Origin of the sequence: Pelistega europaea, from assembly GCF_013133775.1 — a bacterium.
GTDB classification, from domain to species: Bacteria; Pseudomonadota; Gammaproteobacteria; order Burkholderiales; family Burkholderiaceae_B; genus Taylorella; species Taylorella europaea.
This window is the reverse complement of the sequence record NZ_JABGBO010000008.1, coordinates 1-57,671: the sequence shown is the minus strand read 5'-3', so window position 1 is coordinate 57,671 and position 57,671 is coordinate 1. Positions and strand designations below refer to the sequence as shown.

Genomic DNA, 57,671 nt, shown 5'->3' with positions numbered 1-57,671 from the left:
GATTGCTCTGCACAACCAAGTTCTTATCTTTCTTCATGCTCGAAATATCTGCAGGAAGTGGGTATGACATAATGTCACACTCTCCTGCTTGAAGTTTTTGATAGCGAACAGAAGCATCCTTAGTAATCGAAAAAATTAAATGCTCCACTGCAGGCATATCCTTTGCATCCCAATATTGGTGATTTGCTTTATAGCGGATAGAAGCATCTTTTTGGTAACGCTCAAAAATAAAAGGGCCTGTACCGATAGGTTGTTGATTAATCATTTCTGCCTTGCCTTGTGCCACTAATTTCTCTGCATATTCTTTTGAATAGATAGAGGTGATGGGCATAGCCATAATTTGAATAAAGGAAGCATCCACACTGTTCAATGTGAATTTAACCGTATAGTCATCAATTTTCTCTACTGATTTAATCGTTTTATTAAGTCCTATGTCTGTAAAATAGGGGAACTCAGCAGGATATACTTTATTCAAAAAATTATTTTTATTTGATAACCGATCAAACGTGAATACAACATCATCCGCATTAAAATCACGCGAAGGGGTAAAATATTTTGTGGTATGCCACTTAACATTTTTACGCAAATGAAAAATGTACGTTAAATTATCTGGAGAGACCTCGTAACTTTCAGCCAGTCCTGGTACTGCCTTCGTTTCTCCTCGAGGGAACATCATTAAACTATTGAAAAGATTACTTGCTGATGCATCATAATCTGTACCCGAAGAGTATTGAGCTGAATCAAACCCTGCCGGACTACCTTCTGAACAATAAACCAATGTATTTTTAGCATGTACAGCAAAAGAAGCAGAAAAACTGAGCGCACAGAGTAAAAGCTTTTTTCCCAAAATAAACATCCCTATTCTCCAAAAACAAAACCAATCCAGGCAGAGTGATGAAGACACATCAACATCCTTTTTCTGTCTTGAATAACAGGAATAATATAAAGGAACAAAAATAAGTTCAAATATCCTCTTTTTGTGTGGAAATAAGCAGACAAAAAGACTTAAACGTCCTCCTCTGCTGGTGCATTATGCAAGATAGTTGGGCATCATGCACCAGTATAGACGTTCGAATGTTTGAGAGAATAGCGACTCATTTCAACAATGTCGTTTTACATTACCGTTAAGTAACCCTTAAAAATATTTTTGGAATCTCCCCCTCCCCCTGGGAGTCTTGTGCCTCTTCTTACACTGACAGCACACCCTCAATCCGCCCTAGTTTAGACGTATCTGCCACTTGTTCCACCTCCTCCAACGACGGCATTTCCTTGGGCATACGTGCTGATAAAGCGGTGAATTTTTCTAGTTTACTATTGACACCTTGGTTGCCTGCAAAACTCGTCACCACTTGATTGTATTGTTTATTCACGGTGTTGAGGTTATTGCCTAATTTCACTAAATGCTCTGCCACAACCACTACCTGATTGTATAAATCCATGGCCTTGTCACCTAATTGCATCGCTAAGTCATTACTGTTCGCCAGCATCCATAAATTAGCAATCATACGCAATGTCGGCATCAATGTCGTTTGCGAAACCACCACAACCCCTTTACGGTATGCATCTTGGAATAGACTATCATCTTGACGTAACACCTCCATAAAGGCCGCCTCTAATGGCATAAACATCAGCACAAACCCCAGAGATTGCTCTCCTTGTAACCCTGCATAATCTTTCTCCGCCAGACCATTCACATGATTGCGCACATCTTTCACAAGCTGTTTAAGATGCTCTTGTGCCTGTGCAGCATCAGTTTCTGCAACTGCTTTTTGGTACGCCACCAGCGACACTTTACTATCGACAATAAGCTGTTTGTTATCAGGCAACAACAATACAAAGTCAGGAATTTGTGTGCGTCCCTCTTCGTCTTTGAGATGCACTTGTGTAAGATAATTCACCTCTTTTTGCAGACCTGCTCGCTCAAATGCTGCCTCAAGTTGCATTTCTCCCCAATTACCTAGCACTTTTTTATTGCCACTAAGCGCCTGTGTCAAATGCTGTGCTTCTTCGCTCATTCGCACACCCATTTCTTTGATATGCCCAATTTGCGTTTTCAATTCTGCTTGTCCTGCGACAGATTGTGTATGTACTTCATTGACACGCTTTTGGAATCCCTCTAATTGCTCTTTAAAGGGTTTTAATAATTGAGTAATCTGTGTTTGATTTTGTGTACTAAATACCTGAGATTTTTCTGCCAAAATACGATTCGCTAAGTTCTCAAACTGAGTTTGTAAGTCTTTTTGAACCTGTTCAAATTGCTTCTGCTGAGCAGCAAGTGTTTTTTCCTTTTCCTCTACGGATAATGTTAATGCTAACTTCTCCTTTTCTAATGCATGGCACAGCTCTTGTAGACGCTCACCCTCTTGAACCTGTTGCTGATGCTTTTGTGTCATAGCTAGCAAAGACTGTTCACTAAGCTGCAAAGCCACTTCTGTTTTCCCCAAAGCAATTTGTGCTTGTCCTAAGGCATCTTTATTGGCTTCTAGCAAGTGTTGCAGCTGTGTGTAAGCCTGCTCTCCTTCTTGTATTTGTTGCTCAAGCTGATGGGTTTTGGCCTGCTCATCATTTAATGCATCTTCGAGCAATACCCTAGACGTACGAGCTTTATGCGTCTGCATGAACCAAAGCAACAAAATAAGTACCGTCAGTCCTACACTAAATAGCAACAGTATCAGCATAAACTCAGGGGAAAATAACGTATTAATCAGCATAATAAACAACCAAAAAAATTACTCTTCTTTATGGCCTCAAAGGAGAATATCGCCATCATTGAGTGCAAAGCACTTTTGGGTAAAAAATCCATTATACCGACCTTGGAGGAGACTCTAATCGGTGTCAAAACACACCAATCCACCCTAGTGCTTATAGACCCACTGCTTTAATAATAAACACACAGCTGTAATCACTGCAGGAATTGCCAGACAATAAAACATTTGCTCCAGGCTAAATTCAAGGCGATTTAATTCTGCCATTAAATACGTTCCTGCCACTCCACCAAAGCGACCAATACCCATCATCCATGACACACCTGTTGTACGCCCTTGAGTGGGGTAAAACAGAGCAGCTACTGTAGGCAATGAGGCTTGTAGCGTATTCATCACCACACCTGCAAACAACACAATGAAAATTAAAGCGACTGTACCCCATTGTAGACTCAGACCCATCACTGCAATACCCACTGCAGTCAGCACCGCCAACAACGCATTAAGATAGTTGACATTGTAGCGATCCATTAAATAACCACTCGCGATGGCACCCAAGCCTCCAAAAGCAAATAACCCTGTCACTTGCTTAGCCAATCCAGCATCCATAGAGCTTTTTAATAACACAGGCATCCAGTTAATCACACCATAGAAAATCACTAGCCCCATGAAATAGCAAATCCACAACAGTACCGATCCGAAAATAAAATGATTAGAAAGCACTACCTTAATGCCCTGTCCCTTCACCATAGTTTCTTCTTGTACATGACAGTCCACTTGTTCTAAAGAATCCCCTCCCATCTTTGCCAAAATCGCCTTAATACGATGTTCAGCCCCAGCACGTGACGAGAGAAAGCGTACTGACTCAGGCACACAAAAAATCATCAAGAAACCCAAAATCAATGGGAATACACCACCAAACAGAAACGCTGATTGCCAACCATAAGCAGGAATTAAATAACTCGCAATAAACCCCCCAATAGCCGCACCCAGAGGGAATCCACAGAACATTGTATTCACAATGCGTGCACGCTGTTGTTGTGGAGAATATTCAGACAAAAGTGTCACTGCATTTGGCATAGCAGCTCCTAAACCCACTCCAGTGATAAACCTCCATATCACTAGCATGTCCAAAGATGCAGCCAGGGAGGAAACTAAACTTCCTACAGCAAACAATGTCACAGACCCCACCAGCAAATATTTACGCCCAATACGGTCTGCCAGGGGACCACTGCTAATCGCACCGCAAGCCAGCCCCCACAGAGCAGCACTCAGCACCGGCGCCAAATCTGGTTTAGCAACACCCCACTCGCTCATCAGGCTAGGTGCAACATAACCAATCACAGCAGTATCATAGCCATCAAAAAAAGCGACAAAAAACGTCAATACAAAAATAAGTTTTTGAAATGCAGAAAAAGGGGTCTGATCAATATAATCTTGGATGGTCTTCATGGCAGTTTGTCTCATCAAAAATCGTTCTATTTGTTTGTAGTTGACCCATGGTATATCACTGCAGTGATACGCCATAGTGGTCACTTATGAAAAAAGTACGATATTGTAATAGAGTATCGCCATTTCTAAAAATGTTTTTTATTCATACACAATATCAAATTTGCACATGTATATCCGTTAACTTATCAATCTACCTGCGTTACCCTATCAATATATTGACTCACCTCGATTAAATTACCGTCAGGATCTCTAAAATAAATAGATTGAATAGCACCTAAAGCTCCTGTTCTAGGAACAACACCATCAATAACTTCAACTCCTCTCGATTGAAGTTCACTCATCACATCCTCAATAGGAGTACTCGTAATAAAGCATAGATCTGCGCTACCACACACAGCATGCAAGGCCTTAGGTTCAATTTCATGTCCCTTTAGGTGTAGATTGATTTTTTGTTGACCATAATGTAAAGCAATACGCCCTGCCCCAAACATTTCTGCTTTCATCCCCATCACCTGGGTATAAAAATCCACCGTCCGCTGAATATCCGCTACTGTCAACACAAAATGATCTAGACGCTCTATTTTCATCCTATCTCCTTTTCATCAAACCATAAGACAGTCCAACTCCAGTATTTTACTCCTATGCTTTAGTTACTACATTAACCGTTGATTTTGCCATCAAGAAAAAACCCCGATAGGTATGTTCACTTATCGGGGTTTGGGGGTAAAAGATAGAGAGCAACTACACTACATTAAAACGCTGGCACAACAGCACCCTTGTATTTTTCCTCAATGAATTTTTTCACATCAGGAGTTTGTAATGCTTTGATAAGAGCCTTAATTTCTGGAGATTCTGCTTTGTCTGGACGAGTAGCCACTAAGTTTGCATAAGGAGACTCAGCATCTTCAATAAATAAAGCATCTTCTGTTGGTTTTAAACCTGCTTCTAGAGCGTAGTTAGCATTAATTAAGGCGATAGTCACATCATCCAATACACGAGGTAGAGTTGCTGCTTCCAATTCTTTAAACTTCAAGTTTTTAGGATTTTCAACAACATCTGCCGCTGTTGCTAATAAGTTGCTTGGATCTTTTAGTTTGATAAGACCTTGTTTTTCGATTAACAATAAAGCACGTCCACCGTTAGATGGGTCATTAGGAATCGCTACAATAGCCCCATCAGGGATAGCATCACCTTTTTTTAATTTTTTAGAGTATGCACCAAAAGGCTCTACATGTACTAAACCTACAGAAACTAAGTTAGTACCTTGCTCTTTATTAAAAGTATCAAGATAAGGTTTGTGCTGGAAGAAGTTCGTATCAATCGCTTTATCGAACACTTGTTGATTAGGCTGAACATAGTCAGTGAATACTTTAACATCCAAATCGATTCCTTCTTTTGCCAAAGTTGGTTTGATATGTTCAAGAATTTCAGCGTGAGGAACAGGTGTTGCTGCTACGCTTAATTTGGTCGCTGCTTGAGCGCCAGTTGCCAGAAAACCAGCAATTGCTAATGCACCAAATAATTTTGTTAATTTCATAAAAAACTCCTATAAGGATAAATTGTTTGTTGAACCATATGACGGTAGATGCTGCCTTCGATAAAGCCCCTACCAATACATTCTTTACATAAGTTAACTGATTGACTTATTCTCTCATGCATAAACTTAATAACAAGTTAACTACTCTCTGTAAAACTAACTAATTATATCGTCCTTATTTACGCATAAACTTAATGACTAACTTATCACCCACAGTTTGGATTACTTGTACCAATACAATCAAGATAACCACTGTGACAATCATCATATCAGTCTGATAGCGTTGATAACCATACCGGATAGCAATATCACCCAGACCACCACCACCAATAACACCAGACATAGCAGAGTAATTTATCAGGGTAATCGTTGTTACCGTAATCGCTGCAATAATCCCTGTTAATGCTTCAGGCAATAACGCCCACAATACAGTCTGGCGAGCAGTTGCCCCCATAGCCTTACTAGCCTCACTAATACCAGGGTCTAATTCACGCAATACATTCTCAACAAGACGCGCAAAAAAAGGAGATGCGCCGACAACCAATGGAGGAACAGCTCCAGCCACTCCCAAGGCACTACCCACGATTGCACGAGTAAAAGGAATTAGCACAATAAGCAAAATCAAAAATGGCACAGAGCGCAACACATTGACGATAAAAGAAAGTGTTCTATAAACAGGCTTATTGGCCAATAATTGATTCTCGCTTGTTAAAAATAGATATACACCCAACGGTAAACCAATAATAATCGTAAAAAGCAAAGACCAACCTGTCATCAATAAGGTATCAATCCCAGCTTCACGAACAATATTCCAATTTAGGGTAGACCAACTCATGCTTGCAATACCTCAAAATCAACGTGTTTTTCTTCAAAAAAGGTCTTCATCTTCACTCTGGTACCCTCTGCTGCCACGCCATCAGGATAATTAACAGCAATGACGAGCTGACCAAAAGGAATGTCCTTAATCTTACCGACAGCCCCTTGTAAAATACTTAAGTCTAGTGATAATTCACGGCTAATATGACTTAATAAAGGTTCGGCCGCCGCCTCGCCATGATAAGTTAACTGAATAATATCGCCGTTAAGTTTATCAGCGAAAACACGCCAAGCATCAGCATCAACACCACTTTCACTTAGCAGAGCTTTAGTGGTAGTGTGTCTAGGATGCAGAAATACATCGATTACACGCCCTTGTTCGACAATTTTACCGCCATCAATAATAGCTACTTCATCACAGATGCTACGAATCACATCCATGCCGTGGGTAATCAAAACAATCGTAATGCCAAGCGATTTATTAATCTCATTTAGCAATGCCAATACGGATTGTGTCGTTTCTGGATCTAAAGCACTGGTTGCCTCATCACATAATAGAATCTTAGGGCGAGTTGCCAAGGCACGAGCAATACCAACTCGCTGCTTTTGACCTCCTGATAATTGACGAGGATATTTATGAACGTGATCTTTGAGTCCCACCAGCTCTAGCAATTCTAAAGCCCGTTTCCTGCGTGTATCTGCATCAACACCTGCAATGCGTAAGGGATAAATCACATTATCAAGAACAGTACGAGAATTGAGTAAATTAAAGTGCTGAAACACCATCCCAATCTCGTGACGCAACTCTCGCAAACCACTCACTGGCAGTTTAGTAATATCCGTACCATCAATGATAATCTCGCCTTTATCTGGACGCTCTAATAAATTAATCATACGGATAAGCGTGGATTTCCCCGCCCCAGAACGACCAATAATACCAAATACTTTACCGTCTTCTATATCTAAACTAATACCTTGCAAAGCATGCAAGGTCTTTTCTTTGGTATGAAAATATTTATGAATATTTTTAATTTGAATCAAGATAAAACCCTGTTATCAATAAATTATCACTAGCTCTCTTTTTCTTCTTGCCCTAGTGACCAAAGCATGTTCAAGGTTTATATTATCACCTTTAGTTATATATTCTTCAACCATTAATTTATTACTTTAAGAAATAAATATCTATTTATTAATTTAATTTGCGTTATATGGGAATTTTTTTCATCTTTGCCAACTACCGAGATGCCAAATAATATATGAATAACTAGCCATCTATACATTTAAGATTTAGAATGTCTGTACCCCTGATTTTGTTTAAGGAGTTTGATTTTTATGAACACTCGCCAATGGTTAGAAAAACTGGTTGCTTTTGACACAACCAGTCGCAACTCTAATTTAGACCTCATATCCACCATTCAAAATTATCTAGAGCAGCATAATCTCATTTGCTGGACTACCACTAATCCAGAAAAAACTAAAGCCAATTTATTCGCTACCCTTCCTGCTTCTGATGGCAGCATAAAAGGCGGTATTGTTTTATCAGGACACACTGATGTTGTCCCTGTTGATGGACAAGATTGGCATACTCCACCATTTCAAGCCACAGAAAAAGACGGCAAACTTTATGGCCGAGGCACTTGTGATATGAAAGGTTTTATCGCATCAATCCTAGCATTACTTCCTGAGTTTATCCAACAACCGCGTAAAAAGCCCCTTCATTTTGCTTTTTCTTATGATGAAGAAGTGGGATGTGCTGGTGCCCCTTTCATGGTAGAAGAACTAGCTAAGCGAGGACTGAGTGTAGAGGGTTGTGTTGTCGGAGAACCTACCAATATGCGGGTTGTTGTAGCTCATAAAGGCATCAATTTATTTACTTGTCATGTACATGGGAAAGCTGCTCATTCATCTCTTACCCCTCGTGGTTGTAATGCTATTGAACACGCAGCTCGTCTCATCTGCCATATCCGAGACATTGCAGACTACTATCGCCAAAATGGTCCTTTTGATGATAAGTATGATGTGCCTTTTACTACTATGACAACCAACCTTATCGAAGGAGGGATTGCTGTCAATACTATCCCTGAAGACTGCACCTTTAAATATGAATTCCGTAATCTTCCAGGAATTCCTGTTGCAGAAATTCAAGCAAAGGTAGAGGCATATGTCCGTGATGAATTAGTCCCTCGGATGCAAAAAGAATTCCCTGAGGCAAATGTAGAGATTACTACAAATGCTTGTGCACCAGGCTTGGAAGCATCTGAGAAAGCCGCAATTACTGCTCTTGTTCGTGCATTAACCCGTGATAATGAGGTACGCAAAGTAGCTTACGGCACTGAAGCTGGTTTATTTGAACGTATCGGCATACCTACCATTGTCTGCGGTCCAGGTAGTATTGAACAGGCTCATAAACCTAATGAATTTATTGAGTTAGAACAACTAGATGCTTGCGATAACTTCTTGCGCAAATTGGTTGCTTCTCTTTAAGGTAGCATTTCTCTCTGCCAACCTGCAATAACGGTTGGTTTTACCAAAGGCGTTTCCTCTTATGAAAAGAAACGCCTTTTTGTTGCTACAAAGACTGCTCTCGAGCATCCCCCATCTATCAAACGGACTAAACCTTAGCAGTAGGGGGGTATACCTCTAAAACCGTTCTCTACTACCCATCATTAGGAGTAAGTATTATGCCCCCCAACAGGCTTCTCTACTATCGGTGAAGCCCGTCCATCCTAATGAGGAATTTCTGCATCTGCACGTTTACCTAAAGCTAATGCAGCAATTAATCCTAAGGCCAGTCCTCCCATCACATAGAAAGTAGGTGCAAGAGGTGAGTTAGTCACTTGAATCAACCAAGTAACAAAGAACTGTGCAAAGCCACCTAATACCAATACAGCAATGTTATAGGACAGTGACATGCCCAATGAACGAACATGTGTTGGGAACAATACTGCCATCATATTACTAAACACTGCAAAGAATCCGGCAGTAAAAAAGCCCACCACTAATTGAACCACCAATAAACGGTCAATTGAAGGAGCTGCCACCAACCAAGAGTATACTGGATACATACTAATTAGGAACAAGCCCAGAGATACTTTTAATAAAAGACCCTTGCTTATTTTGTCAGACAACAACCCAAATATTGGAGTCAAAATCACCACCCACAAGGCCCCTAACAACTGCACTCGGAAGGTATCTTGGAGTGGTAGTCCCAGAATTTTAGTTGAGAAAGTCACTAAATAGGTGAATGTAATGTATACCGTCACTGTTGCCGCACATACTAAGCCAATCCCGATGAGAATCTCACGCCATGCGTGCGCCAAGGTTTCACCCATTGTTGCCTGCTTCACTTTGCCTTGTGCTTTTTCTCGTTGTAATTCAATAAAAGTCTCTGTTTCTTCTAGCTTGTTACGGATATAAACTGCTACAGGAATAATCAATAAACCAAAGAAAAAGGGAATACGCCATGCCCAAGCCTGAATTTCCTCTTGCGAGAAAATAGCGGTCGTCAATGTACCCGCACCAGCACCGATTAGTAGACCTATCATCTGCCCTGTCATTTGCCAAGAACCGTAGAATCCCCGACGATTTGCAGGAGCCATTTCGATCAATAATGCTGTTGCTGTACCAAACTCACCTCCAGCAGAAAACCCTTGGATAAGGCGAGCAATCAGCACAATAATAGGGGCCAACACCCCAATAGAAGCATAAGAAGGTGTAACCGTGATAAGTGCTAAAGCAATGGCCATCAATGTTGTCACCAGAATCATTGCCGCCTTACGTCCCTTTTTATCAGCATATATCCCTAATAAAATACCACCCACAGGACGCATAAAAAAACCGACACCAAAAACAGCGGTCATGTACAATACGCCATTTAGTCCATTATCTCCCCCCTCAATCGTAGGGAAAAATACTTTAGAAATAATTGGTGTCATAAAGGCAAAAACTAAAAAGTCATACCACTCTAAAGCATTACCGATAATAGCGGCTGCTAAATTACGAAATTTCGGTGTATGTGTATCCATACTTATCCTCTCCAATCATGCTATCTAAAAAGTAGCTAAACATTAAAAAAGTCACTGTATAGGCTTTTAGTAACAAAGTAACTTAGGGTTTTTACTAGGGCAAATATCCCCTCGCAATATTCTCCTTTATTTGCCCACTTATTCAAATAGCATATTTTGCATAAAAATAGAAAAAGGGCTTATAAATCAAGCCCTTCTTTCTAACTAAGCACTCACTAAATAAGTACTACGCCACATTACCAATAGCGACATACTTAATTTCCAAATAGTCTTCAATGCCGTATTTAGACCCTTCACGGCCCAAACCTGATTGTTTCACGCCACCAAATGGTGCAGCTTCATTGGAAATAATACCAGTATTTACGCCCACCATACCGTAATCTAATTTTTCAGATACACGAATGATGCGATTCATATTTTCACTATAGAAGTAAGACGCTAAACCATATTCAGTGTCATTAGCCAAACGGATAGCCTCTTCTTCTGTTTCAAATTTAAATACAGGAGCCAATGGTCCAAAGATTTCTTCTTTAAACACGCGCATATCACTTGTTGCATTCTTGATGACAGCAGGTGTGACGAATAAATCTTTTTGGTTGCCTCCGCAAAGTACCTCAGCACCTTTAGCCTTAGCATCCTCTAACATGCTGATAGTATTGGCTACTGCTTTTTGATCAATCATTGGACCGACTTCCACACCAGCCTCAACACCATTACCTACTTTCATATTTTGAGTAGCCACTGCAAGTTTCTGGCAGAACTCATCATAAACACCTGCTTGTACATAAATACGGTTAGCACATACGCAAGTCTGCCCTGCATTACGGAATTTTGCAATTAGTGCCCCTTGAACAGCTGCATCAATATTCGCATCATCAAAAACCAAGAATGGTGCATTACCACCTAGCTCTAAGGATACCTTTTTAATAGTGGAAGCACATTGTTGCATTAACAAACGCCCTACTTCTGTTGAACCAGTAAAGCTAAATTTACGCACGATAGGACTTTCAGTAAGCACTTTACCAATCTCTGATGAACTTCCTGTAATAACATTAAACACCCCGGCGGGAATGCCTGCTTCTTCAGCTAACGCTGCCAATGCAAGTGCAGAAAATGGGGTCTGTGATGCAGGACGAATCACAAAAGTACATCCTGCAGCTAAAGCTGGGGCTGCTTTACGAGTAATCATCGCATTAGGAAAGTTCCATGGGGTAATAGCAGCACACACACCAATCGGTTGTTTTAGCACAACAATACGGCGATCATTGGCAGGACCTGGAATTGTATCCCCGTAAATCCGCTTAGCTTCTTCTGCAAACCATTCAATATAAGAAGCTCCATAAGCAATCTCACCTTTCGCTTCCGGTATGGGTTTACCTTGTTCACATGTCAAAATATAAGCCAAATCATCTTGATATTGCATCATCAAGTTAAACCATTTACGCAGAATATTAGAGCGTTCTTTGGCTGTTTTCTGTTGCCACACAACCAAAGCTGCCTCTGCTGCCTGTACGGCACGCTCTGCCTCAGTTTTGCCCATATTAGGAATGGTCCCAATCACCTCTCCTGTAGCAGGATTAGTAACCTCAATAGTTTTATCACTATCAGCATCTGCCCACTTGCCATTGATATAGGCTTGTGTTTTAAATAACAATGGATTAAAAGACATTTTCATTCTCCAAAAGAACAACTCTACACCTTAGCAAAAAGTTTTGCCATGATAAGAGAAATAGTATGGGTCTTTTGTGACACCAAGCTGCGTGCATTAGCATCGGGGGATATACCCTAAGGCATCAATAGCTTGTAGCACCTTTTCTCGAGTTGCTTGTGCTACAGAAGAGGAGTTATTTAACACACGAGACACTGTGGTCTGTGATACCCCTGCTTTTTTAGCAACGTCCTTGGATGAAGGCACTACAGTTCTCCTTGTGAAAAAGATGATATTGGTTAAATATCACTAGCAGTCATTGGTAACCACATAACAATATCAGGGAATGCGTAAATAATAAATACGGCAATTACCATCAATATAAACATAGGCACTGATACTCTAGCAATATAACTTAATTCCTTTTTACTCATGCCTGCCAGAACAAATAGATTAAACCCAACAGGTGGCGTAATCTGAGCCATTTCAATTACAAAAATTAGAAACACCCCAAACCAAATCAAATCAATATTTGCGGCCTGAACAGTTGGCAGTAGCACACCCATTGTCAGTACTACTAACGAAATACCATCTAAGAAGCAGCCCATAATAATGAAAAAAATCATCAATACGATGATTAATCCAAACTGAGATAAGCCAAGTGTACCAATCCATTGCGCTAGCGCATTGGGCAAGCCAATATATCCCATCGCCAAGGTGAGAAATTGGGCACCTGCCAAAATCAAAGCAATCATACAGAACGTACGAGTGGCACCCATTAAGGAATCAATAAAGACTCGCAGACTCATATCACCTTGCAATACAGCAATAACCAATGCTCCCACAACACCAACAGCAGCAGCCTCTGTCGCAGTGGCCACCCCAGTGTAAATAGACCCCAAAACAGCAGCAATCAGGAGTATCACAGGAATAAGACTACGAGAAGCATAGACCTTTTGGGCAAAACTCAGACGTTGGTCTTCGTTAGCTTTGTTTAATTCAGGATGGCGCAATCCCCATATGAAGATATAGCCCATGAACAACACCGCGAGTAAGATGCCAGGGAATACGCCTGCCATAAATAACTTGGCCATAGACACATTAGCAGAAACGGCATAAACAATCATAATGATTGATGGTGGAATAAGTAATCCCAATGTACCAGCACCTGCAAGCGTTCCAAGGATAAGACTATCAGGATAACCACGTTGACGTAATTCAGGAATCGTCATCTTGCCAATCGTTGCACAAGTTGCAGCGGAAGACCCAGAAACAGCAGCAAAAATTGCACACCCTACAATGTTAGTATGCAATAACCGTCCTGGTACAGCATCTAACCACGGAGCCAATCCCTTAAACAAATCACTGGATAAACGAGTGCGAAATAAAATCTCCCCCATCCATAGGAACAGAGGTAAGGCGGTCAACGTCCAACTAGAAGAAGCCCCCCAAATAGAGATTGCCATAGCAGAACCAGCTGCACGAGGAGAGAATAGCTCCATCACAAGCCAAGCAGCCCCAGACAACGCCAATCCGACCCATACGCCACTAGCCAAAAAGCCCAAAATAGCAAGAATAAGTACAATAATAACGACACTTTCTACCATAAAACTACTCTGCTGTAGACGAAGCAATAACGTCTTTTTTTGTAATAAATGTTCGCACAAGCTCTTCTAACAAAGCTACTGCAAATAACACACTCCCTATCGCCATTGCTAGTTGAGGAATCCACAATGGTGTTGCATCCTCCTCAACCGAGAGGTCATTAAACTCATAAGACTCCATCACCAAATGGATACTATAATAGGCAACATTAGCTGCCAACACCAAAGCGATAAACAAAGAAAGTAAATTCAGAACATGCCGCCATTTAGGATTTAGTGCATTTAACACTAACGTGACCCGAATATGCTCATTGTGTCGAAAAGTATGTGCCAATGCCAGAAAACTAGCGGCAGCCATTGAATACCCTGCATAAGCATTAAGCCCTGGGATATACCAACCCACTTGCCGCCCCACAATCAGCAACAGCACACATACTAAAATGCTCACCATAAACAATGCAGCGGCATAAGCCGCCACATTGTACAAACCATCCAGAAATTTACGCATCTTATTTTTGATAAGCCTCTAGAAGTTTTTCACCATCAGTCCCTGCTTTTTTCTTCCACTCATCAAGCATAACTTTAGTTTTCTCAACTAAACCATTTTGCAAAGTGTCAGACGGTTTAAAAATCTTCAAGCCACTTTTCTCAAGAGAGGATTTAAAGAAATCTGTCTTTTCACGTGATAGCGTCCAACCGGCTTTTTCCGCTTCATCTGCCGCTTTTAACAAAGCCTTTTGTTGATCTTCTGGTAATTTATCAAATACCTTTTTATTAACAACTACAGCATTTTTAGGCAACCACGCCTCATTATCATAGAAATATTTGATAAATTCATTAATCTTAATATCGTATCCTGTAGCACTTGAGGTCATCAAGGCATTTACAGCACCAGTTGCCAACGCTTGACTCAACTCTGCTTGTTGAATAGTCACAGGCTGGGCACCAACTAATTGAGCGATTTTCGCCGTTACAGGACTATATGCACGCCATTTTAGACCTTTAAGGTCATCTACACTGTTAAGCTCCTTATTAACAAAAATACCTTGAGGAGGCCATGCAACAGTAAATAGAAGTTTCATACCTTGCGATTCTAACTTTTTCTCAAGGAATGGTTTTTGTGCTTGGTAAAGTTTCCATGCAGCATCATATCCAGAAGCAACAAATGGCACACCATCTAATTCAAAAATAGGATCCTCATTGGCGTAAGCAGTGAGAATAAACTCACCAATTTGAGCTTGATTGGTTTGAATAGCACGCTTAATTTCAGGCATTTTGAAAAGAGAAGCATTAGAGTGGATATTAAATACCAACTCTCCATTTGTTAGTTTCTTAACATTGTCAGCAAATGCACGAATATTCTGTGTGTGCATATTACTCTCTGGATAAGCAGTGGGAAAATCCCATGTGGTTGCTGCTACTGCCGTTGTTGCCCATACACTGGCTGCTAAACCTGCCAATAATGCCTTTTTTCCTAGCATACTATATCTCCTTAACAACAGTGAAAAAACATCACTATATCTGGTTCTTTAGCTGGTGTAAACCCAGCATTTACCACTATATCGTGGTTATACCCCTGAGTAAATCATAAGGTAAAAAAACTTTTTTACCAAACGTGTTCATATCATTGAATAATAATGCACAATTTCGGTGCAAAATCAAACACGCATGAAAAAAGCCCCACTCGTTGAGCAGGGCTTTTTCACACATAAAATCTGCTTATCAGGATTATTGTAAAGCAATTTCTACGTCTACACCAGCTGGCAAGTCTAAACGCATTAATGCGTCAACTGTCTTGTCTGTAGGATCTACGATATCCATAAGACGTTGGTGTGTACGAATTTCAAACTGGTCACGTGAAGTTTTATTTACGTGTGGAGAACGTAATACGTCATAACGTTTGATACGAGTTGGAAGAGGTACTGGACCATGAACTACTGCACCAGTGCGCTTAGCTGTATCAACGATTTGAGCAGCTGATTGGTCGATAAGTTTGTAATCGAATGCTTTTAGACGAATACGAATTTTTTGGTTTTTCATTTGAATAATCCTAAAGAACGAGCTTAAAGAACAAAATTGAAAGAACAGACGCTTAAACTGTGAAAATCACATCAAACAACGTCAAAAGTAAAACTACTCTTTGAAAGTATCGGGTAGTCTACACGACTACCCGATATTTGGCAACTATCTAATCTCTACTTAGAATTAAGCAGTAATCTTAGATACAACACCTGCACCTACGGTACGACCACCTTCACGGATCGCAAAACGTAAGCCTTCTTCCATCGCGATCGGCGCAATCAACTCTACATCCATCGCTACGTTATCACCTGGCAATACCATCTCTTTGTCCGCTGGCAAATTAATAGTACCTGTCACGTCTGTCGTACGGAAATAGAACTGTGGACGATAACCTTGGAAGAATGGTGTGTGACGACCACCCTCTTCTTTTGAAAGAATATACACTTCCGCTGAGAATTTAGTATGTGGCGTAATAGTACCTGGTTTCGCTAACACTTGACCACGCTCTACCTCTTCACGCTTAGTACCACGAAGCAATAAACCTACGTTATCACCCGCTTGACCTTCGTCTAGTAACTTACGGAACATCTCCACGCCTGTGCAAGTTGTCTTCGCTGTATCACGGATACCTACGATTTCAATCTCTTCACCTACGTGAATCACTCCACGCTCAATACGGCCTGTTACCACTGTACCACGACCTGAAATAGAGAATACGTCCTCTACTGGCATCAAGAAAGCACCGTCAACTGCACGCTCTGGAGTCGGAATGTATGAGTCTAACGCCTCAGCCAACGCCATAATCGCTTGTTTACCCAATGGACCTTCGTCACCCTCAAGAGCTAATTTAGCTGAACCCTTGATGATTGGTGTATCATCACCTGGGAAGTCATAGCTTGATAACAACTCACGAACTTCCATCTCTACCAACTCTAACAACTCTTCGTCGTCTACCATGTCAGCTTTGTTTAAGAATACCACAATGTATGGTACGCCTACTTGACGTGACAACAAAATGTGCTCACGAGTTTGTGGCATTGGACCGTCTGCTGCTGAACATACTAAAATCGCACCGTCCATTTGTGCTGCACCAGTAATCATGTTCTTAACATAGTCAGCGTGTCCTGGGCAGTCAACGTGCGCATAGTGACGGTTCGCTGTTTCATATTCTACGTGTGCGGTGTTAATAGTAATACCACGTGCGCGCTCTTCAGGAGCCGCGTCAATCGCGTCGTAAGCCTTCGCTTCACCACCGAACTCTTTCGCTAATACAGTAGTAATCGCTGCTGTTAATGTTGTTTTACCGTGGTCAACGTGACCAATCGTACCTACGTTTACGTGTGGTTTGGTACGTTCAAACTTACCTTTTGCCATGATTTATATCCGAATAAATAATGTATAAATTGATTAAAAGTGTGCTTTCCATTATAGCAGAAAGCACACACGTATTTAAAACTACTTGTTACGAGCGCTAATAACTTCGTCTGCAACGTTTTTAGGAGCTTCAGCATAGTGCTTGAATTCCATTGTGTAGGTTGCACGACCTTGAGTTAATGAGCGTAGGTTAGTTGCATAACCGAACATCTCAGCAAGAGGAACCTCTGCTTTAATGATCTTACCGCCACCAACCATTTCGTCCATACCTTGAACGATACCACGACGAGAAGACAAGTCACCCATCACAGTACCTGCGTAGTCTTCTGGAGTCTCTACTTCAACAGCCATCATAGGCTCAAGAAGTACAGGGCTTGCACGGCGCATACCCTCTTTAAACGCCATAGAAGCAGCCATACGGAATGCGTTCTCATTAGAGTCCACATCATGGTATGAACCGAAGGTCAATGTTACTTTAACGTCTACAACTGGGTAACCTGCTACCACACCTGCTGATAATGTTTCTTGAACACCTTTATCTACTGCAGGGATGTACTCACGAGGTACCACACCACCTTTAATTTCATCAACGAATTCGTAACCAGCACCACCTGGTTCTAGTGGTTCAAGTTTAAGCACAACGTGACCGTATTGACCACGACCACCTGATTGCTTAACGAATTTACCTTCCACGTTTTCAACAGTTTTACGAATAGTCTCGCGATAAGCTACTTGAGGTTTACCTACATTCGCTTCAACGTTGAATTCACGTTTCATACGGTCAACGATAATCTCAAGGTGTAACTCACCCATACCAGAGATAATGGTTTGACCAGATTCTTCGTCAGAACGCACACGGAAAGAAGGGTCTTCTTGTGCGAGACGAGAAAGCGCCAAGCCCATCTTCTCTTGGTCTGCCTTAGACTTAGGCTCAACTGCTTGAGAAATTACTGGCTCTGGGAATTCCATACGCTCAAGGATGATAGGAGCGTCTACATCACAAAGAGTCTCACCTGTAGTAACTTCTTTAAGACCTACTACTGCCGCAATATCACCTGCGAGGACTTCTTTAATTTCTTCGCGGTTATTTGCGTGCATTTGAAGAATACGACCGATACGCTCTTTCTTGCCCTTAACAGAGTTAAGAACAGTCTCACCAGAGTTTAATGTACCAGAGTAAACACGAATGAAGGTTAGTTGACCAACAAATGGGTCGGTCATCAATTTGAACGCCAATGCAGAGAATTTTTCTTTATCATCAGCAAGACGTTCAATCTTGTTACCATCTTCATCTTCACCTTGTACTGGTGGGATGTCTGTAGGAGCTGGCAAGAAATCAACTACAGCATCTAGCATACGTTGTACGCCCTTGTTCTTGAATGCTGTACCGCAAAGCATAGGTTGGATTTCGCACGCGATAGTGCGTTGACGCAATGCTTTAAGGATTTCTTCTTCAGATAAATCTCCCTCTTCTAGGTATTTATCCATCAACTCTTCAGATGCTTCAGCAGCAGTCTCTACTAATTTCTCACGCCATTCTTCAGCAGAAGCTTGCAAATCAGCAGGAATATCTTCGTAAGAGAATTTAGTACCTTGAGAAGCCTCGTCCCAAATAATCGCTTTCATCTTGATCAAGTCCACAACACCAGAGAAAGTGTCTTCTGAACCGATAGGAATCACGATAGGTACTGGATTAGCACGTAAACGAGTTTTTAATTGATCGTATACTTTGAAGAAGTTGGCGCCAGTACGGTCCATCTTATTCACAAACGCCAAACGAGGTACGTGGTACTTGTTAGCTTGACGCCATACTGTTTCAGATTGAGGTTGTACACCACCCACAGCACAATACACCATGCACGCACCGTCAAGCACACGCATAGAACGTTCTACCTCAATGGTAAAGTCTACGTGTCCTGGGGTGTCAATTACGTTGATGCGGTGTTCAGGATAGTTGTTACCCATACCACGCCAGAAAGCAGTAGTCGCAGCTGACGTAATAGTAATACCACGCTCTTGCTCTTGTTCCATCCAGTCCATGGTAGCGGCACCATCATGTACCTCACCAATCTTGTGGTTTACACCTGTATAGAACAAAATACGTTCTGTTGTTGTGGTTTTACCAGCGTCAATGTGCGCAGAAATACCGATGTTACGGTAGCGACTAATTGGGGTTTTACGAGCCATTGTAATATCCTTTGATTACCAACGGAAATGAGAGAAAGCTTTGTTAGCTTCTGCCATTTTATGAGTATCTTCACGTTTTTTCATTGCCGCACCACGACCTTCTGATGCGTCAATTAATTCACCTGCAAGACGTAAATCCATAGATTTTTCACCGCGTTTTTTAGCAGCTTCACGAACCCAACGCATAGCCAATGCTAAACGACGGACTGGACGTACTTCAACAGGTACTTGATAGTTAGCACCACCTACACGGCGGCTCTTAACTTCGACTATAGGTTTAACATTGTTAATGGCCAAATTAAATACTTCTAAAGGCTCTTTACCTGTTTTAGCAGCGATTTGCTCTAGCGCACCGTAAACGATACGTTCAGCAACTGCTTTTTTACCAGATAACATAACAACGTTCATAAATTTAGCGAGTTCTACGCTACCGAATTTTGGATCAGGTAGAATCTCACGTTTGGGAACTTCGCGACGACGAGGCATCTTTACTTCCTTTTTAGTGACTATTTCAGTTGAACCACTTTCGTGGCCATGGCTGCCTAATAACGAGAACAGCCCCTTACATACCGCAGTATTATCATATCCTTGCAGCTGCGGCTGCACGCTTACCACCCATGGGCAGGAAGCTGATGAAAAAAACTAACTATTAAGCTTTCTTCGGACGTTTAGCACCGTATTTAGAACGGGCTTGTTTACGGTCTTTAACACCTTGAAGGTCTAAAGAACCACGTACGATATGGTAACGTACACCAGGTAAGTCTTTTACACGACCACCACGAACAAGTACAACACTGTGCTCTTGTAGGTTGTGACCTTCACCACCGATATATGAAATCACTTCAAAACCGTTGGTTAGACGTACTTTAGCAACTTTACGCATTGCTGAGTTAGGTTTTTTAGGAGTAGTAGTGTATACACGAGTGCACACACCACGGCGTTGTGGGCAGTTTTCAAGAGCAGGGCTCTTGCTGCTAACGCGGCTAGTTTCGCGCGGTTTACGCACGAGTTGGCTAATGGTAGGCATAACCTTACTTATCCTATTATTTGTTTATAACGTCTGTCTAATATGCTTCAAAGCATATCGCAGCTAAGTTCTAAAATTTTCCAAATATGGTTATTTGAAAAATACCCAAAAGCGTATAAATGGGTTTAGTTTATACGCATACATTACTAGCATTTTCTACTAGTAATCTGGCATATTAACTTTTTTTCCGACATTAGTCAACGCACCCACTTCATTTTTTCTATAAAAAACAAGAATTTGTCCCCCGTTTGCAAAATCTTTGGGCAGAAAACAACAATCGATAATACACGCCATCCTCTCCGCAAAGGCCCAAAATGGAGGGGGTTGAATACCCACATCTATATTTTTTTCAACTTGTTGATATTGAAACAAAACTGGTATCAAAGGCTACAAACCAAGCACATCAAAAGGAGGCATCAAAGGCCACAAACCAGGCACATCAAAAGGAGGATTCAACGCCCAGACACCAAACGCTTAGCCCTTTCAATCACTGGCATATCCACCATTTTCCCCTCAAACGAAAAGGCAGCAAGTCCAGTTTCTTGATATTTTTCCAATACTGCTTTAGCCCAACGAATTTCTTCTTCAGAATAGCTCATGACAGAATGAATCACCTCTACCTGCGAAGGATGGATACATAAAGCCCCTGCAAACCCCATACCCTTAGCAAAAGTCATAGACTGACGCAAACCCTCGGAATCTTTAAAATTGGGATATACACCATCAAGAGGAGCATCTATGCCAGCCACTCGACTTTGTACCACTAATTGGGCTCGCATTTGGTTGAGTAAAAAGGCTGCCCCTTCACTACCATTTTCCAACCCCAAATCCACGCCTAAGTCCAATGCACCAAAAGACAGTCGAGCAACGCCTTGGGCCCTTGCTATATCAGGAATAGCACCAATTCCCTTAGCACTCTCAATAATAGGATAAACCGCCTTACCCGTTTTATGGAAAATCTGAGCAATTTGCTCTGGATGCTCCGCCTTTGGCAGCATCACCCCCTTGATTTGCAAAAAACGCGCACATAAGTGCACATCCTCTTCAAACCATTGGGTCTGCGCACCATTCACTCGCACCCACAGATTAACATCAGGATTGTTTTGCAAAAATACTACTAAATCCTCTCGCGCCTGCGACTTCACTTCCGTAGCAACTGCGTCCTCTAAATCTACGATGACTGCATCAGCGCCTGTGGCTAATGCTTTTCCAATTCTATCTGTTCTGGTAGCTGGCACAAATAATGCGGAACGAATCATTGTTAATCCTCTTGTGTCATCCATTATGTTGCTCATCTCTTTCTTGACGCTAAATCAAACCATACTCGACAAGTTATCGTAAAAGGTACTTTACACCACACCTCGTGTTTGCAACTGTTGAATTTCTTCTTCACTACACCCCAACGAAATAAGTATTGCCTCTGTATGCTCCCCTAAAGCTGGGATGGCGTCCATACGATAGTCAAAAGCATTATTTTTGCCTGGAGGTAACAAAGCAGGCAACTCTCCCACTGGACTATCGACACTTGTCCAGCGCTCTCTAGCTTTTAGTTGCTGATGTTGCCAAACACCTTGCATATCATTCACACTAGCATTGGCAATACCAGCCTTCTCAAGACGAGCAATAACCTCTTCTTTATCTAAATCTGCGAATACTTTCTCAATAATCCCTTTTAGACTTTCTCTATTAAGGTGACGCAAACTATTGCTGGCATAAAGAGCATCTTCTGCCAATGCTTCTTGCTGTAATACTATCTGACAAAACGCTTTCCACTCCCTTTCATTTTGCAGACCCAGCATCACGGTTTCTCCATGGGCAACAGGAAATGGACCATAAGGGTAAATCGCTGCATGAGCTGCCCCTGCTCGCACAGGAGGTGTGGCTCCATTATAGGCATAGTAGAGAGGAAAGCCCATCCACTCCACCATACTCTCTAACATGGCTACATCAATATGACTTCCTTCCCCTGTTTTCTCTCGTAATAGTAAAGCAGACAATATATTGGTATAAGCGTACATGGCTGCAGAAATATCCGCAATGGAACAGCCCGCTTTTGCCATCTCATCAGGTGTACCTGTCACGGAAACAAAACCAGACTCACTTTGAATGAGTAAATCATACGCTTTTTTCTGCTCATAAGGTCCACCGACCCCATATCCTGAAATATCACATACAATCAGTCGAGGATACTGCTCATGCAATTTTTCATAAGACAAACCTAATCGGGCTGCCGCTCCAGGCGCTAAGTTTTGCACAAAAACATCAACTTCTGGAAGCAATTTATGCAAAATTTCCTGTGCTTCAGAGGTTTTTAAATCCAAAGTCAGACTTTCTTTAGAACGATTGACCCACACAAAATGCGATGCCATACCACGGACACGCTCATCATATGCACGAGCAAAATCCCCAACTCCTGGACGTTCAACCTTGATGACCCTAGCTCCTAAATCAGCCAGTTGACGTGTACAAAAAGGGGCAGCAATGGCATGCTCTAAACTCAGTACTGTAATACCATCTAATGGTCGAATATTCTGCATAACAAAACCTTTTCTCTATTCAATAAACAAGCCCGACTGCCCACCCATTATTCCGAGGATGCACCAGCAAGTGAATCCTCAAATAAAAGGACATCCGTCATTACATAATCTACTCAAATACCAATTCTGCTTGCTGTGCTATTGTACCTTCTTGCTGTGCCCACAATTTAGCAGTACCATTTGTTTCCATATATCCCTCAACCTTAAAAGGTGTTGGACAAATCAGAGGGCGTAACCCTCGGAAAGAGAAACTTTTTACTCGCCTATCTGAATGTGCATGTAAAAAACTATGTAGCACATAAGTGGCAATCATAGGGCCATGAACCACTAATCCAGGATAGCCTTCTACCCGTGTGGCATAAGGATAATCATAATGAATTCTATGTCCATTAAATGTCACTGCAGAATAGCGAAATAACATCACACTGCTAGGCTCAATATCTTCTGACCATTGTGCCATTGGTGCTACTTGTGTCCCAGTTAATTTAGGGGGACTAGGTTCACGATACACAATATCCTGTTCCTCACTGATACACAATATCCCCTCTTGAAAATACTCATGCAACACAGTAACAAACAATAGTTTGCCTGTGCTTCCTTCCTTTTCCTTAATCGACTTAATTGTAGAAACTCGTGTCCCCTCTTTTCCTACAATTAAAGGTTGCATAAACTGTAATCGCCCTCCCGCCCACATGCGATTACGATTGTCGGCAGGAGGCAAAAAACCACCGCGTTTGGGATGACCATCTCCCCCCAACTCATTTAAACTTAAAGGATCGATAAACAATGCCCATTGCCAAAGATGGGGTAATGCATCCCCCTCTTTAGGAATCTTAGCGCCATGTAAACTTAATGCTATTTTCTTAACATGGCTAGGACTTATCCACTCAGTACATGTTTCTTGCTTACCTAACCATTGGTTTAAATCCACCGACATTCTTTTCTCCACTAATAAATGTGTCACTCTTTCATTTTACCCATATATCGTCGTATTTCGCTTTAATGATTGTCGCTTATGAAAGTTTTTTGTCACTCTTGTTAAACCAGTAAACTGCATATCTCCAACGACTCGCTAGCCACTTAAACCTTGGTGATTAGAAAGACTATAATGTTAGCCATTCCCTCTAAAATATTCGGTTAGGAGTTCATATTTATGTATCTTGAAGATAATCAATACAACGACATTCGCGAGGCGATTCGTGATTTAATGAAACAGTTCCCCGCAGAGTATTTTAGAAAAATAGATGAAGAAAAAGCCTATCCCGAGCAATTTGTCAATGCCTTAACTCAAGCAGGTTGGCTAGCAGCGCTTATTCCTACAGAGTACGGTGGTTCAGGTCTTAGCCTAACTGAGGCCACTGTCATCATGGAAGAGATCAATCGTCAAGGGGGCAATTCTGGCGCCTGTCATGGGCAAATGTACAATATGGGCACATTACTTCGCCATGGTTCCGAAGCACAGAAGCAGCGTTATTTGCCTAAAATTGCTACAGGAGAATTGCGCTTACAGTCTATGGCAGTTACAGAACCCACGACTGGAACGGATACCACCAAAATTAAAACAACAGCAGTAAAGAAAGATGGCCGCTATGTAGTGAACGGACAAAAAGTATGGATTTCTCGCGTTCAGCACAGTGATTTAATGATTTTATTAGCCCGTACCACACCACTGGAGCAAGTCACCAAAAAATCAGAAGGCATGTCTATTTTCTTAGTGGATATTGCACAAGCAATGCAACAGGGAATGACGGTGCGTCCCATCCCTAACATGGTCAATCACGAAACCAATGAATTATTCTTCGATAATTTAGAAATTCCTGAAGAAAACCTAATCGGAGAAGAAGGAAAAGGATTCAAATATATCCTTGATGGTCTGAATGCAGAGCGCACACTCATTGCTGCCGAATGTATAGGCGATGGCTACTGGTTTATTGACAAAGTCACCCAATATGCCAAAGACCGCCAAGTCTTTGGCCGACCCATTGGACAAAATCAAGGCGTGCAGTTCCCTATTGCCAAGGCCTTTATTAATATTGAAGCAGCTAGTCTAATGCGCTATGAAGCAAGCCGGCGTTTTGATGCCCATTTACCCATGGGAGCACAAGCAAATATGGCTAAACTTTTAGCCTCAGAAGCATCATGGGAGGCGGCCAATGCTTGTCTACAATTCCATGGCGGTTTTGGATTTGCCAACGAATATGATGTTGAACGTAAATTCCGTGAAACTCGACTCTACCAAGTTGCCCCCATTTCTACTAACCTCATTTACTCCTATGTCGCAGAGCACATATTGGGACTGCCTAGAAGTTTCTAAATGGTTTGATAGGTACCCAATCACTCATGGGCGCCTATTGTTTGATTACTGAGGTAACGTTATATCGTAAATATAGACGGTATTTTTATCAATTTTTCCGGTAGCAGGTAGCCGTTTAGTCACCACTTCTCCCTTATCACTCATAATACCGAAGTCATCATCATTGATAACAGCCAACTTATTCTGTCCAATCAACCACATCCCCTCAAACTTGTCATGAGGATAGGCGTTTTGTGCCACTAAATCCAACACCAGTTTTTTAGTAGCAGGCTTAATACCTGCTTTTGCTAACTCTTCCCATGATGTCTGCTCAAGTGTTTTACCATTGACCAGTAAACCTGTTGGTGCCGATACATCACCACTAACATCTGTCGCTTCACTCACATCAACCAGATACACATGTTTTTGTACTTTCTTATCCGTATTTTGTAGAAATTTTCCATCTCGTTCATCCACTAAAAATTTATTATTCCCTAAAGCAATAATGGCTGAATTTGCAAAATTCTTACCATTTTGCTGGTAAAGATATTGTTTCGTTTTTCCTGTTTCTAACTCAAAGGTGATGATTCTTGTTAAGGTTTTATTCTCAACCTCTTTTTTACTAGGGTTACTCAATGTAGATTGCATGATACCCACCAATGTTTTGCCATCTGGTGTGATACTAAGCCCCTCCATCCCACGATTAGGGGTTCTCTTGGCTAAAACAGCAGGCAATTTACGTCCCTTAGTGTTGACGCCTATCGGGCTCATGCGTTCTTGTTCTATCCCTTCGGCATTGAATCTTACAATATGTGGACCGTACTCATCAGACACCCAGAAACTTCCTTGCTCATCCACCACCAATCCTTCACTATCTATGCCGTATTCATCAGTTCTGAGCAACTGCCCTTGCATATCAATGGCTTTTTCCCCTGTACTTCCCATCCCTTCAGGATTAGGTAAACCAGTTAATTTCTGCCCATTAGGACGACGTAATGGAATTTCTTTTAACAAGGTAACCTTGCCAGATGTCTCTCTCTGAAAATGACCAATGCTTGGTGTATAGTTCGGTACAGGAAATATTTTGGTACTTTTTTCTGTTGCATCTGCATTAGGTCCCCTATCTGTAAGCACATAAAAACGAGAGGGATTCTTTGGGTCTATAAATGCATCAGAACCATAACCGCCATGATTAATCGTTATTTCTCCAATCTGTACTAATGGGGTGACTGGTAACTCATGACCAGAAGATGTATTTGCCATTGCTTGTAAAGGTAAAAGACTGGCACCTACGGCATAAAATAATGAGGAAACTAACTGTGAAATTTTCATAAAAAAACCTCTTACCATGCAGAAAAACTCATTGTAAGAGGGCATTAAGTCAATTCTATGACAAGGTTAAGGATTCTCTTAATGGGATGACTCATCCATATAATCTTATTAAAGAATCCCCTACTTCATTTGTATGTGAAGCTAAAACACATTTTCTGAAAAATCACCCGTTTTCATTTTGTGTAATCGCTCTACATTAGCTTGCGTGATGGGAATGCCTTTTAACATAGACTTCTCACGCTCCTTATAACGTCGCTGTGATGGCAATCGAGCCCCTTGTTGCTCAAACTCGCTCAACAAACGCTGGGTATGTTCTACTGCGTCTGTAATACCAAATGCATCTGGAGAAATAGCAATAATCAGTTCCCCGTGACGGGGAGCCAGCATACGCCCCTTATCAAACTCTGAGCTTTCGATACTTAAAAAATCACCAATTAGCACCCCGGCCAACAACTCAATCATTGTCGAAAAAGCAGACCCTTTGTAGCCACCAAAAGTCAACAAGGCTCCATCATCTAACACTGCCTCAGGATTCTTTGTAGGCTGTCCCTTGCTATCAATACCCCACCCATCAGGTAATTCCTGTTGTTTGAGACGATAAAGCTCTACCTCTCCACGTGCTGCTACCGAAGTCGCAAAATCAAAAACATACGGATTACCCCCTGTGCAAGGCCAAGCAAATGCAAAGGGATTAGTTCCCAACAATTTACGAATACCACCCGCAGGTGCTACATAAGCCGCACTAGGACACATGGCTAAAGCAGCCAACCCCTTAGCAGCAAATCGCTCAACTTCAGGCCATAAGGCTGAAAAATGTACGCAATTATTAATAGCCATAGCACCAATGCCATATTGTTTCGTCTTTTCTACTAGAACATCAAAACCACAATCGAATGCAAGAGGAGCAAAACCTCCTTTCGCATCGACTTTAACAATAGGTTTATTTGGCGTATTAAATAACACTGGCTCCGCATGACCTTCAACAACACCACCTTGAATGGATTTGACTGCCCCTAAAATGCGATAAATACCATGCGACTTACATTGATCTTGCTCTGCTGTCGTCATCACCGTCGCCATAGCATCTGCCTGTGCTTTGGATAATCCACCCACAACTAGAATTTCTGATACTAGCTTTTGTAGTTCATTGAATGTTAAATACACTGTCTCCATACACCATCCTGGAATCTTGTTAAGTTTTTCTTTCTCACATCATCGACAAGAAAGCAAACAAACACTACTTATAACATATTTTAAACTAGTGACATACACTTACCTACTTGTGATAAGTGTATGAAGTATCAACAAGTTGTTTTCCTTAGGAAATCAAATATCCTTGGTTCATCAATAATTTCAAGCTAGCTTCTGGCGTAGTCATTACACTAATATCTTTTAAAGGATCTTTGTTATAACCGACGAAACTAGCATCTGCTCCAACCAAGATTTCTCCAATAACACCCTGCATCTTAAAGCAGTCAGCTGCATTACAAGTCGCTTGACGAATAAGTTCTGCATTATCAACAATCTTTGCCCGGATATTAAATTCTTCAAGCTGATATTTGTGCATAGCACCAAGCAGGTCACTTCCATATAGCATTTTGACTCCTGTGTCATAAGCCATTTTTAAAGCAATCTCTCCTGCATCTAACACTCGGTAAATTTTCTCTTCCATGGAGGCAGGTAATCCACTAGCAACACCCTCTTTAGCCAAAGCAGAATAAGTAATAAGAGTAGGAACAAGATAAGCCCCATATTTCACAAATAAATCACAGCACTCTTGGTCAATAAGGTTCCCGTGCTCAATTGTCCTTACTCCATTTTCTAGCAGTCTCTTCACGGCTCTTGCTGTATAAGCGTGAGCCATACAATAAATATTGGCAGCTTCAGCCTCCTGTACAATGGCACGCAACTCCTCTATTGAATACTGAGTACTATCAATTCTGTCTGTAGGAGAAGAAACACCACCAGAGGCCATAATTTTGATTTGGTTAGCACCCTTACGGATTTCATCTCGTGCAGCTTTCCTAACTTCAGTAATACCATCACAAACTCGTCCAAGACCACAGCAACAAAAACATCCTTCAAATGCCAATCTACCACGAGTTCTCACATCACCATGCCCTCCTGTTTGTGACAATGCTTTGCCACAAAATAATATTCTGGGACCTAGTTCTGGACTCTCTTCCGTTGATTTTGCTAAGCCATAATCAGCACCACCAGCATCTCGGACTGTAGTGAATCCCCTTTTCAACATACCTTGAAGAATATGTGTAGATTGCACTGCCACGTAAAAAGGAGAAGAAATCTCCAACTCGGCAAAATCAGGAGTAATTGCTGTTGTGTGTACATGAGCATCAATTAATCCAGGCAACAAGAACAACCCTGAACAATCAATAGGAGTGTCTTTGGTTGCATATATGGGATTTTCCAAAAGACTGTTATCCCCTATCTGCTCTATCTTTCTATCTTTGATAACAATAGTTTTCCCTGTCTGATATTGAGCAGTCCGAACATCTAAGTAATTAACATTTTTTAATAGCTTAATCATCTTTAAGTCCTCATAATACTAGGTAAATAGGTAACAATTTCAGGGAAACAATAAATCAGCAACAAGAATACCATGTCACATAAGATAAACCAGAAAACACCTCTAAATATCGTCTGTAATGGTATGTCACCTGGGACAGTTGCCTTAATAACGTAGACATTCAGACCAACTGGTGGTGTCACTAACCCCACCTCTAACATCTTTGTCACAAGAATACCAAACCAGATTAAATTCAAATTGGCTGCCTCAACAAGAGGTAAAAGAATCGGAAGAGTTAATAATAAAATTCCAATGGAATCAATAAACATGCCCAAAAACAAATACAAGATAATGACAGATAACACTACCCACCACTGTTCCTGGTTAATAGAAAGGATAAAATGTGTAAATGCCTCAGGGACTCCACTCAATGCAAGGAATTTAGTAAAGAATAAAGACCCTATCATAATGAGAAAAATACTCGCTGTACTATATGCAGTATCTTTTATTGCTTCTTTAATTGCATTCAATGATAATGTACGTTTAAGAGCGGCAATAAATAATGTGACAACTGAGCCAATAGCTCCTGCTTCAGTAGGAGAAAAAAGTCCAAAAAATATGCCCCCTATTACAAAAGCAATCAGGGTTGGTAATGGCCAGATATGCAAAAAACCTTGCATAATTTCTTGCATGGAATATTTTTCATTCTGATCCACTCCATAAAGACGTGGATTATGTCGGCAACGCAACCAAATCATGGCTATAAATAGGAACGCCGTTAGCAAACCAGGTAACACACCAGCCATGAATAACTGACCAATGGATACATTAGCATATACCCCATACAATACAAGAATGACACTTGGTGGAATAAGTGAGCCTAATGTACCCGCTGCTGCTACTGTACTTGTGGCAAGTGAAGGGTTATACCCCCTCTTTAACATTTCTGGTATTGCGATTTTAGACATTGCCCCAGAGGTGGCAACACTCGAACCTGATGCAGCTGAAAAAAGTGCACATGCAATAACACTAGAAATTGCCAGTCCTCCTGGTATCTTGTACAGAAGCATTTGTAGAAATTTAAAAATGCCATTTGTTAAATTGGTTGTGGTACATAAATATCCCATCAAAAGGAACATTGGTGCAGCAGATAACTCCCATTGACCAACAAAATTGTAAGGAGTAGAGGTGATAAGACTTAGAGAAACATCCCAAGAGGTAAGCATTGCAATCCCCACAATGGATACAAGCCCTAAACTAACACCAATAGGGATACGCAATAAGATAAATCCTAAAGCAAAAATAATACCTACAATACCTATTTGCAGAGAATCCATTACTCAAACACTCCTTCACTTTTGGTATCTACACGACTAAATAATTGCAAAATAACTACTAGCGTTAAAGAAATGAAGCCAATAGGTAATGCCCATTTAGATGGCCAGATATAAAACGTAAAATTCGCCATAGCCTCTTCGGAAGACTCATAAGAAGATATTGCGTCGAGCAAAGTCTGATAACTAAGAATTGCATAGAATGCGATTTGTACCAATAGCCCTATTTTAATTACCACCGTCTGTATCGTTTGCGGAAGCAGATTGGTTAGCACATCCGTGGCAATATGCACATTCTTTTGTTGTGCATATGAGGCACCCAGAAAAACGGCAAAAATCATGTAATAAAATGAGGTAAATTCCAGTGTTCCATCTAAATAAAACCCCAATAATCTACCTATAAAATCCATGAAAATATGTAAAGCCATTACTACCAGAGCAACACTCGCAACAGCAAAACACAACTTAGATAATTTTGTTATCAAACCTTGCCCTAAACTCATAACTTACTCACCATAGTTGCTAGGTAATTTGTCAAAAATTTCTGTCATGAAAACAGACTTCATCGCTTCTATGTCGTCTACATTTTTATCTTTAAGCAAATCCACCCATTTATTATAAGTAGCAACAAAATCATCTAAAGTTGCCTTAGCATCTTTAATTTTGTAGCGTTCTTCTGCTTTGGTATATGCATCCTTAAGTGATGACTCTCGGAATTTCTTGACAGAGTCCATAATATCCGCCGGTGCATCAATAACAGATTTTCCTTTGGACCTAGCAAAATCAATAGCTGCAGTATCCTCTTTTTTGTAATTAATCACTATGTTTGCCATAGAATATGCAGAAGCTTCTTTGAACCATTGTTTTTCTTGCTCAGATAGAGATTTCCAGAACTTTTTATTGAAACCCCATAATGGACCAGACCAGTAAACTCCCGTAGGAACAAGCACTGTATATGGTGCGACTTCCCACAATGAACGGGCTGTCAAATCTAAAGGTGAATTACTTGCACAATCCAAAGACCCTCTATCCAATCCTGAATACATTTCACTGGATGAAACATTAATTGCATTTCCACCAATTGAACCAACCCATTCAGCAACCACTGATCCTGCAGTACGGATACGTTTTCCTTTTAGGTCTGCCAAACTATTCACTGGTTGACGACAAAAGAGTACATAAGGAGAAGTAGCATAAGCCCCCAAGTAAACAATACCAGCCTTCTTCCACTCTGCTAATTGCACAGGATTGTTCATGCTAAATTCTGTTACTGCTGCAATAGTAGCCATTTGATTATCAAAATTAAAACCTAATTCCTGCACAGCATTTGCTACTGGCAAATCTGATGGGGTATAAATGGCAGGATGATGAGCCACTTGAACAACATTATCACGCAAGCCCTTTAAGGCAGCATTCGCAGCTAATAAAACAGTCCCTGTGAATACCTTAGGATTTAAATTCCCCCCTGATATTTGTTTTACATAATCAGCCCACTTGAGATATCCATAATTAGTGAAAGGATGTTTTTGGTCGTAAAGTACATTCGCATTAAAATTTTTAGCTGCTAATGCTGAACTTGTAAAAGCCACGGTTGCTAAAGCAGAGGCAAGTAATTTATGCCATTTATTCATGTGAGCTATCCTCCAAAAATGATTCATAAAATCTAAACGACTAGCCTCCTCATCCGTGCAATGGATTCCTTGCTAGACCGACACCTTATGGCAGGTGTAGTAATATTTCCGCATGTTTTAGTTTGTTCGTCAACAAGGGAGAAACCCTATACAAAAACTTTTTATGAAATAACAGGTTAACCTAGGTTAACTAGAAACCTTCAAAAACAAGAAAACACCTTGTTTTTTTAAACTTAAAACAATTTTTGAGAGATAAAAGGGAAGGAAATGAGGGAAAAATCAGAAAGAATTTTTTATATTCTGGCTGTTGCATTCATGCCAATTCTCATTGCAATTATAAAAAATGCTCTTTTTTTTCTCTTGCTTGCACTATTTTTGTGCATTGAGAAATGCATCTTATATTTTAAGTAAGATGAAGATTATTACAGCAACAGAGTGCTACGGCTTATCTGTTCTGTCGGGAATATCTCTCCCATCAAAATAAACTCAAATTTTCATTTTCTGTCACTGTTTCTTTAGAGGCATTTTGCTCTGATTTTTCCTTATACGCCTTAAATCGTCGAAAACGACACGCTCGCAACACCTCTCTTTTTTGCCCATTAGAAAGCTGTTGCCAGTAAAATCTTTCATCTCGCGTGCGGAAACAACCCATGCAATACCCTTTAGCGTTTGACTGACAAACGTTGATACAGGGGCTAGGTATATCAAAAAATTCTAGTTGTTCCATGACATTTAAGGCCTTGTGCCAGTTAGTCTATGTCTTCACAAGTTTACTACGCACAATATCGTAAACTAAATTAAAAACATAAGTATAGGGCAAATAAAATAGAATAAAGACGATGTCTAGTGCAAGTGCCTCCCGTAGGCTCATGTTAAGGTACCACATAATAAATGGGATAGCCATCAATAAGAGGGTAAACTCAAAGCCTATAGCATGCAATGACCGCACTCTCTTAGTTTTGGTGAGATGATGTTTTTTTAACCAATAATCAAAAATACTGTTATAGACCATATTCAACATCAAGGCCATCACGGCAATGACCACTGTCACAATACCCATTTCAAACAGATTATGATCAAATAACCATGCCCCCAAAGGTGCTGATATGCCAATACCTAATGCCTCAAAAAGAAAAGCATAAAATAACCGTTCACCAATGCTCTTGCGATAAACCTGATTAACTTGACTCATATCTATTCACCCACCAAACAGCGTAGGAAACCTGCCACATCAAAAAACATCCACTTTTATGAAAGTATCTTTCCAAAAGCGAGGGGAACACACCCGTGCTCCCCTTTTGACCTACCAGCTCATTGTAATACTACTATCTACTTTTGTGGTCTGACTAATGTATTCTTGCCAAATAAACTCTGAACCATTTCCACCGCAATATTAGCGGTCAAATTACGCACATCTAGTGCAGGATTAAGCTCCACAATATCCAATGATGCCATCAATCCAGTATCTGCTATCATCTCCATACAAAGCTGTGCTTCACGGTAGTTAGGGCCTCCACGTACTGTGGTTCCTACCCCCGGTGCAATTTCAGGGTCTAAGAAATCCACATCAAAGCTCACATGTAAATGCACCCCATCATGTAAACCCTCTAAGGCTTTCTCCATCGTATGACGCATGCCCATTTCATCAATATAACGCATATCGAATACTTGAATGCCTGCTTCGTGAATGAAATGTTTTTCACCCTCATCCACACTACGAATACCAATCTGACGGATATTCTTTGCTTCCAATGCAGGTACATGCCCCGACATTTCCACTAATGCCTTGGGACCATGTCCGTATAAACATGCGACAGGCATACCATGCATATTGCCCGATGGCGTAATCTCTGCAGTATTAAAATCAGTATGTGCATCTAACCAAATGATACGCAGCTCTTTATTTTGCTCACGGCAATACCGTGCTACTGCACTGATAGAGCCAGCGCCCAAGCAATGGTCACCACCTAACATAATAGGCATATGCCCCCTTTTAAGCTCCGAATAAACCGCATCATGGGTTAACTGATTCCATTGAACCACTTCTTCTAAATGTCGATAGCCGTTGACAGCAGTAGTAAATGGATTAGCTGGCCCATGCAGATTGCCCATATCATAGACCTCTAATCCCATACCCTCTAGCATTTGTGTAATACCTGCTACACGCAAGGCTTCTGGCCCCATACTAGCCCCTCGATGTCCGGCACCGACATCAGTTGGCACACCAATTAAACTTACTTTTTTAGGCATATTCTCCTCACTATGCAATCTATGTGAATGCTATTGTCGCATAAATAGCAGAAAGGCTTCAATGTTTAGGCCTTCACATCAACCCACAACTCACCCAAATTATCAATGCCAGCTTTCATTTTATCGCCAGGAATCACTTTACCCACCCCTTCTGGAGTACCTGTAAAAATAACGTCCCCTGGTTCTAAAGTAAATAACTTAGATAAATAGGCAACAGTTTCAGCTACAGACCAAATAAGGTCTTTAATATTACCCTGCTGTTTAATTTGTCCGTTGAGTGCCAGCCAAATATTTCCCTCTATAATATGCCCTACTTTAGAAGCCGGATAAATAGGGCCAATAGGGGCAGAATAGTCAAATGCCTTACCTATCTCCCAAGGACGACCATTCTCCTTCATTTGGGCTTGCAAATCTCGTCGAGTCATATCTAAACCAATCGCATATCCCCACACATGATCCAATGCCTCTTCAGGAGATATATAGCTTCCTTTTTTACCAATAACTGCCACCAACTCCACTTCGTAATGAAGATTATTCGTTTCTGAGGGATACGGCAGTTGATATGTTTCTCCTGCAAGGACTGGTACCACAGCATCAGCAGGTTTACAAAAGAAAAAAGGAGGTTCTCGACTAGGATCAGAGCCCATTTCTCTTGCATGTGCTGCATAATTTCGTCCAACGCAATACACTCGACGTACAGGAAATTTTTGCTCGCTACCCACTATAGGGATGGCCACTAATTCAGGCGGAGTAAAAAGATAAGTCATTTGTTTCTCCTTCAACTTACAAAAAAGGTCCAGCTATGGACTATCCAATAACTAGACCTTTATCTGTGAGGTGCATAAAGTTAATACAACACACGAGTCTTAATCGTACCATCAATAGCTTTCAACTGATCAAGGATACGTGCTTCAGAACTTCTTTCCACATCGATTACAACATAACCAATATTGCCCTTAGTTTGCAAGTATTGCCCCACAATGTTAACACCATCTTGTGTAAAGACCTTGTTAAGACTAGTCAACACACCAGGTTTATTGATATGGATATGCATATAACGACGGGCGTCCTTGTTCTCTGGTAATGATACTTCAGGGAAATTAACTGCGGATAATGTAGAACCATTATCAGAGTAGCGTACAATTTTGTTAGCTACTTCAATACCGATATTACCTTGGGCTTCCACTGTAGAGCCGCCAATATGAGGCGTTAAGATTACATTATCAAATTTACGCAAGGGAGATAAAAATTCCTCTTGGTTTGACTTTGGTTCTACTGGGAAAACATCAATGGCAGCCCCCTTGAGGCGTTTATTTTCTAGTGCATCTGCCAGAGCATCGATATCTACTACAGTACCACGTGATGCATTAATAAGAATAGCATCTTGCTTCATTTGGGCAATACGCTCTGCACTCATCAAATTCTTAGTGCTTTCATCTTCTGGGACGTGCAATGTCACAATATCACTTTGTGCTAATAACTCACTTAAACTAGATACAGCACGTGCATTACCCAAAGGTAACTTCGCCTCAATATCATAATACAGAACTTCCATACCTAAAGCCTCAGCAAGGATACTCACTTGTGTGCCGATATGTCCATAACCCACAATACCTAGCTTTTTACCGCGCACTTCATGACAACCCTCTGCAGATTTAGACCACCCACCGCGGTGAACAATGGCATTAGACTCAGGGATTTTACGCATCAATAAAATAATCTCGCCCAATACCAATTCAGCCACTGAGCGTGTATTTGAGAAAGGGGCATTGAAAACAGGGATGCCTCGCTTGGCAGCACTGTCTAAATCCACTTGGTTAGTACCGATACAAAAACATGCAATGCCTACTAATTTATTAGCATGGGATAACACTTCATTCGTTAATTGAGTACGTGAGCGAATGCCGATAAAATGAGCATCCGAAATTGCCTTGATTAATTCATCACCGGCCAATGCTTTTTTATGAAATTCGATATTGGTATATCCATGAGCACCCAAAACATCTAGTGCATTAGGGTGTACCCCCTCTAACAAGAGGATTTTGATTTTGCTTTTATCAAGAGAAAGTTTTTCCATGCTAAAACCTATGGGATAAATAAAAAAGAAAACTGCTTGTTAGTTTACTATCCTTCCCTACTTCAATGCGCTTCAAGCAATAGAATTTTACAAATAAAATACAGCGTTATCACTGTCTTCTTAAAACACATCACTTTATGTTATAAACATAATCCCTTTTAGCTATCTGTGACCACATTTTTAATTCTAATCATGGCAGTCTGTTATATGTCATCAAAGAAGTAAAGAAACTACAAATAGTGCATAACCATTTTTCGACCCTCTACATCCACCACTGGGGCCCGTACATCAAACAACTCCACCAAATTATCCTCGGTCAATATCTGCTGTGGAGAACCCTCCAACACGACTTTCCCATTTTTCATTCCCACGATATGGTTTGCATATGCAGAGGCATAGTTAACATCATGCAATACCACTACGATTGTGCGTTGGTAATCATGTGCGATGCGATATAGTAATTTCATTAATTGTCGTGAATGGTACATATCCAAATTATTCAGCGGTTCATCTAGTAGTAAATAATCTGTGGATTGACAAAATACCATAGCAACCATCACCCGCTGTCTTTGTCCTCCTGACAATTCAGTAACATAACGATGCCGCAGATTAGTCAAATGGAATTTTTCTAAAGTGTCTTCTACTATTTCTCTATCCTCTGCTTTTGGTCTGCCTTTGTGATAAGGATAACGCCCAAACATCAACATACTTTGCACACTAATCCGACTCGTTACAATATTCTCCTGTCGCAAAATGGCAATTTTCTGAGACATGATAGCATTTGAGGTATGCCCTACATCAAGGCCATCAACAAGAATGCGTCCTTGTTGTATAGGCAATAACCTTGCTATATGAGAGAACAGGGTAGATTTACCTGCACCATTAGGTCCTACTAAAGCCGTAATTCCCCCTCTGGGAATAGATGTATTAATATCTGTCAAAATGGCTTGTTGCCCCACATGGTAACTCAAATGTTCAACTTTAATCATCTTTCAAATCTACATTTATTTTATTCAAAATACCTGCCATCTATATGTTAACGCAAGGCACCTCACAAAGGGTCTTGTCATTCTTCTTGATATTACAACGCCTTACGCCGCAATAAAAAGAAGATAAACACAATTCCCCCAAGAAACTCAATCACCACACTTAATACCCCTTGCAATCCTAATACATGCTCAAACACAACCTGTCCTAATACAAGGGCAATAGATGCAATCAAAAAAGCAGCGGGAATGAGTAAACTATGTCGATAAGTTTTAATGTATTCATATGTCATACCCGACACCAACAGCCCAAAAAAGGTGACTGGTCCCACTAAGGCGGTCGATACAGAGACGAGAAGTGCAATCAGAAACAAAAAGAAAACAACACATTTTTTGTAATCTAACCCTAGATTAATTGCTTGATCTCTTCCTAAGGAAAGCACATCTAATTGATGTCGATAGTGCCAAATGATTAAACTCACCACCACAATGATAGGAACACTAAATACCAGTAGGTCGGTTTTAATAACATTAAATTGGGCAAAACTCACACTTTGTACAACAGAGAACTCTTCTGGGTCAATTATTCGCTGAATAAAGGAAGTCAAACTCCTAAATAACACCCCTAAAATAACCCCTGTTAAAATCATTCGATAAAGGTCTTCATGGGCTTTAGTAAATAGCAAAGAAAAGAGCAGCATAGAAGCCAACATCATTACACCGACCTCCACAAAAAACTTTATCCCCGTAGCTAAGCTACTATAAGCAACGGCTCCCAAGACAAACACCAATATTGTTTGCACCAACAAATACATCGTATCAAACCCCATAATGTATGGAGTCAAGATACGATTATTCGTAATGGTTTGAAAAAGTATGGTTGATACTGACACAGCATAAGCGACTGTGATAAGGGCTAATAATTTTCCCCCACGAAATGGAAGAATAAAGTCCCACCGCCCATTTGCCTTAACGGTCATAAATAGAATCATCGCAATGACAAGGCTTATGAGTAGCAATATCAGACGACCGTAAACCTGTTTGTTTTCCTTTTCTATTGCGGATGGTTGATGAGGAATGGAAGGAATTACCTCATGAGAGGGTTTCAAGTATTTTGTCATGAGATTTTCCTTGCATAAGTAGGTCGTTTATATAACAAATAGAGAAATACTATAGACCCTAATACTCCAATCACTGTACCAATAGGAATTTCATATGGATAATTTAAAAGACGACTTAAAATGTCACACGCCAATATCAAAACAGCTCCCGAGACCATAATCCAAGGTAAAGTATGTTTGGCATCATCTCCCATTAAACGACTCACGATATTTGGAACAACCAGACCAATGAAGGGTATTCCACCCACAGTCACTACAACCATGGCTGAGATTAATGCCACAATAACCAATCCTATCACTGTAATTTGTTGATACTGGAGACCAAGGCTAGTACTAATTTCTTTGCCCAAACCAGCCAAGGTAAATTGGTTTGCATAAATATAGGCCAACACACATAGGATTGCCGTACCCCATAACAACTCATAACGGCCAGCCAAAACACTCGAAAAATCACCTAAAATCCACGATACTAATGATTGCATCATGTCATACTCATAGGCGATAAAAAGACTTATTGAGCTAATCACCCCTCCATAGATAATGCCTGTTAAGGGAATAAGCAAGGTCGCGGTGGGAGGTAATCGACGGACGATTAACATAAAACCGCCTAGACCAGCTATTGCAACACATGCGGCAATCACCATCTTTAGTCCGATGGCAATGCTAGGAAATAGCAGTGTCACCAGTAACAAGCCTAATGCTGCAGACTCTGTGGTACCTGTCATCGAAGGCTCAACAAAGCGATTGCGCATCAACATTTGCATAATGACACCCGCATTGGCCATAGACATACCTGTGAGAATGACAGCAAAGGTTCTTGGCAAACGGCTGTTGATAAAAACCTCTCTTGCGGAGTGATCATTTAATAAGGAGTGCCAGGATACATTACTCACCCCTACAAATAAGCTCATCACAAAGAGAAAACACAATAGTCCAAGTAAGCTAATTTTAAATTTCATCTCGCTAACTACCGTAGCAAAAAAACCTTAGCCTAGGACAGCCAAGGTTTTGCTAACCTTCTGGGTGGTAATGATTTACTTACTAAAAGCGTCTCGCAATAACTTTAATTCCACCATCATTTGATGATAACCACCAGAAGCTAGATAAGAAGAGTTGTCAAGATAAATAACATGTTTATTCTGGAATGCCTTAATACCCTTGAGTAAGGAATTTTCCAGTACGGTCTTCGCACTATCTCCTTTACCTCCAACAGCACTTGTACGATCAAGTACAATAATCCAATCAGGGTTCATCTCACGAATAAACTCAAAAGAAACAGGGTTGCCGTGGCGTGCATCACTTTCACTTTTGTCTGCAGGAATTAGACCAAAATCATTAAATAAATAACCAAAACGTGATTTATCGCCAAAAGAAGAAACCTTTTGACCATTAACCATAATCATCAATGCATTACCTTTATTTTTGAGGGCTTCTTTTGTTTTCTCTAACTCAGTTGCTAAATTTTTGCTTAATTCAGCAGCCTTTTCCTCTTTTCCGAATAACACACCATATTCTTTTAGTAGCGTTTGCGCACGCTCAACATTAACACCAGGATTAGTCATATCAATCACAGGAGCAATTTTGCGTAATTCATCATATTTTGGTGACATGCGTCCACCGATGATAATAGCCTCTGGCTGAATACCGTTTAGTTTCTCCATATCAGGCTCAAAAAGCGTTCCAACATTGGTACCCTCTTTAAAAACTTGCTCAAGATAATCGACTCTGGCTTTGTTAGGCACACCTTTAGGATGAACCCCTAAAGCATGCAACGTATCTAAGGCAGATAACTCGTATACTGCCACTTGATTAGTCAATGGTTTATCAAATTTAACAGCCCCTCTTGCGGTATTCACCTCTAAAGCATAACTACTAGTTGCACTAATAACACCTAAAGCAAAAATCAACGATTTAAAAAACTGCATAATATACTGACACTCCAAAGTTCCTCTTGAACACTTTTACGAGAGCCATCAATAGCTTATCTGAGGGTTCAAGAGAATTTATTAATAATGAAAATAGAAACTATTATCATTATATTAGATAAAAAAAGGGATGTCAGTTAAACATTTGTGTTTGAAACGGTTTTTAATAATTGTTAATCTTCTGCGCAAAGATACATTTTATTGCAAATAACAGACACCCTACGGCAAGTAGCAGGGTCAAGGAGGCAAATCCAATCCAATCTACTATTAATCCATATAACATTGTCATCAATGCCATGGCGGCAGTCGCAGCCCCTGACTTAAAGGCATTCATATAACTTAAATGCTCTATAGGACATTGCACAGTAAAGGTATTATTTTCCAAGGAATAAGCGACTTCAAAAAAGAAAAGAAAAGAAAGAAGAAATAACCAGTTAAGCCCAACCACGGGATATGTGTAATCACACTTGCACCCAAAGCCAAGGCGGTATACAAGACACAGAAAGGCAAACTATAGCGACGCTGCGATTGTATATTCCGTTTGATTAAATGACTCACCCACAAAGCACCAAATAAAAAAGCAAAGCTCACAAAACCTTGCATTAACGCAGCATTATTGAGGGATAAAGATAAATGCTCCATCGGCAAGGTAGTCCTTGCGATATAGTGGAATCCTTGAAATAGCCCTGTAATAACAATGAGATGTACCAATGGTGCCGTTACCACTTTATCTTGTTTTAATAATCCAAAAACCTCTTTCCAATATCGTAAAAACCGGGGTTTAGTGGAACGAATAGCAGGATGAAAAGTTAATAAAGTATATAAACCAATGCTTCCTAATAACAACACAGCATTCATAATAGATACCTGCCAACTATTCATCTGGTGAATAAAAAGCATTGCTAACACACCCCCCCCCTAAAGCCCCTAAATATCTTGCACTATCATATAAAGAGACCGATAATGGCAATAACCCAGCAGGCATGTAAATTTTTAATGCTACCGCCCCTGCTGACTTCATCGTATTTTCACAAAAGCCTCGCAAGCACAACAATACAAAAAACAAGGGCATGTTTTCTTTAAAGAAATATCCTACCCCTAATGAAGCTCCTACAGTAAATAACTGAATAATAATCAAGGACCATTTAATTGGAAACTGATTATTAATCCAACCATTTAATGGTAAAAACAAGATGGGTAAAAACCACTGCACAACATAAACAATTCCTGCTGAAAAGCTCGAGGCTGTCTGCAAATAAGTTTTTAGCACTAGAGTACTCAATAACAGCACACTACCCAAATTCGTTAAGAAAAAGGCCAACCACAAGCAAATAAAAGCAGGGAATGTACATAATTGAATAAAACTCGAGGGCGATTGTTGTGCTTGCATAAAATCTCTACTTATCCATTGACCTTCTTAGTTGCAAAGATGGATAAGCAGTCTCAATATCCCTAAAAAGTTGTTCTATTAAACTCTCCAAGGCGGCATTATCTTTCATCTGCAACTGCACTCTCCCCAGGATATAACCTGCTGGTAATGTCTGTGGGTACTGTTGTGGTAAATCCCACTGCAAAGATTTAATACAAGGACGATATTTCTCCACCAGCTGCGTATCAAAAGGTTTTGCTAAAACACATGATTGAGCTAATTGAAAACGTCTAGTGGCAATAAATCCAAAATCATGAGGATTGGGAACTGAAAATGCTTGCCCCGAATAAAGGGCAATCAATGTTTCATATAAATCCTGCCCTGTTAAATTCTGATAGAGCCTTGGCATACTCCCCCCCATCATTCGAGGGTTGGCCTCTACTAGTCGAGGTCCCTTGTCGGTAAGCATAATTTCAATATGGAATAAGCCAAAATCTAAACCTATCGCCTCAATCACTTGTTTAGCATAACTTACCGCACTATCCCATGTATCCTCATCAATGGCAGCAGGCATGGAAATACCGACTTCTTCTGTTTCCTTTTCAACACTCCGATGACGTGCCGAAACCATAAAGACAAAATAATTCTGCTCTCGGCGAGCAATTTCTACTGAGATAATTTTTCCCTTGAGATATTCCTCTACTAAAACACCAAAGCCAATTTCTTGCTGTATCGCCTCAGGAAGCTGTTTTCTGGTGGTCTCTATTTCATGCCATACCCCATCAAAGTCCGCTAGGGTATTTAATCGGTAGGTCATTAAACTAGCAGCGCCCGAACGCGGTTTCAAAATGACAGGCAACCCTATTTTTTGGATACAAGCCAATAGCTCTTCTTTCGTTTCTGCATAGTGATATTGAGCAGAGGGTATATGGTGTTGTGCTAACCGTTCACGTGTTTTATCTTTGTCTCGACAAATATTAACCGCTTCCACAGAAGTAAACGGCAACTGCAATGCTTGTGCCACGTAAGCTGCAGAACGCATGGCAGGTTCTAACGTACAGATTACTGCATGAATAGGTGATTGTTGATGAATGTCTTGAGCGACCTGTAATACTTGTTGTGGGTGATTGGTATCAGGAAGCTCTTTCCAATAATCGACACAAGACAAACTCGCTTTATCCTGTGCAGAATATAATTGCCATTGTTCTGAACTGATAAAACTAACCTGGTGCCCTAATGCTTTTGCCTTTCGCAAAGCATCTAAACCATAACGGTTACTATCAATAAATAAGATATGCAACTTTACACCTCGTTTTATCACACCCATGCCCTTGCACTACTCTACTGGTAGTTAAATCTCATGGTTAGCTACAAGACGTTTAATATCAAGCAAAGGGTGTCTTTCAAAAGATATTCAGTATATCAGCATCAACATAACCTGTATCTATATAGTAAGGATATTGGGTCAAAATAGGATGGCGAGTCTCCTTTAGTACAGACTTTGTTTCAATATCACTTAGCTGAAAGGCTATATTGAGTCATGGGACGCCCGAGAGTATTTAAAATAAATCCGCATACACACCAATTTTTCTCCTTTTTGGTGTGTGCTGTTCCAATGCACACCATTTTCAGCAATTTTTGGTGAGTATTATTTTAATGCACACCATTTTCGGCAATTTTTGGTGAGTATTTTAACGACACATGCATGATAATAATTACCGTGGATAATTTAGAAAGACTTCAAAAAATTCAAAAAAGAATAAATAACTATACACAAAAACAGCAAAAGCTCGCCTGTATGAGATACAAAATCTGCTTTTTAAGACATTACTAATGAAAAAGCCAGCTGTTACTCCCCCTGGAGCTGGTACATGAGCCGCCAACAAGATACTGTATAAAAAATGCCCGAAAGAGCTATCCACTCTTCCGGGCATTTATATTGATTCAAGAATAAGCAACCGTTATTCTTCAGAGCCACCTTCGTCAGTAGAACTGCTTGGGGTACTAAAGAACGACGCCATCGCTGATTCAAGAGAAACGGGGGCTTGTGTCTCAAATGGGTTTTCTTGAGCACGTTGCGCCACACGATCTTGGTAATTTGCAGTTTCCTTAGCGCGGCGAGCATTGTGATATGACAAGCCAGTACCAGCAGGAATCAAACGACCCACAATTACGTTTTCTTTAAGACCACGAAGTTCATCACGTTTACCCATAATCGCCGCTTCAGTCAAGACACGAGTTGTCTCTTGGAACGATGCAGCAGAAATAAATGAGTCTGTAGATAGAGATGCCTTAGTAATACCTAATAAGACGTTTTCATAAGTCGCTTCACGTTTACCTTCTTCACGAACACGATCGTTTTCGTTTAACATGGCAGAGCGTTCAACTTGTTCACCTGGGATAAAGATAGTATCACCTGGATCCACAATATTTACGCGACGGAGCATTTGACGAACAATAACCTCAATGTGCTTATCGTTAATCTTCACACCTTGTAAACGATATACGTCTTGTACTTCGTTCACAATATATTGTGCTAACGCTTCAATACCTTTTAAGCGAAGAATATCGTGTGGGTCAGAAGGACCGTCAACAATAAGTTCACCTTGGTTCACCACTTGACCATCATGAACAAGTACTTGTTTCTCTTTTGGAATCAAGATTTCATGAGTTGTCCCGTCTACCTTAGTGATAACAAGTCGTTGTTTACCCTTGGTGTCTTTACCGAAAGATACAGTACCTGTCACATCAGCAAGGATACCTGCATCTTTTGGTGAGCGTGCCTCGAATAGTTCAACCACACGTGGAAGACCACCAGTAATATCACGGGTTTTTTGTGATTCTTGAGGAATACGAGCAAGTACTTCACCCACATCAACGTCTTGGCCATCACGAATTGTAATCAAAGCACCAACTGGGAAAGTAATGTTCACAGCATGCTCTGAACCAACGATTTTCACCTCTTCACCTTGCTCATTCAAGAGCTTAATTTGTGGGCGAAGAGCAGAACGACCTGAACGTGCTTTTGGTGTGATAACTACAAGTGTAGAAAGACCAGTTACCTCATCCACTTGTTTAGCTACAGTAACGCCCTCTTCAATATTTTCAAAGCGAACTTTACCTTTGTACTCAGACACGATAGGACGAGTCAATGGGTCCCAAGTTGCTAGCTGAGCACCTGCTTTAACCGCATCACCATCACCTACAAGTACAGTTGCACCATAAGGGATTTTGTGACGTTCACGTTCACGATTTTGATCATCAAATACCACAATTTCACCAGAACGAGAAATTGCAATACGCTCACCCTTGGCGTTGGTGACATAACGCATACTACCAGTGAAACCAACACGACCAGCAGATTTCGTTTCTACTGCAGAGGCTAATGACGCACGAGAAGCTGCACCACCAATGTGGAAAGTACGCATGGTTAACTGTGTACCAGGCTCACCAATAGATTGAGCAGCAATCACACCCACTGCCTCACCACTATTAACAAGGTAACCACGACCTAAATCGCGACCATAGCAGTGTGCACATAAACCACGACGAGTTTCGCAAGTCAATGGAGTGCGGATTTTCACTTCGTCAATACCTAGTTTGTCGATAAGCTCTACTTTATCCTCGTCAAGTAATGTACCAGCAGGAATGGCTGTTTCTTGTGTATCTGGGTTGACAATATCAGCAGCCGCTACACGACCTAGTACACGGTCACGCAATGGCTCAATCACTTCACCACCCTCAACAAGGGCTTTCATGAGGTAACCATTCTTAGTACCACAATCGTCTTCTGTAATCACTAAATCTTGTGTCACATCAACAAGACGACGAGTTAAGTAACCAGAGTTCGCTGTCTTCAATGCGGTATCGGCAAGACCTTTACGTGCACCGTGGGTTGAAATAAAGTATTGCAATACGTTCAAACCTTCACGGAAGTTTGCTGTAATTGGTGTCTCAATAATAGAGCCGTCTGGTTTCGCCATCAGACCACGCATACCTGCTAGCTGACGAATTTGTGCTACAGAACCACGTGCACCAGAGTCTGCCATCATGTAGATAGAGTTAAATGACTCTTGACGTACTTCTTCACCGAAACGGTTAATCACAGGCTCAGTAGAGAGTTGTTCCATCATCTCTTTACCAACACGATCACCTGCTTTACCCCAAATATCTACCACGTTGTTGTAACGCTCTTGTGCTGTTACTAAACCTGATGAATATTGGTTATCAATTTCTTTAACCTCAGCACTTGCTTGAGCCAAGATAGCGTCCTTAGTCTTAGGAATCAACATATCGCCCATAGCAATAGATATACCAGCACGAGTTGCTAAACGGAAACCTGATTGAAGCAATTTATCAGCAAAAATCACAGTATCACGTAAGCCGCAACGACGGAACGATTGGTTAATCAAGCGAGAGATTTCTTTCTTCTTCAATGCCTTATTCAATACGCTGAATGGCAAGCCTTTAGGCAAGATTTCAGACAATAAAGCACGACCAACGGTTGTTTCAAAACGACGTAAAACAGGTTTATATTCACCATTTTCGTCTTTTTCGTACTCATTCAAACGTACAGTGATACGGCTTTGTAGACCAACCTCACCGCTGTTATAAGCACGGAGCATCTCTTGAATATCGGCAAAGAACATACCCTCACCTTTACCATTGATACGCTCACGTGTAGTGTAATAAAGACCCAATACCGTATCTTGAGAAGGTACGATAGATGGTTCACCTGATGCTGGGAATAAAACGTTGTTAGATGCCAACATCAAGGTACGCACTTCCATTTGTGCCTCTAATGATAGTGGCACATGCACCGCCATTTGGTCACCGTCGAAGTCCGCATTGAAAGCTGCACACACTAGAGGGTGTAATTGAATTGCTTTACCCTCGATAAGTTGTGGCTCAAACGCTTGAATACCTAAACGGTGCAATGTAGGGGCACGGTTAAGCATTACTGGGTGTTCACGGATAACTTCTTCTAGGATATCCCATACTACTGGCTCTTGAGTCTCTACCATTTTCTTAGCGGCACGGAATGTGGACGCCAAGCCTTGTGCTTTAAGACGGTTAAAGATAAATGGTTTAAACAACTCCAACGCCATCAATTTAGGAAGACCGCATTGATGTAATTTAAGTTGAGGACCTACAGTAATTACTGAACGACCAGAGTAGTCCACACGCTTACCAAGTAGGTTTTGACGGAAACGACCACCTTTACCCTTAATCATGTCTGCTAAAGACTTAAGCTGACGTTTGTTAGGGCCAGTCATTGCTTTACCACGGCGACCATTATCTAGCAATGAGTCAACCGCTTCTTGCAACATACGTTTTTCGTTGCGAAGAATAATCTCAGGAGCTTTTAACTCAATTAGACGTTTAAGTCGGTTGTTACGGTTAATAACTCGACGATAAAGGTCGTTTAAGTCTGAGGTCGCAAAACGACCACCATCTAGCGGAACCAATGGACGTAAATCAGGAGGAAGCACAGGTAATACTTCCATAATCATCCATTCTGGTTTGAGACCTGAACGTTGGAAACCTTCGATAACCTTAAGACGTTTAGAGATTTTCTTAACTTTAGCGTCTGACTTAGTGGTATCTAAAGAAGAGCGCAATAACTCTGCTTCTTTATCAATATCAATAGTACGAAGCAACTCACGAATAGCTTCTGCACCCATCAAGGCGATAAAGTCATCACCATACTCATCCATCTTGGCAAAGTACTCATCATCGCTCATGATTTGACCGCGTTTAAGCGGTGTCATACCAGGGTCAATCACGCACCATGCTTCAAAATACAACACGCGCTCAATATCACGCAATGTCATATCCAGTACCATACCTAGACGAGAAGGTAGGCTCTTAAGGAACCAAATATGTGCCACAGGGCTAGCCAACTCAATGTGCCCCATACGTTCACGGCGTACTTTACTTACAGTAACTTCAACACCGCATTTCTCACAAATAACACCACGATGTTTTAAACGTTTATATTTACCGCACAAGCACTCATAATCTTTGATAGGACCAAAGATTTTTGCGCAGAATAAACCATCACGCTCCGGCTTAAAGGTACGATAGTTGATAGTCTCGGGCTTACGGACTTCACCGTAAGACCAAGAACGAATTTTGTCTGGAGAAGCGATGCCAATCTTGATGGCATCAAACTGTTCATCCGGAGCGATTTGTTTGTAGAGGCTAAGCAATCCGTTCATTATTTTTTGCCCTCCAATTCCATATCTAATGCCAACGAGCGAATCTCTTTGACTAATACATTAAATGATTCTGGCATACCTGCATCAATCATATGATCGCCTTCTACGATGCTTTCGTAGACTTTTGTACGACCTGTAATATCGTCAGATTTCACCGTTAACATCTCTTGCAAGGTGTAAGATGCACCATAAGCCTCAAGTGCCCACACCTCCATCTCACCGAAACGTTGACCACCAAATTGTGCTTTACCGCCAAGTGGTTGTTGAGTTACTAATGAGTATGGACCTGTAGAACGAGCATGCATCTTATCGTCTACCAAGTGGTGAAGTTTGAGGTAGTGCATATAACCAATCGTTACTGGACGCTCAAATGGTTCACCTGTACGGCCATCAATGAGGTAGGCTTGTGTACGTGATTCAGTAAGATTCAAGCGTTTCTTGATGTCCTCTGGGTAAGCAAGCTCTAGCATTTGAGTAATTTCTTCCTCTGTTGCACCATCAAATACAGGTGTAGCAAATGGAACACCATTCTTGAGGTTGCGAGCCATCGCAAGTAATTGCTCATCAGACAATTTGTCTAGAGCTTCTTTCTTACCTGTACCATTGTAGACCTTGTCAAGGAACGCACGTAGTTCAGTCATTTGAACATTACGTTCATCAGCAAGCATATCAGCAATACGTTGGCCAACACCCTTAGCTGCCCAGCCTAAATGGACTTCTAATACCTGACCCACATTCATACGCGATGGTACGCCTAGAGGGTTAAGTACAATGTCTGCAGGAGTACCGTCTGCCATATGTGGCATATCTTCTACAGGAAGAATACGAGAGACCACACCCTTGTTACCGTGACGACCCGCCATCTTATCACCAGGCTGTAAACGACGTTTAACAGCAAGGAATACCTTAACCATCTTACGGACACCTGGAGGCAATTCATCACCTTGAGTTAATTTCTTACGTTTTTCTTCAAAGTTAAGATCAAACTCGTGACGTTTTTGTTCGATGGACTCTTTGGCTTGTTCAAGTGTTACTGCCACATCCTCATCTGCTGGACGAATGTCAAACCAATGCCATGGCTCTAATTGGTCAAGGTAATCAGCAGTAAGTGTAGTGCCCTTCAACAAGTGGTTAGGACCACCATTGGCTTTCTTGCCAATTAATACTTTACGTAAACGGTCAAATACGTCTTCTTCCACAATCGCTAACTGCGAGTTGAGGTCTTGACGGTAACGGCGTAATTCTTCGTCGATGATAGATTGGGCGCGTTTATCACGCTCAACACCTTTTCCAGTCAGTACTTGAACATCAATCACAGTACCTACCATGCCTGATGGTACACGTAATGACGTATCCTTAACATCTGACGCTTTTTCACCGAAAATCGCACGAAGTAATTTCTCTTCAGGAGTAAGTTGAGTTTCTCCTTTAGGAGTTACTTTACCTACCAACACGTCATCTGCTTTAACCTCAGCACCGATATACACGATACCTGATTCATCAAGACGGTTAAGCTGTGCTTCTGGTAAGTTAGAAATATCGCGAGTAATTTCCTCGTCGCCCAACTTAGTTTCACGTGCCATCACGGTCAATTCTTCGATGTGAATTGAAGTGTAACGGTCATCTGCTACGACTTTCTCAGAAATAAGAATCGAGTCCTCGAAGTTATAACCATTCCAAGGCATGAAAGCGATTAACATATTTTGACCCAATGCTAACTCACCTAAATCGGTAGAAGCACCGTCTGCCAATACGTCGCCACGTGCTACATGGTCACCAATCTTCACGATAGGACGTTGGTTAATATTCGTATTTTGGTTAGAGCGTGTGTACTTCGTGAGATTATAAATATCCACACCAACACCGCCAGAAGTGTTTTCACTATCGTTAACACGAATCACCACACGGTCTGCGTCGACGTAGTCTACGATACCACCTCGCACCGCTTGAACAGCTGTACCAGAGTCCACTGCTACAGTGCGTTCAATACCAGTACCTACAAGAGGTTTCTCTGCACGCAAGCAAGGAACTGCCTGACGTTGCATGTTGGCACCCATCAATGCACGGTTCGCATCATCATGCTCAAGGAAAGGAATCAATGAGGCCGCCACAGATACGATTTGAGATGGAGCCACATCCATATATTGCACCTTGTCAGGTGACATCAACATGGTCTCACCGGCTTCACGGCAGGCTACAAGGTCATCCATAAAGCGACCTTCTTCGTCTAAGTGAGCATTCGCCTGAGCAATCACGAACTTGCTTTCTTCAATAGCAGACAAGTATTCGATGATTTGTGTCACTTTACCATCAGCCACTTTACGGTATGGAGTTTCTAAGAATCCATACTCATTTAAGCGAGCATACAACGCCATTGAGTTAATCAAACCAATGTTTGGACCCTCAGGAGTCTCAATCGGACACACACGACCATAGTGAGTTGGATGCACGTCACGTACTTCAAAACCAGCACGTTCGCGAGTTAAACCACCTTGACCCAATGCTGATACACGACGTTTGTGTGTAATTTCAGAAAGAGGGTTAGTTTGGTCCATAAACTGAGAAAGTTGGTTAGAACCAAAGAATTCTTTAATCGCAGCTGAAATCGGTTTAGAGTTGATTAAGTCGTTAGGTAATAAATTGTCTGATTCAGCTTGACCTAAACGATCCTTAACTGCACGCTCTACACGTACTAAACCTGCACGGAATTGGTTCTCAGCGAGCTCACCTACGCAACGTACACGACGGTTACCCAAGTGGTCAATATCATCAATTTCACCACGTCCATTACGTAACTCAACAAGAATCTTAATAGTTTCTAAGATATCTTCGTTAGTAAGGGTAAGAGGACCTTCTGGAGTCACCCCACGACCTAGACGGCTGTTCACTTTCATACGCCCTACAGCAGAAAGGTCATACGTTTCTTCGCTGTAGAATAAGCGTTGGAATAATGCTTCAACTGCCTCTTCGGTAGGAGGCTCACCAGGACGCATCATACGGTAAATAGCAACACGTGCTGCCATTTGATCTGGTGTATCATCTGTTGCTAATGTTGCAGAGATGTAAGCACCATGCTCCAATTCATGCGTGTAAATAGTTTCAAATTCTTTAATGCCTGCTGTGCGTAAAGTCGCTAATAAAGACTCTGTCACTTCGGCATTGGCTTGTGCCAACACTTCCCCTGTATCTGGATCAGTAATAGTTTTGGCAATTGCACGACCTAACAAGAACTCATCAGGAACAGAGATTTTTTCAAGTTTAGCATTGGCAATATCACGCAAATGTTTAGCTGTAATACGTTTGTCTTTTTCAACAAGAACGTTGCCTTTCTTGTCAGTAATATCAAAGCGAGCAACTTCGCCTTTCCAACGAGCAGGCACAAAAGACAGTACTGCACCATCTTCGCGTAGTTCAAACTGGTCAAACTCAAAGAAGGTTGCAAGAATTTGATCATTGTTAAGACCAATGGCCTTTAACAACGTAGTGACTGGCATCTTACGACGGCGGTCAATACGGAAATATAGGAAATCTTTAGGGTCAAACTCAAAATCTAACCAAGAACCACGGTAAGGAATCACTCGAGCAGAGAATAATAACTTGCTCGAACTGTGGTTCTTACCACGGTCATGTTCAAAGAACACACCTGGAGAACGGTGTAATTGCGATACGATAACACGCTCAGTACCGTTAATGATGAAAGAACCAGTATCAGTCATCAAAGGCATATCGCCCATGTAAACTTCTTCTTCTTTCACTTCTTTAACAGTTGGCTTGCTCGCTTCACGGTCAAGCAACTCTAAGCGAATTTTCGCATACAGCGAAGAGTGGTATGTCAACCCGCGTAATTGACATTCTTTCACATCAAATACAGGGTCACGTAGACTATAGCTTACAAACTCTAAACGAGCTAAGCCATTAGCACTCTCAATAGGGAAAATAGAATTAAACGCAGCTTGCAAACCTTCGTTTTTACGATTTTGCGCACTAGTATCTTTTTGCAAAAAGGTACGATAAGAATGTAGCTGTGTCTCTAACAGGTATGGAACATCCTGAACTTCTTCACGTTTAGCAAAGCTTTTACGGATACGTTTTATTTCTGTGTACGAGTAAGGCATGAGCACTCCGACTCGAGAGGGTTGTAGGAATTATGGCCGGCCCATAATTCTAGGGATTTACGACTTCAGAAAAAATCACTTTCTGACCTATAATCAGGTTTGTTGAACAATTAAAATGTTCTTTTCGGAAGACGCAAACGACGTCATTTCAATCAGCAATCTCTCAAAAAAACCATGTTGTTAGCATATTTTTTGAGAAGACGCAAAAACCCGAAGAGGGCAAAAAGCTCTCTCCGGGGTTTGATCCTAAAGCTAGAATTATTTTAATTCTACTTTAGCACCAGCAGCTTCTAGTTTCTTCTTAGCTTCTTCAGCATCAGCCTTAGCTAAACCTTCTTTAACTGGTTTTGGAGCACCGTCAACAAGGTCTTTAGCTTCTTTCAAGCCTAAACCAGTGATTTCACGAACTGCTTTAATTACGTTCACTTTAGAAGAACCTGCGTCAGCAAGAACTACTGTGAATTCAGTTTGCTCTGCAGCACCACCAGCAGCACCGCCAGCAGCAGGACCTGCAGCAACTGCAACTGCAGCAGCAGATACGCCAAATTTTTCTTCAAACGCTTTAACTAAGTCGTTTAATTCCATCACAGTTAAAGAACCAACTGCTTCTAAAATGTCTTCTTTAGTAATAGCCATGCTATTAAACTCCTAAATATTGATAATCTAAACTTTTAAAATAAATAAAATCACGTATAAATCTTGGCATTAAGCAGCAGCTTCTTCGCTGGCTTTTTTCTCTGCCAAAGCTGCCAAACCACGAGCCATGCTTGACAATGGAGCTTGCATAACAAATAGTAGTTTTGACAATAGTTCTTCGCGGCTTGGGATAGATGCCAACTCTGCTACTTGAGCAGTGTTTAACAATTCACCGTTGTAAGAACCAGCTTTCAAGATGATTTTATCGTCTTGTTTCGCGAATTGGTGTAATACTTTCGCTGCAGCCACTGCATCTTCAGAAGCAGCGTAAACTAGAGGACCAACCATGTGATCCGCTAAGTTAGCGAAAGGAGTACCTTCAACTGCACGGCGAGCTAATGTGTTTTTAAGAACGCGTAAGTATACGCCTTCTTTACGTGCATTAACGCGCAATTCAGTCATGCTGGCAACACTAATACCGCGATATTCAGCTACAACCATAGTTTGAGCATTAGCAATTGCTTTACTAACCTCTTCTACCGTAGCTTTCTTGGCTTCAATATTGAGACTCAAGGTCTACCTCCGACTGTTAATAAACGAAATACCAACATGGTATTTCACCATCGCGGCAACCTAAAAAGACATTTACAAGAAATCTTGCCTATTCTTTCAGGACTACCGTCTGCGTAGGGCCTATTAGGATTAAATCAGAAGATCCCTACGGTCTTGGACATCTACTTAAAGAAATTTAAGTAGTCCACAGCTTATGGTGGTATATTATACCACCATAAAAATTAGTTTGATGCAGCTGCCAAAGAAGCTGTATCTACTTTAGCACCACCACCCATAGTAGATGATACTGATAATTTACGTAGATAAACACCTTTAGCTGCAGCTGGACGTGCTTTATTTAAAGCATCAACAAGTGCTAACAAGTTTTGTTGCAACTGTTCTACGCCGAAAGATGCACGACCGATAGTAGCGTGAATGATACCTGCCTTGTCAGTACGGTATTGTACTTGACCTGCTTTAGCATTTTTAACTGCTGTAGCTACATCAGGAGTCACTGTACCTACTTTAGGGTTTGGCATCAAGCCACGAGGACCTAACACAGTACCCAAAGTACCTACGATTCGCATAGTATCTGGGGATGCAATAACAACATCAAAGTTGATATTACCTGCTTTAATGTCAGCAGCTAAATCTTCCATACCAACAATATCAGCACCTGCTGCTTTAGCTTGTTCAGCTTTGTCACCTTGAGCAAATACTGCTACACGTACAGTTTTACCTGTACCAGCAGGCAACACAACAGAACCACGAACGAGTTGGTCTGATTTCTTAGGATCAATACCCAATTGAACTGCTACGTCAACAGACTCGTCGAACTTAGCAGTTGCTGTTTCTTTAACGAGTGTTAAGGCTTCTGATACTGGGTATAATTTGCTGCGATCAATTTTCGCTGCAATAGCAGCAGCACGTTTAGATAATTTCGCCATGATTATACGCCCTCAACAGTAACACCCATACTACGTGCACTACCAGCGATAGTACGAACAGCTGCATCTAAGTCAGCAGCAGTCAAGTCAGGGGCTTTAGTTTTTGCGATTTCTTCAGCTTGCGCGCGAGTCAAAGTACCAACTTTGTCTACGTGTGGACGAGAAGAACCTGATTGAATACCAGCAGCTTTCTTGATAAGAATACTTGCTGGAGGCGTTTTCATCACGAAAGTGAATGATTTATCTGCATAAGCAGTAATAACAACAGGAATTGGCAAACCAGGTTCCATGCCTTGAGTTTTAGCATTGAACGCTTTGCAGAATTCCATAATGTTCAAACCACGTTGACCTAATGCAGGACCAATTGGTGGTGATGGATTTGCTTTACCAGCTGGAACTTGTAGCTTAATAAAGCCGACGATTTTCTTCGCCATGTTTATGCTCCTTACGGGTTATACGCCTAACGGCTCCCCGGGGTTAAAAATTCAGGTTCTTAGAACCTATCCAAAATATGATTGAATTACCTCAATCATAATCAAACTGAAAAACTGCAAAGTCCCAATAAGGATACTTATGCAGTCTTTTCAACTTGACTAAAATCTAATTCTACTGGTGTGCTACGGCCAAAAATCATCACATTAACACGAACTTTGTTCTTCTCGTAGTTAACTTCTTCAACCACACCATTAAAGTCAGCAAATGGACCCTCTTTGATACGGAGAGACTCACCCACTTCAAATAAAACTTTAGGACGTGGTTTCTCACCACCTTCCTGAATTTGAGATAACAAACGATCAACTTCGTGTTGAGGAATCGGAGTAGGACGAGAATTTGGACCTCCTCCCAAGAAACCTGTCACACGATTAGTACTCTTCACCAAGTGCCATGCTTCATCAGAGAATTCCATCTCAACAAGCACATACCCTGGGAAAATGCGACGCTCGCTAACAGCTCGAGTACCTCCACGGCTTTCAACAACCTCTTCTGTTGGCACAAGAATGCGACCAAAAGAATTCTGTAAACCGTGCTGTTCAATACGCTCTAATAAAGAACTATGAACCTTTTTCTCCATGCCAGAGAAAACGTGTACAACATACCAACGCATACTCATAAGCTCGTGTCCTTAGTTCCAACCTAGAACGACGCCATAGACGATCCAAGTGATTAGCTTATCAATTACCCATAACAAGAGTGCCATGACAGCAACAAAGGCAAAAACGATACCCGTCATTTGAATGGTTTCTTTGCGAGTAGGCCATACAACACGCTTCATTTCTGCGTATGAACCTGTGGCAAAACCAAAAGCTCGTTTACCTGTATCGCTAGTGGCAGCAAGTGCAATAGCAACAACCAAACCTACGATAAACATACCGAGGCGGATATAAATATTGTAATCAGTGAAAAATGAATAAGCAAAAATTCCAGCAATCAAAATAACGACTGCTAGAATCAATTTAACTTTATCACCTGAGTTAGAAACGGTTTCGACTTGGCTAGTGTTTGACATATTCTTTGTGTGCGGAAAAACCGCTTTATGTGGCGGGGGCAGTAGGAATCGAACCTACAACCTTCGGTTTTGGAGACCGACGCTCTGCCAATTGAGCTATACCCCCATCAACGCTATTTACTTCAGCGTCCGGGTAGTCATGCGACTACCCGATATTTGGCAACTATCTAATCTCTACTTAGAATTAAGCAGTAATCTTAGATACAACACCTGCACCTACGGTACGACCACCTTCACGGATCGCAAAACGTAAGCCTTCTTCCATCGCGATCGGCGCAATCAACTCTACATCCATCGCTACGTTATCACCTGGCAATACCATCTCTTTGTCCGCTGGCAAATTAATAGTACCTGTCACGTCTGTCGTACGGAAATAGAACTGTGGACGATAACCTTGGAAGAATGGTGTGTGACGACCACCCTCTTCTTTTGAAAGAATATACACTTCCGCTGAGAATTTAGTATGTGGCGTAATAGTACCTGGTTTCGCTAACACTTGACCACGCTCTACCTCTTCACGCTTAGTACCACGAAGCAATAAACCTACGTTATCACCCGCTTGACCTTCGTCTAGTAACTTACGGAACATCTCCACGCCTGTGCAAGTTGTCTTCGCTGTATCACGGATACCTACGATTTCAATCTCTTCACCTACGTGAATCACTCCACGCTCAATACGGCCTGTTACCACTGTACCACGACCTGAAATAGAGAATACGTCCTCTACTGGCATCAAGAAAGCACCGTCAACTGCACGCTCTGGAGTCGGAATGTATGAGTCTAACGCCTCAGCCAACGCCATAATCGCTTGTTTACCCAATGGACCTTCGTCACCCTCAAGAGCTAATTTAGCTGAACCCTTGATGATTGGTGTATCATCACCTGGGAAGTCATAGCTTGATAACAACTCACGAACTTCCATCTCTACCAACTCTAACAACTCTTCGTCGTCTACCATGTCAGCTTTGTTTAAGAATACCACAATGTATGGTACGCCTACTTGACGTGACAACAAAATGTGCTCACGAGTTTGTGGCATTGGACCGTCTGCTGCTGAACATACTAAAATCGCACCGTCCATTTGTGCTGCACCAGTAATCATGTTCTTAACATAGTCAGCGTGTCCTGGGCAGTCAACGTGCGCATAGTGACGGTTCGCTGTTTCATATTCTACGTGTGCGGTGTTAATAGTAATACCACGTGCGCGCTCTTCAGGAGCCGCGTCAATCGCGTCGTAAGCCTTCGCTTCACCACCGAACTCTTTCGCTAATACAGTAGTAATCGCTGCTGTTAATGTTGTTTTACCGTGGTCAACGTGACCAATCGTACCTACGTTTACGTGTGGTTTGGTACGTTCAAACTTACCTTTTGCCATGACCAAGACTCCTGAAATGTCTTAATGGAAAATTAAATGAAAAATCTGCTCTGGTGCCCATGGCGGGAATCGGACCCGCGACCTCTCCCTTACCAAGGGAGTGCTCTACCACTGAGCCACATGGGCGAAATTCTGTAATGGAGCGGGTGAAGGGAATCGAACCCTCGTCATCAGCTTGGAAGGCTGTTGCACTACCATTGTGCTACACCCGCTAAACCTAAAACCAGCCCTTTATTTATTCTAGTAGCTGTGATAGATGCTTAAGCTCGATAAAGAACAAATAAAAGAGAGGTGGTGGTAGAGGTTGGATTCGAACCAACGTAGGCGCTAGCCAACAGATTTACAGTCTGCCCCCTTTAGCCACTCGGGCACTCTACCCCAAAGGAATTTGAGATTATGAACTGATTTTCTAGTATTGTCAACAGATTTCTACTAGAAATATAGGGATTTACAACAGTAATACACTCTTCTCATCAAGAAGTTGTTGTATTTTTGTAGCAAGCCAGCATTGTAGCAAAACCTGCACAAAAACTCAAAATTTT

The 57,671-nt window shown here is 41.3% G+C and carries 50 protein-coding genes and 4 tRNA genes (1 of these 54 running past the window's edge); 2 read left to right on the top strand and 52 right to left on the bottom strand.

The features are described 5' to 3' along the window. From HKX40_RS07995 to HKX40_RS07965, 7 genes are all read right to left on the bottom strand, one after another. Nucleotides 1-856: the 5' portion of an ABC transporter substrate-binding protein gene (locus tag HKX40_RS07995; RefSeq protein WP_171589054.1), read on the bottom strand. Its footprint begins 743 nt before the window's first position; only the first 856 of its 1,599 coding nucleotides appear in the window; its start codon is at nucleotides 854-856; the stop codon falls past the left edge of the window. 331 nt (nucleotides 857-1,187) lie between these two features. Then, nucleotides 1,188-2,711, bottom strand: coding sequence for a DNA recombination protein RmuC (locus tag HKX40_RS07990; RefSeq protein ID WP_171589053.1), 1,524 nt, complete (start codon nucleotides 2,709-2,711; stop codon nucleotides 1,188-1,190). Between the two features lie 144 nt (nucleotides 2,712-2,855). Then, nucleotides 2,856-4,169, bottom strand: a complete 1,314-nt coding sequence (locus HKX40_RS07985) for an MFS transporter (protein ID WP_171589124.1) — start codon at nucleotides 4,167-4,169, stop codon at nucleotides 2,856-2,858. 170 nt (nucleotides 4,170-4,339) lie between these two features. Further along, nucleotides 4,340-4,741 (bottom strand): VOC family protein, encoded by a 402-nt coding sequence (locus tag HKX40_RS07980; protein ID WP_171589052.1) that lies wholly within the window; start codon nucleotides 4,739-4,741, stop codon nucleotides 4,340-4,342. A gap of 164 nt (nucleotides 4,742-4,905) precedes the next feature. After that, nucleotides 4,906-5,691 carry a MetQ/NlpA family ABC transporter substrate-binding protein gene (locus HKX40_RS07975; protein ID WP_171589051.1) on the bottom strand — a complete coding sequence of 262 codons (786 nt, stop codon included), beginning with the start codon at nucleotides 5,689-5,691 and terminating at the stop codon, nucleotides 4,906-4,908. Between the two features lie 175 nt (nucleotides 5,692-5,866). After that, on the bottom strand, nucleotides 5,867-6,526 hold the full coding sequence (locus HKX40_RS07970) for a methionine ABC transporter permease (protein WP_171589050.1): 660 nt from the start codon (nucleotides 6,524-6,526) through the stop codon (nucleotides 5,867-5,869). Further along, the gene (locus tag HKX40_RS07965) at nucleotides 6,523-7,548 is read right to left on the bottom strand and encodes a methionine ABC transporter ATP-binding protein (RefSeq protein WP_171589049.1); all 1,026 of its coding nucleotides are present in this window, start codon (nucleotides 7,546-7,548) and stop codon (nucleotides 6,523-6,525) included. Before HKX40_RS07965 ends, HKX40_RS07970 begins: the two co-directional genes overlap by 4 nt. Before the next feature lie 291 nt (nucleotides 7,549-7,839). Between HKX40_RS07965 and argE the strand changes: the two genes are divergently transcribed. After that, nucleotides 7,840-8,991, top strand: coding sequence for an acetylornithine deacetylase (argE, locus tag HKX40_RS07960; protein WP_171589048.1), 1,152 nt, complete (start codon nucleotides 7,840-7,842; stop codon nucleotides 8,989-8,991). 242 nt (nucleotides 8,992-9,233) lie between these two features. Here the strand turns inward: argE and HKX40_RS07955 are convergent, their stop codons facing one another. The 14 genes from HKX40_RS07955 to HKX40_RS07890 all read right to left on the bottom strand — a co-directional run bounded on the left by HKX40_RS07955 (nucleotide 9,234) and on the right by HKX40_RS07890 (nucleotide 23,868). After that, nucleotides 9,234-10,532: an MFS transporter gene (locus tag HKX40_RS07955; RefSeq protein ID WP_171589047.1), complete on the bottom strand. Its 1,299-nt coding sequence runs from the start codon at nucleotides 10,530-10,532 to the stop codon at nucleotides 9,234-9,236. A gap of 226 nt (nucleotides 10,533-10,758) precedes the next feature. Then, entirely contained in the window at nucleotides 10,759-12,201 is a 1,443-nt protein-coding gene (locus HKX40_RS07950) for an NAD-dependent succinate-semialdehyde dehydrogenase (RefSeq protein ID WP_171589046.1), read from the bottom strand. A gap of 96 nt (nucleotides 12,202-12,297) precedes the next feature. Then, on the bottom strand, nucleotides 12,298-12,447 hold the full coding sequence (locus HKX40_RS10865) for a LacI family DNA-binding transcriptional regulator (protein ID WP_343043049.1): 150 nt from the start codon (nucleotides 12,445-12,447) through the stop codon (nucleotides 12,298-12,300). A 32-nt stretch (nucleotides 12,448-12,479) separates the two neighbouring features. After that, the gene (locus tag HKX40_RS07940) at nucleotides 12,480-13,787 is read right to left on the bottom strand and encodes a TRAP transporter large permease (RefSeq protein ID WP_171589045.1); all 1,308 of its coding nucleotides are present in this window, start codon (nucleotides 13,785-13,787) and stop codon (nucleotides 12,480-12,482) included. A gap of 4 nt (nucleotides 13,788-13,791) precedes the next feature. Then, nucleotides 13,792-14,292 carry a TRAP transporter small permease gene (locus HKX40_RS07935; protein WP_171589044.1) on the bottom strand — a complete coding sequence of 167 codons (501 nt, stop codon included), beginning with the start codon at nucleotides 14,290-14,292 and terminating at the stop codon, nucleotides 13,792-13,794. Between the two features lies 1 nt (nucleotide 14,293). Beyond that, on the bottom strand, nucleotides 14,294-15,265 hold the full coding sequence (locus HKX40_RS07930) for a TRAP transporter substrate-binding protein (protein WP_171589043.1): 972 nt from the start codon (nucleotides 15,263-15,265) through the stop codon (nucleotides 14,294-14,296). Nucleotides 15,266-15,512: 247 nt separating this feature from the next. Next, nucleotides 15,513-15,824, bottom strand: a complete 312-nt coding sequence (gene rpsJ / locus HKX40_RS07925; protein ID WP_171589042.1) for a 30S ribosomal protein S10 — start codon at nucleotides 15,822-15,824, stop codon at nucleotides 15,513-15,515. Between the two features lie 165 nt (nucleotides 15,825-15,989). After that, on the bottom strand, nucleotides 15,990-17,180 hold the full coding sequence (gene tuf / locus HKX40_RS07920) for an elongation factor Tu (protein ID WP_171589010.1): 1,191 nt from the start codon (nucleotides 17,178-17,180) through the stop codon (nucleotides 15,990-15,992). A gap of 81 nt (nucleotides 17,181-17,261) precedes the next feature. Next, nucleotides 17,262-19,367 (bottom strand): elongation factor G, encoded by a 2,106-nt coding sequence (gene fusA, locus HKX40_RS07915; RefSeq protein ID WP_171589041.1) that lies wholly within the window; start codon nucleotides 19,365-19,367, stop codon nucleotides 17,262-17,264. Nucleotides 19,368-19,382: 15 nt separating this feature from the next. Continuing rightward, complete coding sequence (rpsG, locus tag HKX40_RS07910; protein WP_171589040.1) at nucleotides 19,383-19,853, bottom strand: 30S ribosomal protein S7; 471 nt, start codon at nucleotides 19,851-19,853, stop codon at nucleotides 19,383-19,385. A 163-nt stretch (nucleotides 19,854-20,016) separates the two neighbouring features. Then, complete coding sequence (gene rpsL, locus HKX40_RS07905; RefSeq protein WP_023950745.1) at nucleotides 20,017-20,394, bottom strand: 30S ribosomal protein S12; 378 nt, start codon at nucleotides 20,392-20,394, stop codon at nucleotides 20,017-20,019. 452 nt (nucleotides 20,395-20,846) lie between these two features. Next, a complete protein-coding gene (locus tag HKX40_RS07900; RefSeq protein ID WP_216605203.1) occupies nucleotides 20,847-21,653 on the bottom strand; it encodes an HpcH/HpaI aldolase/citrate lyase family protein in 807 nt (268 codons plus the stop codon). A 90-nt stretch (nucleotides 21,654-21,743) separates the two neighbouring features. After that, nucleotides 21,744-22,931: a CaiB/BaiF CoA transferase family protein gene (locus HKX40_RS07895; RefSeq protein ID WP_171589038.1), complete on the bottom strand. Its 1,188-nt coding sequence runs from the start codon at nucleotides 22,929-22,931 to the stop codon at nucleotides 21,744-21,746. Nucleotides 22,932-23,040: 109 nt separating this feature from the next. Further along, on the bottom strand, nucleotides 23,041-23,868 hold the full coding sequence (locus tag HKX40_RS07890; RefSeq protein WP_171589037.1) for an HTD2 family dehydratase: 828 nt from the start codon (nucleotides 23,866-23,868) through the stop codon (nucleotides 23,041-23,043). Nucleotides 23,869-24,084: 216 nt separating this feature from the next. Here HKX40_RS07890 and HKX40_RS07885 point away from each other — a divergent pair, with 216 nt between their 5' ends. Continuing rightward, the gene (locus HKX40_RS07885) at nucleotides 24,085-25,245 is read left to right on the top strand and encodes an acyl-CoA dehydrogenase family protein (protein WP_171589036.1); all 1,161 of its coding nucleotides are present in this window, start codon (nucleotides 24,085-24,087) and stop codon (nucleotides 25,243-25,245) included. 45 nt (nucleotides 25,246-25,290) lie between these two features. Here the strand turns inward: HKX40_RS07885 and HKX40_RS07880 are convergent, their stop codons facing one another. The 31 genes from HKX40_RS07880 to HKX40_RS07730 form a co-directional block, all read right to left on the bottom strand. Next, complete coding sequence (locus HKX40_RS07880) at nucleotides 25,291-26,556, bottom strand: esterase-like activity of phytase family protein (protein WP_171589035.1); 1,266 nt, start codon at nucleotides 26,554-26,556, stop codon at nucleotides 25,291-25,293. A 141-nt stretch (nucleotides 26,557-26,697) separates the two neighbouring features. Beyond that, nucleotides 26,698-27,729, bottom strand: coding sequence for an Ldh family oxidoreductase (locus HKX40_RS07875; RefSeq protein WP_171589034.1), 1,032 nt, complete (start codon nucleotides 27,727-27,729; stop codon nucleotides 26,698-26,700). Between the two features lie 145 nt (nucleotides 27,730-27,874). Next, the gene (locus HKX40_RS07870) at nucleotides 27,875-29,104 is read right to left on the bottom strand and encodes a metal-dependent hydrolase family protein (RefSeq protein WP_171589033.1); all 1,230 of its coding nucleotides are present in this window, start codon (nucleotides 29,102-29,104) and stop codon (nucleotides 27,875-27,877) included. Nucleotides 29,105-29,106: 2 nt separating this feature from the next. Continuing rightward, a complete protein-coding gene (locus HKX40_RS07865) occupies nucleotides 29,107-30,420 on the bottom strand; it encodes a TRAP transporter large permease (RefSeq protein ID WP_171589032.1) in 1,314 nt (437 codons plus the stop codon). Then, nucleotides 30,420-30,920 (bottom strand): TRAP transporter small permease, encoded by a 501-nt coding sequence (locus HKX40_RS07860; protein WP_171589031.1) that lies wholly within the window; start codon nucleotides 30,918-30,920, stop codon nucleotides 30,420-30,422. The genes HKX40_RS07865 and HKX40_RS07860 overlap by 1 nt, the downstream gene beginning before the upstream one ends. A gap of 3 nt (nucleotides 30,921-30,923) precedes the next feature. Further along, nucleotides 30,924-32,048, bottom strand: coding sequence for a C4-dicarboxylate TRAP transporter substrate-binding protein (locus HKX40_RS07855; RefSeq protein ID WP_171589030.1), 1,125 nt, complete (start codon nucleotides 32,046-32,048; stop codon nucleotides 30,924-30,926). Between the two features lie 475 nt (nucleotides 32,049-32,523). Next, on the bottom strand, nucleotides 32,524-32,700 hold the full coding sequence (locus HKX40_RS07850) for a DUF1289 domain-containing protein (RefSeq protein ID WP_246233642.1): 177 nt from the start codon (nucleotides 32,698-32,700) through the stop codon (nucleotides 32,524-32,526). Nucleotides 32,701-32,802: 102 nt separating this feature from the next. Further along, nucleotides 32,803-33,240, bottom strand: coding sequence for a PACE efflux transporter (locus HKX40_RS07845; RefSeq protein WP_171589028.1), 438 nt, complete (start codon nucleotides 33,238-33,240; stop codon nucleotides 32,803-32,805). A 137-nt stretch (nucleotides 33,241-33,377) separates the two neighbouring features. After that, complete coding sequence (rocF, locus tag HKX40_RS07840; protein WP_171589027.1) at nucleotides 33,378-34,298, bottom strand: arginase; 921 nt, start codon at nucleotides 34,296-34,298, stop codon at nucleotides 33,378-33,380. Nucleotides 34,299-34,363: 65 nt separating this feature from the next. Beyond that, the gene (locus tag HKX40_RS07835) at nucleotides 34,364-35,065 is read right to left on the bottom strand and encodes a fumarylacetoacetate hydrolase family protein (RefSeq protein ID WP_171589026.1); all 702 of its coding nucleotides are present in this window, start codon (nucleotides 35,063-35,065) and stop codon (nucleotides 34,364-34,366) included. Between the two features lie 80 nt (nucleotides 35,066-35,145). Next, nucleotides 35,146-36,375, bottom strand: a complete 1,230-nt coding sequence (gene serA / locus HKX40_RS07830; protein WP_171589025.1) for a phosphoglycerate dehydrogenase — start codon at nucleotides 36,373-36,375, stop codon at nucleotides 35,146-35,148. 230 nt (nucleotides 36,376-36,605) lie between these two features. After that, nucleotides 36,606-37,364: an iron ABC transporter ATP-binding protein gene (locus HKX40_RS07825; protein ID WP_171589024.1), complete on the bottom strand. Its 759-nt coding sequence runs from the start codon at nucleotides 37,362-37,364 to the stop codon at nucleotides 36,606-36,608. Between the two features lie 92 nt (nucleotides 37,365-37,456). Continuing rightward, nucleotides 37,457-38,482 carry an iron chelate uptake ABC transporter family permease subunit gene (locus HKX40_RS07820; protein ID WP_246233640.1) on the bottom strand — a complete coding sequence of 342 codons (1,026 nt, stop codon included), beginning with the start codon at nucleotides 38,480-38,482 and terminating at the stop codon, nucleotides 37,457-37,459. Beyond that, nucleotides 38,479-39,441 carry an ABC transporter permease gene (locus HKX40_RS07815; RefSeq protein ID WP_171589023.1) on the bottom strand — a complete coding sequence of 321 codons (963 nt, stop codon included), beginning with the start codon at nucleotides 39,439-39,441 and terminating at the stop codon, nucleotides 38,479-38,481. Before HKX40_RS07815 ends, HKX40_RS07820 begins: the two co-directional genes overlap by 4 nt. A gap of 75 nt (nucleotides 39,442-39,516) precedes the next feature. Next, nucleotides 39,517-40,407, bottom strand: coding sequence for a siderophore ABC transporter substrate-binding protein (locus HKX40_RS07810; protein ID WP_171589022.1), 891 nt, complete (start codon nucleotides 40,405-40,407; stop codon nucleotides 39,517-39,519). A gap of 348 nt (nucleotides 40,408-40,755) precedes the next feature. After that, complete coding sequence (locus tag HKX40_RS07805; RefSeq protein WP_171589021.1) at nucleotides 40,756-41,316, bottom strand: hypothetical protein; 561 nt, start codon at nucleotides 41,314-41,316, stop codon at nucleotides 40,756-40,758. After that, complete coding sequence (locus tag HKX40_RS07800; RefSeq protein ID WP_171589020.1) at nucleotides 41,282-41,797, bottom strand: MFS transporter; 516 nt, start codon at nucleotides 41,795-41,797, stop codon at nucleotides 41,282-41,284. The genes HKX40_RS07805 and HKX40_RS07800 overlap by 35 nt, the downstream gene beginning before the upstream one ends. A gap of 7 nt (nucleotides 41,798-41,804) precedes the next feature. Further along, on the bottom strand, nucleotides 41,805-43,103 hold the full coding sequence (locus tag HKX40_RS07795) for an ATP-grasp domain-containing protein (RefSeq protein ID WP_171589019.1): 1,299 nt from the start codon (nucleotides 43,101-43,103) through the stop codon (nucleotides 41,805-41,807). Nucleotides 43,104-43,737: 634 nt separating this feature from the next. Further along, nucleotides 43,738-47,997, bottom strand: a complete 4,260-nt coding sequence (gene rpoC / locus HKX40_RS07790; RefSeq protein WP_171589018.1) for a DNA-directed RNA polymerase subunit beta' — start codon at nucleotides 47,995-47,997, stop codon at nucleotides 43,738-43,740. Continuing rightward, nucleotides 47,997-52,112, bottom strand: a complete 4,116-nt coding sequence (rpoB, locus tag HKX40_RS07785) for a DNA-directed RNA polymerase subunit beta (RefSeq protein WP_171589017.1) — start codon at nucleotides 52,110-52,112, stop codon at nucleotides 47,997-47,999. The genes rpoC and rpoB overlap by 1 nt, the downstream gene beginning before the upstream one ends. 258 nt (nucleotides 52,113-52,370) lie before the next feature. After that, a complete protein-coding gene (gene rplL, locus HKX40_RS07780; protein WP_171589016.1) occupies nucleotides 52,371-52,748 on the bottom strand; it encodes a 50S ribosomal protein L7/L12 in 378 nt (125 codons plus the stop codon). A 69-nt stretch (nucleotides 52,749-52,817) separates the two neighbouring features. Next, nucleotides 52,818-53,321: a 50S ribosomal protein L10 gene (gene rplJ, locus HKX40_RS07775; protein WP_171589015.1), complete on the bottom strand. Its 504-nt coding sequence runs from the start codon at nucleotides 53,319-53,321 to the stop codon at nucleotides 52,818-52,820. A 221-nt stretch (nucleotides 53,322-53,542) separates the two neighbouring features. Then, nucleotides 53,543-54,247, bottom strand: coding sequence for a 50S ribosomal protein L1 (gene rplA / locus HKX40_RS07770; RefSeq protein WP_171589014.1), 705 nt, complete (start codon nucleotides 54,245-54,247; stop codon nucleotides 53,543-53,545). A gap of 2 nt (nucleotides 54,248-54,249) precedes the next feature. Next, entirely contained in the window at nucleotides 54,250-54,681 is a 432-nt protein-coding gene (gene rplK / locus HKX40_RS07765) for a 50S ribosomal protein L11 (RefSeq protein ID WP_171589013.1), read from the bottom strand. Nucleotides 54,682-54,818: 137 nt separating this feature from the next. Further along, complete coding sequence (gene nusG / locus HKX40_RS07760) at nucleotides 54,819-55,358, bottom strand: transcription termination/antitermination protein NusG (RefSeq protein WP_171589012.1); 540 nt, start codon at nucleotides 55,356-55,358, stop codon at nucleotides 54,819-54,821. A gap of 12 nt (nucleotides 55,359-55,370) precedes the next feature. After that, nucleotides 55,371-55,754, bottom strand: coding sequence for a preprotein translocase subunit SecE (gene secE / locus HKX40_RS07755; RefSeq protein WP_171589011.1), 384 nt, complete (start codon nucleotides 55,752-55,754; stop codon nucleotides 55,371-55,373). A 30-nt stretch (nucleotides 55,755-55,784) separates the two neighbouring features. Next, nucleotides 55,785-55,860: transfer RNA gene (locus tag HKX40_RS07750), tRNA-Trp, on the bottom strand. A 78-nt stretch (nucleotides 55,861-55,938) separates the two neighbouring features. Then, nucleotides 55,939-57,129 (bottom strand): elongation factor Tu, encoded by a 1,191-nt coding sequence (tuf, locus tag HKX40_RS07745; RefSeq protein ID WP_171589010.1) that lies wholly within the window; start codon nucleotides 57,127-57,129, stop codon nucleotides 55,939-55,941. A 51-nt stretch (nucleotides 57,130-57,180) separates the two neighbouring features. Then, nucleotides 57,181-57,255 (bottom strand) — tRNA-Thr (locus tag HKX40_RS07740). A gap of 12 nt (nucleotides 57,256-57,267) precedes the next feature. Beyond that, nucleotides 57,268-57,341: transfer RNA gene (locus HKX40_RS07735), tRNA-Gly, on the bottom strand. 80 nt (nucleotides 57,342-57,421) lie between these two features. Continuing rightward, nucleotides 57,422-57,507, bottom strand: a tRNA-Tyr gene (locus HKX40_RS07730). Nucleotides 57,508-57,671: the final 164 nt, after the last annotated feature.

Bases quoted from the DNA above. Each gene is read 5' to 3' on its own strand.
- HKX40_RS07835 (WP_171589026.1), bottom strand. From the start codon at position 35,065: ATGACTTATCTTTTTACTCCGCCTGAATTAGTGGCCATCCCTATAGTG.
- tuf (WP_171589010.1), bottom strand. From the start codon at position 57,129: ATGGCAAAAGGTAAGTTTGAACGTACCAAACCACACGTAAACGTAGGT.
- HKX40_RS07815 (WP_171589023.1), bottom strand. From the start codon at position 39,441: ATGAAATTTAAAATTAGCTTACTTGGACTATTGTGTTTTCTCTTTGTG.
- rpsG (WP_171589040.1), bottom strand. From the start codon at position 19,853: ATGCCTCGTCGTCGCGAAGTTCCCAAACGTGAGATTCTACCTGATCCA.
- rocF (WP_171589027.1), bottom strand. From the start codon at position 34,298: ATGCCTAAAAAAGTAAGTTTAATTGGTGTGCCAACTGATGTCGGTGCC.
- secE (WP_171589011.1), bottom strand. From the start codon at position 55,754: ATGTCAAACACTAGCCAAGTCGAAACCGTTTCTAACTCAGGTGATAAA.
- HKX40_RS07825 (WP_171589024.1), bottom strand. From the start codon at position 37,364: ATGATTAAAGTTGAACATTTGAGTTACCATGTGGGGCAACAAGCCATT.
- HKX40_RS07950 (WP_171589046.1), bottom strand. From the start codon at position 12,201: ATGTCTTTTAATCCATTGTTATTTAAAACACAAGCCTATATCAATGGC.
- HKX40_RS07795 (WP_171589019.1), bottom strand. From the start codon at position 43,103: ATGGGTGTGATAAAACGAGGTGTAAAGTTGCATATCTTATTTATTGAT.
- HKX40_RS07940 (WP_171589045.1), bottom strand. From the start codon at position 13,787: ATGGTAGAAAGTGTCGTTATTATTGTACTTATTCTTGCTATTTTGGGC.
- HKX40_RS07930 (WP_171589043.1), bottom strand. From the start codon at position 15,265: ATGCTAGGAAAAAAGGCATTATTGGCAGGTTTAGCAGCCAGTGTATGG.
- HKX40_RS07980 (WP_171589052.1), bottom strand. From the start codon at position 4,741: ATGAAAATAGAGCGTCTAGATCATTTTGTGTTGACAGTAGCGGATATT.
- HKX40_RS07970 (WP_171589050.1), bottom strand. From the start codon at position 6,526: ATGAGTTGGTCTACCCTAAATTGGAATATTGTTCGTGAAGCTGGGATT.
- HKX40_RS07955 (WP_171589047.1), bottom strand. From the start codon at position 10,532: ATGGATACACATACACCGAAATTTCGTAATTTAGCAGCCGCTATTATC.
- rpsL (WP_023950745.1), bottom strand. From the start codon at position 20,394: ATGCCTACCATTAGCCAACTCGTGCGTAAACCGCGCGAAACTAGCCGC.
- HKX40_RS07895 (WP_171589038.1), bottom strand. From the start codon at position 22,931: ATGCAGAATATTCGACCATTAGATGGTATTACAGTACTGAGTTTAGAG.
- rplL (WP_171589016.1), bottom strand. From the start codon at position 52,748: ATGGCTATTACTAAAGAAGACATTTTAGAAGCAGTTGGTTCTTTAACT.
- HKX40_RS07875 (WP_171589034.1), bottom strand. From the start codon at position 27,729: ATGGAGACAGTGTATTTAACATTCAATGAACTACAAAAGCTAGTATCA.
- HKX40_RS07890 (WP_171589037.1), bottom strand. From the start codon at position 23,868: ATGTCGGTGGATTTAAACCAATGGTTAGGTAAGCAAGAAACATGTACT.
- rplA (WP_171589014.1), bottom strand. From the start codon at position 54,247: ATGGCGAAATTATCTAAACGTGCTGCTGCTATTGCAGCGAAAATTGAT.
- HKX40_RS07880 (WP_171589035.1), bottom strand. From the start codon at position 26,556: ATGAAAATTTCACAGTTAGTTTCCTCATTATTTTATGCCGTAGGTGCC.
- HKX40_RS07885 (WP_171589036.1), top strand. From the start codon at position 24,085: ATGTATCTTGAAGATAATCAATACAACGACATTCGCGAGGCGATTCGT.
- HKX40_RS07800 (WP_171589020.1), bottom strand. From the start codon at position 41,797: ATGCAAGCACAACAATCGCCCTCGAGTTTTATTCAATTATGTACATTC.
- HKX40_RS07855 (WP_171589030.1), bottom strand. From the start codon at position 32,048: ATGAATAAATGGCATAAATTACTTGCCTCTGCTTTAGCAACCGTGGCT.
- rplK (WP_171589013.1), bottom strand. From the start codon at position 54,681: ATGGCGAAGAAAATCGTCGGCTTTATTAAGCTACAAGTTCCAGCTGGT.
- HKX40_RS07845 (WP_171589028.1), bottom strand. From the start codon at position 33,240: ATGAGTCAAGTTAATCAGGTTTATCGCAAGAGCATTGGTGAACGGTTA.
- HKX40_RS07985 (WP_171589124.1), bottom strand. From the start codon at position 4,169: ATGAGACAAACTGCCATGAAGACCATCCAAGATTATATTGATCAGACC.
- HKX40_RS07900 (WP_216605203.1), bottom strand. From the start codon at position 21,653: ATGATTCGTTCCGCATTATTTGTGCCAGCTACCAGAACAGATAGAATT.
- HKX40_RS07975 (WP_171589051.1), bottom strand. From the start codon at position 5,691: ATGAAATTAACAAAATTATTTGGTGCATTAGCAATTGCTGGTTTTCTG.
- rpsJ (WP_171589042.1), bottom strand. From the start codon at position 15,824: ATGAAAAACCAAAAAATTCGTATTCGTCTAAAAGCATTCGATTACAAA.
- rpoC (WP_171589018.1), bottom strand. From the start codon at position 47,997: ATGAACGGATTGCTTAGCCTCTACAAACAAATCGCTCCGGATGAACAG.
- nusG (WP_171589012.1), bottom strand. From the start codon at position 55,358: ATGAGTATGCGTTGGTATGTTGTACACGTTTTCTCTGGCATGGAGAAA.
- tuf (WP_171589010.1), bottom strand. From the start codon at position 17,180: ATGGCAAAAGGTAAGTTTGAACGTACCAAACCACACGTAAACGTAGGT.
- HKX40_RS07935 (WP_171589044.1), bottom strand. From the start codon at position 14,292: ATGCGTAAATTTCTGGATGGTTTGTACAATGTGGCGGCTTATGCCGCT.
- argE (WP_171589048.1), top strand. From the start codon at position 7,840: ATGAACACTCGCCAATGGTTAGAAAAACTGGTTGCTTTTGACACAACC.
- HKX40_RS07865 (WP_171589032.1), bottom strand. From the start codon at position 30,420: ATGGATTCTCTGCAAATAGGTATTGTAGGTATTATTTTTGCTTTAGGA.
- HKX40_RS07860 (WP_171589031.1), bottom strand. From the start codon at position 30,920: ATGAGTTTAGGGCAAGGTTTGATAACAAAATTATCTAAGTTGTGTTTT.
- serA (WP_171589025.1), bottom strand. From the start codon at position 36,375: ATGGAAAAACTTTCTCTTGATAAAAGCAAAATCAAAATCCTCTTGTTA.
- rpoB (WP_171589017.1), bottom strand. From the start codon at position 52,112: ATGCCTTACTCGTACACAGAAATAAAACGTATCCGTAAAAGCTTTGCT.
- HKX40_RS07820 (WP_246233640.1), bottom strand. From the start codon at position 38,482: ATGACAAAATACTTGAAACCCTCTCATGAGGTAATTCCTTCCATTCCT.
- HKX40_RS07870 (WP_171589033.1), bottom strand. From the start codon at position 29,104: ATGATTAAGCTATTAAAAAATGTTAATTACTTAGATGTTCGGACTGCT.
- HKX40_RS07990 (WP_171589053.1), bottom strand. From the start codon at position 2,711: ATGCTGATTAATACGTTATTTTCCCCTGAGTTTATGCTGATACTGTTG.
- fusA (WP_171589041.1), bottom strand. From the start codon at position 19,367: ATGGCTCGTAAAACCCCAATTAGTCGCTACCGTAACATCGGTATTTCT.
- HKX40_RS07850 (WP_246233642.1), bottom strand. From the start codon at position 32,700: ATGGGTTGTTTCCGCACGCGAGATGAAAGATTTTACTGGCAACAGCTT.
- HKX40_RS07810 (WP_171589022.1), bottom strand. From the start codon at position 40,407: ATGCAGTTTTTTAAATCGTTGATTTTTGCTTTAGGTGTTATTAGTGCA.